This is a genomic window from Streptomyces sp. NRRL WC-3618 (genome assembly GCF_001280005.1).
Lineage (GTDB): Bacteria > Actinomycetota > Actinomycetes > Streptomycetales > Streptomycetaceae > Streptomyces.
On sequence record NZ_LGDW01000119.1, the window covers coordinates 1 to 57671 of the forward strand.

Here is a 57671-nt window from a genome sequence, read left to right on the forward strand (position 1 = left end):
GGCCTCTTCCATCCGGGCGATCAGCCGGGTCAGGCCGCCGGAGGTGAAGGAGAGGTCCTCCGCGAGGCGGGCGCTGGTGGTACGACGTTGCGGATGCCGTGCCAGACGCAGCAGCACTTCGAACTCGGAGCCGCCGAGCCCGGTGGCCTCGCGGATCGTGCGGTCGGCCCGTCCACCGAAGGCGTCGGTCAGCCGCAGGATGTCGCCGTACAGGACGACTGCCTCATCGGGTGACATCTGCTCGGCCCCCTCGGCCCACCTCGTCATGCGGCGCCCTGTCCCGGCAGACCCTGAGCGGTCGGCAACACGTGCTGAAAATAGCCTCTCCGGCGTTTGAGGAGCGGGGGTTCGGGGGCAGCGCCCCCGAGGACGGATGGGACGGGTAAGGGCGGCGGGGGCGAAAAAACCAAGCGCCCCGCACACCACCTCGGTATGCGGGGCACCCAGCGTTCAACGCAACCGGTCACACCGGGACGGAAGCCACCCCGGCCTCCAGGAACCGCTTCCCGTTCACCCGCTCGGAGACACCCTCACGGTCCAGGTAAGGCGTGATCCCACCCAGGTGGAAGGGCCACCCCGCACCGGTGATCAGACACAGGTCGATGTCCTGCGCCTCGGCCACCACACCCTCGTCGAGCATGAGCCCGATCTCCTGCGCGACAGCGTCGAGCACCCGCTCCCGCACCTGCTCCTCGCTCAGGACGACGTCCCCCTGCTGAAGCAGCGCGGCAACCTCGGGGTCCAACTCGGGCTTCCCGCTGTCGTACACGTAGAAGCCGCGCTTGCCGGCCTTGACGACGGCGGCGAGGTTCGGGGACACCGTGAAGCGGTCCGGGAACGCCCGGTTGAGGGTCTCCGAGACGTGCAGACCGATCGCCGGACCGACCAGCTCCAGGAGTACCAACGGCGACATCGGCAGCCCCAGCGGCTCCACCGCCTTCTCCGCGACCTCGACCGGCGTACCCTCGTCGATCACGTTCTGGATCTCGCCCATGAAGCGGGTAAGGATACGGTTCACGACGAACGCCGGGGCGTCCTTCACGAGCACCGCGGTCTTCTTCAGCTTCTTGGCGACGCCGAACGCCGTGGCGAGCGAAGCGTCGTCCGTCTGCTCGCCGCGCACGATCTCCAGGAGCGGCAGGATCGCGACCGGGTTGAAGAAGTGGAAGCCCACGACCCGCTCGGGGTTCTTCAGCTTCGACGCCATCTCGGTGACGGACAGCGAGGAGGTGTTGGTCGCCAGGATCGCGTGCGCCGGGGCGACCGCCTCGACCTCCGCGAACACCTGCTGCTTGACGCCGATCTCCTCGAAGACGGCCTCGATGATGAAGTCGGCGTCGGCGAAGCCCTCCGCCTTGTCCAGGACACCGGTGACCAGCGCCTTGAGGCGGTTGGCCTTGTCCTGGTTGATACGGCCCTTGCCGAGCAGCTTGTCGATCTCGGCGTGGACGTAGCCCACACCCTTGTCGACGCGCTCCTGGTCGATGTCGGTCAGCACGACCGGCACCTCGAGGCGGCGCAGGAAGAGCAGCGCGAGCTGCGAGGCCATCAGACCGGCACCGACCACGCCCACCTTGGTCACCGGACGGGCCAGCGACTTGTCCGGCGCGCCGGCCGGACGCTTGCCCCGCTTCTGGACGAGGTTGAACGCGTAGATGCCGGAGCGGAGTTCGCCGCCCATGATCAGGTCGGCGAGGGCCACGTCCTCGGCGTCGTACCCCTGCTGGAGGTCGCCGTTCTTGGCCGCGGCGATGATGTCGAGGGCGCGGTAGGCGGCCGGAGCCGCACCGTGCACCTTGCTGTCCGCGATGAAGCGGCCCTTGGCGACCGCCTGGTCCCAGGCCTCGCCGCGGTCGATGGCCGGGCGCTCGACCTTGATGTCGCCCTTGACGACGGAAGCCGTCCAGATCAGCGACTGCTCCAGGAAGTCCGCGCCCTCGAACAGCGCGTCGGCGATCCCCAGGTCGAGGACCTGCTGCCCCTTGAGCTGCTTGTTCTGGTTGAGCGAGTTCTCGATGATCACGCTCACCGCGCGGTCCGCGCCGATGAGGTTGGGCAGGATCGTGCAGCCGCCCCAGCCGGGGACCAGGCCGAGGAAGACCTCGGGGAGGGAGAAGGCCGCGATGGACTTCGACACGGTCCGGTACGAGCAGTGCAGACCGACCTCGACGCCGCCGCCCATGGCGGCACCGTTGTAGTAGCCGAAGGTCGGGACCGCGAGCCCGGCGAGGCGCTTGAAGACCTCGTGGCCGCCCTTGCCGATGGCGAGCGCGTCGGAGTGGTTCTTCAGGAGCTCTACGCCCTTGAGGTCCGCGCCGACGGCGAAGATGAACGGCTTGCCGGTGATGCCGACACCGACGATCTCGCCGGCCGTAGCCTCCTTCTCGACCTGGTCGATGGCGATGCTCAGGTTCGCCAGCGAGGCCGGGCCGAAGGTGGTCGGCTTGGTGTGGTCGAAGCCGTTGTCGAGGGTGATCAGCGCGAAACGGCCGGCGCCGAACGGCAGGTCGAGGTGGCGTACGTGCGCGGACGTCACGACCTCGTCGGGGAACAGCTCGGCCGCGCCCTTGAGGAGTTCGGTGGTGCTCACTTGTCGCCTCCGGCGTCCTTGTGGTGCGGGTTCTCCCAGATGACCGTGGCGCCCATGCCGAAGCCGACGCACATGGTGGTGAGGCCGTAGCGGACCTCCGGCTGCTCCTCGAACTGGCGAGCGAGCTGCGTCATCAGACGCACACCTGACGAGGCCAGTGGGTGACCGAAGGCGATGGCACCGCCGTACTGGTTCACGCGCGCGTCGTCGTCGGCGATGCCGTAGTGGTCGAGGAAGGCCAGGACCTGGACGGCGAAGGCCTCGTTGACCTCGAACAGACCGATGTCACCGATGCCGAGGCCCGCCTTGGCGAGTGCCTTCTCGGTCGCCGGGATCGGCCCGTAGCCCATGACCTCGGGCTCGACGCCGACGAAGGCGTACGAGACGAGGCGCATCTTGACGGGCAGGTTGTTCTCGCGCGCGAAGTCCTCGGACGCGATGATCGACGCCGTGGCGCCGTCGTTCAGACCGGCCGCGTTACCGGCGGTGACCCGCCCGTGCACCCGGAACGGCGTCTTGAGGCCGGCCAGGTTCTCCAGGGTGGTCCCCGGTCGCATCGGCTCGTCGGCGGTCACCAGACCCCAGCCGGTCTCGCCGGCCTCGGCATTGGTGTTCCGTACGGAGATCGGTACCAGGTCCTGCTGGATCTTGCCGTTGGCGTACGCCTTGGCGGCCTTCTCCTGCGAGCGCACCGCGTACTCGTCGGCGCGCTGCTTGGTGATGTGCGGGTAGCGGTCGTGCAGGTTCTCGGCGGTCATGCCCATGAACAGGGCCGACTCGTCGACGAGCTTCTCGCTCACGAACCGCGGGTTCGGGTCCACCCCCTCGCCCATGGGGTGACGGCCCATGTGCTCGACGCCGCCGGCGATGACGGCGTCGTAGGCGCCGAAGGCGATCGAACCGGCGGTGGCGGTGACTGCGGTCAGCGCGCCGGCGCACATGCGGTCGATGGAGTAGCCCGGCACGGACTGGGGCAGCCCGGCGAGGATGCCCGCCGTGCGGCCCAGGGTCAGTCCCTGGTCACCGATCTGCGTGGTCGCGGCGATGGCGACCTCGTCGATCTTCTTCGGGTCGAGACCCGGGTTGCGGCGCAGCAGTTCCCGGATCGCCTTAACGACGAGGTCGTCGGCGCGGGTCTCGTGGTAGATGCCCTTCGGGCCCGCCTTGCCGAACGGGGTGCGGACGCCGTCGACGAAGACGACATCCCTGACGGTACGAGGCACGATGGCTTTCCTCCAGAGGTGCGGGACGGCACTGCTGTATACGCAACCGCTGAGCGGGCGCTCAGGTTCCATGCTACTTGCGAGTAACCGTGCTGCACACCCCTGGACGGGGGAGCGGTGAACGTCACACGGGATTCACATGTTACCGCCGGTTACACATGCTGGCCTCACGTCCTCGGCGGAGCGGTGGACCCCCGAGGAGTCAGTACGGGCGTGGCCACCGGATGCGACCCGCCCCCGCCCCCGGCGATCACCTCGAACAAGGTCCGGGCGACGTCCGCGCCGAACCCGTGCACGTCGTGACTCATCGCCGACAGCGTGGGCCGTGTGAGCCGGCACAGCTGTGAGTCGTCCCAGGCCAGCAACGACACGTCACCCGGCACGGTGAGCCCCATCTCCGCGGCGACGGACAGGCTCGCCACAGCCATGATGTCGTTGTCGTACAGGATCGCCGTGGGCCGGTCAGTCGGCGAGGCGGACAGCAGCGAACGGGTGGCCCGCGCCCCCGCGTCACCGGAGTAGTCGGTCGCCACCTGCCACGCCCCGGCCAGCCCGAGCCCCCGCGCGGCCTCGTCGAAGGCCGCCGTACGGATGGTCGTGTGGCCGAGCGCCGCCACGCCCCCCACCCGGGCGATCCGCCGGTGCCCGAGCGCCGCGAGATACCGCACCGCCTCCGTCACGGCCGTGGCGTCGTCGGTCCACACGGCGGTGAGCCCGCCGGTGAGCGACGGATGCCCGACCGCGATGGCGGGCATCCCGAGCCGCTCGACGGCCGGGACCCGGGGATCGTCGGCCCGGAGGTCCACCAGGATCGTCCCGCCGATGAGCCGCCCCCTCCACCAGGACTCCTGAAGCCCGACCTCCTCCTCCAGGGTCCGTACGAGCCTGAGCAGCAGCGAGCACGCGTGCTCGGTCAGGACGCTCTCCACGCCCGAGATGAAGTCCATGTAGAACGGTTCGAGCCCGAGCAGCCGGGCCGGCCGGCAGATCGCCAGCCCCACCACGTCCACCCGGGACCCGGCCAGCGACCGCGCGGTGAGGTTCGGCTCCCAGCCCAGCTCCCGTGCGGCGGTGAAGATCCGGTCCCGGGTCGCCTCGGCGAGCCCCGGCTTGTGGTTGAAGGCGAGGGACACGGCCCCCTTGGACACGCCGGCGCGCGCGGCGACGTCCTTGATGGTGACGCGGGGGGTCGGTGATGCCGTCATCCGGCGGGCTCCACGCAGTACAGGGCCGACCGGGCGGTCTCGGCGTCCGGAGTCCGCCAGCCGCGCACCCCGATCGTCACCCGCTCCCCGGGCAACAGGGTCACCAGCCCGCGATCGGCCCGCGCTCCCGGGTCCAGCCGGTCCGCCTGCAACAGCAGATCCCGTACGAGGGTACGAGCCGTGACGGTGACCGCCCCCGGCGCCACACTCACGTCGAACTCGGGCCGGGGATAAGGGATTTCACGGTCCGGCACGGGAAAGTACAGCGCCCGCAGCCCCTCCTGGTCCGGCCCCTCCCCGTACGCCCCCTCGGCGTCCGCCACCAGGAACTCCTTGGCCCCCGTCGGCACGAGTTCCCCCGGCACCCGCACCTCGGCGACCGCCCGCCGCTCCGCCGCGAACGGGACCCGCACCGACTCACCGACAGCGCCCCCGTCCACGGACAGCCGCCGCAGCTCCACCGTCCCCGACCACCGCTCCGCCGCCTGGTTGACGACGGCCAACACGACCTCCTCACCCCGCACTTGAAGGGTGAGCAGCCGGTCCGCGTACAGCCGCCGCAGCTCGTGGTAGAGCGGCTTCTCCCGTCCGTCCCCGTCGACCGCCGCCCACGACGTCACCGGCCAGCAGTCGTTGAGCTGCCACACGATCGTCCCCGCGCACACCGGCCAGTGCGCACGCCAGTGCTCGATCCCGGCGGCGACGGCACGGGCCTGGTTGACCTGGGTGAGGTAGTGCCACCGGTCGAAGTCCCCCTCGTGGAGGGGGAAATGCCGGGCGAGCCCGCGCGCCAGCTTGCCGTTCCCGTCCTCCGCCTTCTGGTGGTGCAGCATGCCGGGGGAGTCGGAGGCGAGCCGCTCGCCCGGCAGCGCGCGCCGCAGCGTGGCGTACGCGGCCGGTGCCTGCCACCCGAACTCGGCCACGAAACGCGGGACTTCGAGCCGGTAGTCGGCATAGTCCTCGCGGTTCCACACCTCCCACGAGTGGTGCGTCCCGTGCGCCGGATCGTTCGGATGCCGATCCCAGGACCCGGACCAGGGACTGCCCGCCGTATAGGGCCGCGTGGGGTCCAACTCGGCCACCACACGCGGCAGTACGCCCAGGTAGTACCCCTCGCCCCACGACTCCCCGGCGAGCGTTCGCTCCCATCCCCAGTCCCGGAAGCCCCACAGGTTCTCGTTGTTGCCGTTCCACAGCACGAGCGAGGGATGCGGCATCAGCCGTACGACGTTCTCCCGGGCCTCCGCCTCGACCTCACCCCGCAGTGGCTGCTCCTCCGGATATGCGGCGCACGCGAACGGGAAGTCCTGCCAGACCAGCAGCCCCAACTCGTCGCAGACGTCGTAGAAATCCTCGCTCTCGTAGATCCCGCCGCCCCACACGCGGACGAGGTCCACCCCGGCGCCCGCCGCCTGCGTCAGCCGCGTGCGGTACCGCTCCGGCGTGATCCGGGACGGGAACACGTCGTCCGGGATCCAGTTGACGCCCCGCGCGAACAGCCGCTCCCCGTTGACGACCAGGGTGAACCCGGTCCCGTGGGCATCGGCGGAGGTGTCGAGCCCGACGGTCCGGAACCCGACCCGCCGCCGCCAGCCGTCCAGGGCCAGTTCGCCCTGCCTGAGCGTCAACTCGACGTCGTACAGCGGCTGTTGACCGTACCCGCGCGGCCACCACAGTTCCACGTCGGGCACTTCGAGCCGCACGACACCGCTGCTCCCGTCGACCGTGCCCCGCGCCAGCACCTCACCGCCACCCAAGAGGCCGCGGCCACTCACCCGCGCCTCCAGGGTGAGCCCGGCCTCGACTCTGGTGCGCTCCACGTCGACCGCCAACTCGACATGTCCCAGCCCGTGTTCGTCGACCGTCACCTCGGGGCGCACCCGGGCGATCCGGGCCGTCGACCAGTGCTCCAGACGCGCCGGCCGCCAGATCCCGGCGGTGACGAGGGTCGGACCCCAGTCCCAGCCGAAGGAGCAGGCCATCTTCCGGATGTACTGATAGGGCTCGGCATAGGCGCCGGGCCGCTCGCCCAGCCGCTCCCGCACGGCCTCGGCCTCGGCGTACGCGGAGGCGAACCGCACGGACAGCAGCCCGGTCAGACCGGTCACGTCGAAGCGGTACGACCGGTGCATGTTCCGTACCCGGCCAAGGAGTTGACCGTCGAGCCGGATCTCGGCGGCGGTGTCGAGCCCGTCGAATACGAGGTCGGTCTGCTCATGTGCCGAGGAAGTCCCGAGCTGTCTCTCGTACGTCCAGTCCCGGCGCCCCACCCACGCGACCTCGGTCTCGTTCCGGCCGGTGAAGGGGTCCGGGATCACTCCGGCCGCCAGCAGGTCGGTGTGGACGCAGCCGGGGACGCTGGCGGGCAGTTCGCCCCCCTCGTACCGCACGGTCCAGCCCTCGGTGAGTGGTGTGGCCTCCAGCATGCGCACTCCTAAACCGTTTCATTCTCGCGTGAGTCAAGCGCGGAAAACGTGGTGGCACCCTTGGCGAAATAGGGACTGTACCGGTTCAGTAAGTGGTGTCAGAGTGCCGAATCAGCCATCCCAGTAGTGCTCGTCCGTCCCGAACGGAGCTGATGCACATGAACCGCCGCACGATTCCCGCACTCCTCACCGCCGGCCTGCTGCTCTCCGCGTGCACGGGAACCGCAGGAACATCAAAGGGCGCTGACGCCAAGCCAGTTGACGATCCGTCAAAGGTGACCGGCACCATCAAGGTCCTGACCCAGCGGACCGATCTCGTGCAGGACGGCACGATGAAGAAGTACGCCGACGACTTCCGGAAGACGTATCCGAAGGTGAAGGTCGAGTTCGAGGGCCTCACCAATTACGAGGCCGACGTCAAGATCCGGATGAACACCGAGAACTACGGCGATGTCCTGCTGATCCCCGGGGTGATCAAGAAGAGCGACTACCCGAAGTTCTTCGCCTCGCTGGGTACCCAGGCGGAGCGCGCGAAGAAGTACCGCTTCACCGGCTTCACCACGGTCGGCGGCAAGGTCTACGGCCAGAGCCCGATCGGGGTGACCCCCGGGTTCGTCTACAACAAGAGGGTCTGGCGGGAGGCCGGGATCACCGACTGGCCCACCACACCAGGAGAGTTCATCACCGCCCTGAAGGCGATCAAGGAGAAGACGGACGCGGACCCGTACTACACCAACTTCGCCGCCCAGTGGCCGCTGACGTCATGGACGTACCTCAACGGCTCGGTCGGCTGCGACACCGGCGCGACCACGAAGCTGGTCGAGGGCGACCCCTGGGCCAAGGGCGCGGACCTGCGCGTCGGCGACACCCTGCTGTACGACATCGTGCACGACGGGCTCGCCGAGAAGGACCCGACGACCACCAACTGGGAGGCGTCCAAGCCCCGGTTGGCGAAGGGGCAGATCGCCACGCAGTGGCTCGGCACCTGGGCGGTCATCCAGTTCCGGGACGCGGCCAAGAAAGCCGGTGTCGACCCCGCCGACATCGGGTTCATGCCCTTCCCGGCCCAAGTGGGCGGAAAGTTCTGCGCGGTGGTGGGGCCCGACTACAACCAGGCCGTCAACGTCCACAGCGAGCACAAGGCGGCGGCCCGCGCCTGGATCGACTGGTTCACCGACAAGTCCGGCTACGGCGAGGACAACCTGGCCATCTCCCCGCTCAAGGACGCTCCGCTGCCCGACGTGCTCCAGCCGTACACGGACGCCGGAGTGAAGTTCATCGAGGTCGACGACACCGCCGGCGCACAACTCAAGCTCATCGACGCCGAGTCGGAGGTCGGTCTCTACGGCCCCGACTACCGTCAGGATCTCGTCGACCTGGCCCGTGGCGCCCGCAAGGGGAGCCTCGACGGCTTCCTCGGGGACCTCGGCAAGCGCTGGACCGACGCCCAGCGGTCCGTGGGGACGCGGTGACGGACACCACCGAGGCCGGTCTGACCGGTCGCAGCGCGGCGCGCCGGAAGGAACCGCCGCCCGCGCCCGCCACCAACAGCCCCGTACCGCCGCCGGCCCCGCGCGGCACCCGCCTGTGGCGGGGCGTGACCCCCTGGCTGTTCCTGCTCGCCCCGCTCGCGCTGCTCCTCACCTTCACCTACGCGCCGATCGTCAACATGGTCGCGTACAGCTTCACCGACTGGGACGGCGTCAGCCCCGAACTCCACTACACGGGCGCCGGGAACTACACCGAACTCCTCACGCGCCCCGAGCTGTTCGAGGTGTTCTTCGTCAGCGGCTACTACCTGGCCGCCTCCGCCCTGCAGATCGTCGCCGCGCTCTACTTCGCGACGATCCTCAGCTTCAACGTCCGGTTCCGGAACTTCTTCAAGGGCGTGCTGTTCTTCCCGTACCTGATCAACGGGGTCGCGATCGGCTTCGTCTTCCTCTACTTCTTCCAGGACGGCGGCACCCTCGACTCGGTGCTGAGCCTGTTCGGCGTGCACACGGACCACGCCTGGCTGGGCACCCCGACGTCGGCGAACATCTCGCTCGCCGGCGTCTCGGTCTGGCGCTACATGGGCCTGAACTTCGTGCTGTTCCTGGGCGCGATCCAGTCCATCCCGGGGGAGTTGTACGAGGCCGCGGAACTCGACGGGGCGAACCGCTGGCACCAGTTCCGGTACATCATCGCGCCGGGCATCAGACCGGTGCTGAGTCTGTCGGTGATCCTGTCGATCTCGGGTTCGCTGTCGGTCTTCGAGATCCCGTACATCATGACCGGCGGGGCGACCGGCACCGAGACGTTCGTGATCCAGACGGTGAAGCTGGCCTTCCAGTTCAACAAGACGGGGCTCGCCTCGGCAGCGGCCGTCGTACTGCTGCTGATCGTGCTCGCCGCGACTTGGGTGCAGCGGCGGCTCGTCCCGGACGACAGGGTGGATCTCGTATGACGCGCCGAGCGGTTGCCCGTACGTTCGTGTACCTGTCCCTGGTCCTCGCGACGGTGGTCGTCCTGCTGCCGCTGGGCGTGATCGTGCTGACCTCGTTCAAGTCCGAGCGGGAGATGGCGGACGACAGCGGGGCGCTCTCGCTGCCGGGCGACCTGCTGAACCTCCACAACTACGTGACGGCGTTCCAGGACGGCGAGATGCTGTCCGCGTTCGCCAACACGGCCTTCATCCTGCTGTTCGCCGTCTCGGGAACCGTCCTCATCGGCTCGATGACGGCGTACGCGATCGACCGCTTCACCTTCCGCTTCCGGAAGCTGGTGATCGCCCTGTTCCTGGTGGCGACCCTGGTCCCCGGCGTCACGACACAGGTGGCGACGTTCCGACTCGTCAACAGCTTCGGCATGTTCGACACCCTCTGGGCGCCGATCGCGCTCTACATGGGCACCGACATCGTGTCGATCTACATCTTCCTGCAGTTCGTCCGCTCGATCCCGGTCTCCCTGGACGAGTCGGCACGCCTCGACGGAGCCAACGCCTTCACGATCTACCGGAAGATCATTTTCCCGCTGCTCAGGCCGGCGATCGCCACGGTCGTGATCGTGAAGGGGATCACCGTCTACAACGACTTCTACATCCCCTTCCTCTACATGCCGTCCGAAGATCTTGGCGTGATTTCGACGTCCCTTTTCCGCTTCAAAGGCCCCTTCGCCGCCCACTGGGAGACGATCTCGGCGGGTGCGGTGCTGGTGATCCTGCCGACGCTGGTCGCTTTCCTGTCGCTGCAGAGGTTCATCTACAACGGCTTCACGAAGGGGGCGACGCGGTGAGTACGGCGGGCTCGCACCCGCCGTACCACAGGGTTCCTACGGCGTCTTGGCGGACAGCGCCTCGACCAGAACAGGCGTCACCTGCTCCACCTGCCAGGCCCGGGCCCCGTACCCCTCAAGAGCCGCCGCGACGGACTCGGCGTCAGGAGCGGCGGGCGGCTCCCAGCAGACCCTTCTCACCGTGTCCGGGGTGATCAGGTTCTCCTGAGGCATGTTCAGCCGCTCGGCCAGCGCGGACACCCCGGCCCGCGCGGCGGACAGCCGCGCCGCGGCCACCGGGTCCTTGTCGGCCCACGCCCGTGGCGGCGGCGGCCCGACCACAGGCTGCCCCGGCTGGGGCAGCTGTGCGTCGGTGAGCGCCTTCACGCTGTCCACGGCTTCCTGCCACTGCTCCAACTGCCGTCGTCCCATCCGGTGCCCGAACCCGGTCAGCGCGGCCAGCGCGTGGACGTTGGCCGGCACGGCGAGCGCGGCCTCGACGATGGCCGCGTCCGACAGCACCTTGCCCGGCGACACGTCCCGACGCTGCGCGATCCGGTCCCGGGTCTCCCACAGCTCCCGTACGACGGCCAGTTGCCGACGCCGACGCACCTTGTGCATGCCGGACGTACGGCGCCAGGGGTCCTTGCGGGGCTCCGGCGGCGGCGCCGACGCGATCGCGTCGAACTCCTCGCGGGCCCACTCCAGCTTGCCCTGCCGGTCCAGCTCCTTCTCCAGCGCGTCCCGCAGGTCGACCAGGAGTTCGACGTCAAGTGCCGCGTACCGCAGCCAGGGCTCGGGCAGGGGCCGGGTCGACCAGTCGACCGCGGAGTGGCCCTTCTCGAGTACGAAGCCGAGGACGCCCTCGACCATCGCGCCCAGGCCGACCCTGGGGAACCCGGCCAGCCGTCCGGCCAGTTCGGTGTCGAACAGGTGAGTGGGGATCATGCCTATCTCGCGGAGACAGGGCAGGTCCTGGGTGGCGGCGTGCAGTACCCATTCCACACCGTCGAGCGCCTCGCCCAGGCCCGACAGGTCGGGGCAGGCGACGGGGTCGATGAGCGCGGTACCGGCGCCCTCGCGGCGCAGCTGCACCAGATAGGCACGCTGGCCGTAGCGGTAACCGGACGCGCGTTCGGCGTCTACGGCGACCGGGCCGGTGCCGGCGGCGAACGCGGCGATCACTTCGGCGAGCGTGTTCTCGTCGGTGACGACCGGTGGAATTCCGTCACGGGGTTCGAGGAGGGGGATCGGCGCCGGAGCCTCAGAAGATCCGTTGTCGTCCGGAGGGGCGCCTCCGGTGGTTCGCAGTGAGCTGTCTGCTGCGGTCTCTTGGGCTTCGGTCACCTGTCAAGGGTATCTGTGTATGGACGGCGCCCGCCGACGGAACGTTCCGTCGCCGGGCGCCTTGGGGTCGTAAACCGGTCACGTGTCACACGTGTCAGTGAATTCTGTCGGTCATCTCGGTCAGGAGTGGTGGCGGAGCGGTCGTCAGCGGCCGGTCGCCGATGGTCGTCGGCGGGAGTCGTTCGATGGTGGTCGTCGGCTGGGGGAGGGTGTCGGCGGCGATCAGGATCGGTGATCAGGAGTCGGTGATCAGGGATCAGGATCGGGGTGAGGTCGGGTGAGGTCAGGTCAGGATCAGTGTCAGTGGATGATTCCGGTCCGCAGGGCCACCGCCACCATCCCGGCGCGGTCGCCCGTGCCGAGCTTGCGGGCGATACGGGCGAGGTGGCTCTTGACGGTCAGTGCGGACAGGCCCATCGAGACGCCGATCGCCTTGTTCGACTGGCCCTCGGCGACCAGTCGCAGGACCTCGACCTCGCGGCCGGACAGTTCGCGGTAGCCGCCCGGGTGGCTCGGGGCACCCGGGGGGCGGCGGTGCATACGGGCACCGGCACCGATGGGGGCGGCGCCGGGCCGGCCGGGGAGGCCGACATTGTTGCGGGTGCCGGTGACGACGTAACCCTTCACACCGCCCGCGAGGGCGTTGCGTACGGCTCCGATGTCGTCGGCGGCGGACAGGGCCAGGCCGTTGGGCCAGCCTGCGGCACGGGTCTCGGACAGCAGGGTGAGCCCGCTGCCGTCGGGCAGGTGGACGTCGGCGACGCAGATGTCGCGGGGGTTGCCGATGCGGGGACGAGCCTCCGCGATGGACGAGGCCTCGATCACATCGCGCACACCGAGCGCCCACAGATGGCGGGTGACGGTGGAGCGGACGCGGGGGTCGGCCACGACCACCATGGCGGTCGGCTTGTTCGGGCGGTAGGCGACCAGGCTTGCGGGCTGCTCAAGAAGAACGGACACCAGGCCTCCTGGAGTGCGGTGCTTTCAAGGTCACAGAGGTCTTCGGCATCAAACCTGTGCTCCTTTAGAGAAAGATCACGATCTGGTGAGTAACAATCCGTGCAATTCGGACACGCGATCGATCATCCGAAGATCGAACGGTTTCGCTCTACGTCGATACGCGGCCGAAAGTGGCCGTATCGACAAAGAGCTACTAAAAGAAGGCGTGGCGACGCATGAAAACGGCGAACGGCCTTGCGGACCCCTTCCGGGGTCCGCAAGGCCGTTCGCCGTTCAGTGGAGCCAGGGCTGTCCTAGCGGGACTGGGGCCCCCGCCGCTGCGGGAGTGTCACCACCGACGCGTCTCCGGGGGCGGCCGGTGGCAGGCCCGCGATCTGGGCGAGGAGGTCGCACCAGGACGCGAGGTGGGACGCGGTGTCCGGGACTCCGCCGAGACCCTCACGGGGCGTCCAGGAGGCGCGGATCTCGATCTGGGAGGCGGCCGGCCGCTCCGACATCCCGCCGAAGTAGTGCGAACTCGCGCGCGTGACCGTGCCGCTGGCCTCCACGTACGACAGCCCGCGCGCCTGGAGCGCCCCGGTCAGCCAGGACCAGCACACGTCCGGCAGCAGCGGGTCGGCGGCCATCTCCGGCTCCAGCTCGGCGCGCACCAGCGTCACCAGCCGGAAGGTTCCCTCCCAGGCGTCGTGCCCGGCCGGGTCGTGCAGCAGGACGAGCCGGCCGTCGGCCAGATCCTCCTCGCCGTCGACGACCGCCGCCTCGAGGGCGTACGCGAACGGCGCCAGTCGCTGGGGCGCCCGCGTCGGTTCGATCTCGATCTGCGGCCTCAGCCGCGCGGACCGCAACGCGTCGACGGCAGTCCGGAAGGGCAACGGAGCCGTGTCCGCATCCCGGTCTCCCCCCTTCGCGTCGTCCATTCCGCCAGCGCCGTCCGACAGTCGTCCCTGTGCCGCAGCCATGCCGGGAAGATTAAGGGGCACGGAGCCTTCGCGCGGGGAGGGACACCCGTGGGACGGACCACAGTCGCACAAGGGCCGTCGGCAGGGCTGTTCGCGGGAGTGTCGGTGGGGCGTGCGAGACTTCTTGTCGTGAGCGCCAACCAGAGCCCTGCGGGCCAGCAGCCGACAGAGACGTCCGCCGCCGTGAAGAACGACGCAGTGCGGGATTCCGCCTTCCTGAAGGCATGCCGCCGCGAGCCGGTGCCGCACACGCCCGTGTGGTTCATGCGCCAGGCGGGGCGCTCCCTGCCCGAGTACCGCAAGGTCCGCGAGGGCATCCCGATGCTGGAGTCCTGCGCCCGGCCCGAGCTGGTCACCGAGATCACCCTCCAGCCGGTGCGTCGGCACAACGTGGATGCGGCGATCTACTTCAGCGACATCGTCGTCCCGCTCAAGGCCATCGGCGTCGACCTCGACATCAAGCCCGGCGTCGGCCCGGTCGTCGAGAAGCCGATCCGCACCCGCGCGGACCTCGCCCAGCTCCGCGACCTCACCCCCGAGGACGTCCCGTACGTCACCGAGGCCATCGGTCTGCTCACCCGCGAGCTCGGCGCCACCCCGCTCATCGGCTTCGCCGGCGCGCCCTTCACCCTCGCGAGCTACCTCGTCGAGGGCGGCCCGTCCCGGACGTACGAGAACGCCAAGGCGATGATGTACGGCGACCCGCAGCTCTGGGCCGACCTCCTCGACCGCCTCGCCGACATCACGGCGGCCTTCCTCAAGGTCCAGATCGAGGCGGGCGCCTCCGCTGTCCAGCTGTTCGACTCCTGGGCCGGCGCCCTCGCCCCCGTCGACTACCGCCGCTCGGTGCTCCCCGCCTCCCAGAAGGTCTTCACGGCGGTCGAGGGGTACGGCGTGCCGCGTATCCACTTCGGTGTCGGCACCGGCGAGCTGCTGACCCCCATGAGTGAGGCCGGCGTGGACGTCATGGGCGTCGACTGGCGCGTCCCGCTCGACGAGGCCGCCCGCCGCGTCGGCCCCGGCAAGGCGCTCCAGGGCAACCTCGACCCGACGGTCCTGTTCGCCTCCACGGAGGCCGTCGAGGCGAAGACCCGCGAGGTCCTCGACTCCGCGAAGGGCCTCGAGGGCCACATCTTCAACCTCGGGCACGGCGTCATGCCGAACACGCCCCCGGACGCCCTGACGCGCCTCGTGGACTACGTCCACACGCACACCGCCCGCTGAGCCGCGGGCCCGGGCCCGCTCACATCGACGGTCTCCAGCCGGAACGGCGGCCGACCGGCCGGCCGCTGCCGCACCACCCCGTCCGCCTCCGCGAAGCACATGCCGAGCGCCTCGGTCTCCGCCACCATCCGGCGCAGCGCCTCCTGGAAGAGTCCCGGGTCCACGGCTCCGTGGATCTCCAGGTACTCGCCGACGGCATAGTCACGGCGCAGGGGGTCCAGTCGCTGCGCGAACCAGACACCGGCGTGCGCTGAGGTCAGGGGCAGCGCCCCGCGGTCATCTGTGGGCATGGGGTGGGTCTCCTCGGGTTCGTTCGACGACGACGTGAGGCTCACCTTCCGTGATGTCCAACAGCCCTGACAGTCCCCAGGATTCGCCTCTGACGGCGCTCGGGGCGGTCCGGAGCGTTCCCGGTCACGGGAATCCGTGACAACGCGTAGCCCCGGCCGGCCCTACTGACCCGGCCGCGCCCGCCTTCCCCACAGCGGGCCATGTGGTTCCGGTGGTGCCCGGGGTGCCGCCCAGTTCATCGACAGGTCGCCTTCGCGGTGTCCGTGGCCTACGCCAGTGACGGGAGGACTGCCGCCGGGGACGGCCGAGCAGTGTGGCGCATGTGAACGAGTTAGGGTGCCAACTCCCTGGTGGAGAAGCAGAGTCAGGAGTCGGGTCGGCGAGGGGGCCGGGGCTCGTACTGCCCTGTCACCACCGCGGTGGCCAGTTCCACGCGGGAGCGTACGCCGAGGTGGCGATAGAGCCGGTTCAGCCGGGTCGACACACTCGTCTCGCTCACCCTGAGCACCTCGGCGAGCCGGCGGTTCGACAGGCCCTCGGACACCAGCCGGGCCAGCAGCACCTCGGTCTCCTCGGCGGCGACCGGATCTCGCGGCGCCCCCGGTCCGGCGTCCGCGTCCCGCAGGGCCGCTCTGGTCCGGTGCCGCCACAGCGGCGCGTCCAGCTCTCCGAACAGGTCGTAGGCCTCCGCCAGGAGTCGTTCGGCAGGTGCTTCGCCGTACGTGTGCCCGCTGTCCGCCGCCTGCCCGGCGCGGGCGACCGCCAGCAACGTACGGGCCAGTTCGAACGGTTGCCCGAGCGAGCGGGCGACGGCAAGCGCCTCGCGCGCCTCCCGGACCCCGTCGGCGCGGTCCGGGTCGGCCGTGCGCGCTTCGACGCGGGTGCGCAGATATGTCAGGCGGTCGCTGTCCCGGCCGGTGAGGGCGATGCGGCGCAGCTCGCACAGACCGGAGGCGACGAGATCGGAGCGTCCCCGCTCGGCCTCGATGAGCGTCAGTTCCGACCACAGGGCCGCGGTACCCAGCGCGCACCCACCGTCGGCCGCCGTGGCGAGCCCCTGGCAGAGGATCTCGCGGGCCGCGTCGGTCCGGCCGAAGAATCGGTGCACCGCGGCCTGTTCGGCGGCCAACATGTACACCATCGGCGACCCGGCGGTGTTCGCGATGTCCAGCACGGTCCCGGCGCGCGAGGGCCAGCCCCGGGCGAGCAGCGCGGTGGATGCCTTGGCGTAGATCAGCATTCCCACCGGCCCCAGCGCCGTCGGCCGTGTGTTGGCCATGAGGGAGCCGGCCGTGGCCAGCGCCTCGGTCCAGGCGCCGGTGAGGAACCGGTGGAGGACGGCGGTCTGCTGCGGCAGGCGGTCCACTGTGGCCTCGCACTCGGTGAGCAGGGCCGTGACCGCCTGGGTGTCCTCCGCAAGCAGCAGAGCGTCGAACATGGCTGCCGTGGACGCGAAGTCTTCGGCACAGAACGGGAATTCGGCCGGCAAGGTGCGTGCGAGCTGCTGGAGGCCGGTCGGGTCGCCCGCAATGAGCTGGACCGCCGCGCGAGCCAGTCGGCCGACGAATCGTTCGAGTGGCACCGGGTGGCGTCCCGCCTCCGAGACGTCGATCAGGCGCGGGATGTCGGACCACAGGCCCAGCAGGGAAGCGGCCCGCACGGCGGGGATGAACGGACGCGCGCCCGGGTCCGTGGCCGACACCCGGTAACGGGCGGCCAGTTCGGCCATGTCGCCGCACTCGGCCAGCTGGGCCATCTCCGTGGACAGCAACGACTGCCGGACAAAGGGGTCGAGCTGCCCGGAGAAGGTCCGCAGCATCGCCCACACGTTCTCGTCGAACGTCCGGACCTCGCGCTTGCGCCGCGCGTTCAGCACGTGGTCGAGCACGGCCGAGGCGCATCGCTGCTCGTCGTCGGACCACTCGACCGCGGTCGTCAGCCACCGGGCTGCCTGGCGCGGATGGGTGTCGCGCAGCCGCTCGACGACGCCGAACAGCTCGCGCGCGGCGCGCTGCCGGCTGACCTGGCCGCCGGCGTCGACCAGACGTTCCGCCAGCCAGATGTCGTGCGCCGATTGGCCGTACCTCGTCTCCCTGGTGGTCCGGTCGGCCGCCTCCCAGTGGGCCTGTACGGCGACAGCCGAGACCACCCGGCGTTCGTAGGGGCCGACCCGGGCCCGCACGGTAAGGGCGACCAGCGGTATCCGGAACCTCCAGCCGGCGCCCGCGTTCCGCTCGGGGCCGGTCACCAGCCCACACTGCACCAAGCGCTCCAGTGCCTCGTCCACCGTGGGGCGGGACAGGTCGGTGACCGTCGCGATGAGCTCCGCCGTCCGGTCGGCAAGGGGCTCCAGCAGGCTCAGCGCCCGGGCCGTCCGCCAGACCGGGTCGCCGAGTTCGCGCAGCGTCGCCGTGAAGCGGTCGTTGGCCGGCGGCAGCGGCGGCGGGGGCTCGCCCTCCACCAGATGGGCGCGACCGATCAGTACCCGGACCGTTCCCGGTCCTTCGGGGCCGACGGCTGCCACCGCCGCAGCCGGATTGCCCGCGCTGAGCCGGTGCACCTCGTCCACCAGCACATCGTCGGGGACGGCGCGCAGCCGGAGGGCGAGCAGCGGGATGAGGTCGTCGCGGGTGAGCGGCGGGAGGTCGACCGTACAGGCCGTGCCGTCCGGGCGGCCGATGCCGGCGACGCCCAGAACCAGCCGCACGGACGGCAGTTCGGACAGCAGGGAGTGCAGCGGCGTGACCGTCTCCGGGTCCGCGTGCTGGGCGTCGTCGACCAGCAGGACGGCGGGCCCGTGCGCGCGCAGCGCCTGCGCCAGACGGGCGGGGCAGCTCGTCGTGCCGGAGTCGGACGCTCCGGTGCACGGACGGGTGAGGGGACTCGCCCACTCTGCGGAGTGCCCGGCCGTCAGGGGCGCGGGCGGCGGCACGGCGAGGGCCAGGAGCAGCCGGTGCGCGAGCAGACCGGGCGTCAGTCGTTCACCGGGCAGGCATCTCACCTGGTAGGTGGGTGTCCGGGCGGCGCGCAGTCGGTGACCGAGAGCGTCAAGTACGGTGGTCCGCCCGGCCCCCACCTCGCCGCGCAGCAGCACGACGGGAGGGCCGGAAGGGGCGGTGACGGCCTCCAGCAGGCGGCGGATCTCCGCGTCCCGGCCGACCGGGTCGGAAGGCACGAGGGGGTACGGGGGAATTGCGCCCGGATCAGGACGAGCGGCGAAGCGCGTGGCCACGGCCACCCCCTGAAGGCGCTGGCGAGCCGCAGCCCCCCGCTGTCTGCGTGGTATGCCGGACAGCCAACGGTCTCCTTGACGTTTCAAACAATGATAGATCAACTTTGCGTGAGTCGGATAGCCGGTCCGGCGGCGATACCCCTGGCACGAGATCGTATTCCAGACCCGCTCGGACCCCACTCCCACCCGGAGGTGCTGACCGTTGTCACCGATGTCGAGCCGACGCGGCACCCTGTTGATCGGACGCGAGGAAGAGCTCGAACAACTCGGCGCGGCACTGCGTGCCGCCGGCCGTCAGGGGCAACTGCTGGTCGTGGACGGGTGTTTCGGGACGGGCAAGACCGCACTGGTCGAGACGGCGCTGCGCACGGCCTCGACCGACAACCAGCTCGTCATCCGGCTGTGGCCGGGAGCGCGGGGCTCTGCGGGGATCGACGTCCTGCTGGATCAGGTCTGCGACACTCTGATCAAGGAAACCGGCACGGGATCACGGGCACTGGTGATGGCGGTCCGGCGCAGACAGACCCAGGCGGCACGGGAAGGCCGGCAGAACCTCCCCCTGATGCTGGAGGCCCTGTCGGCCCTGGTGCAGGCCGCCGGGACCCGGCCGATGGCGGTGGTGCTCGACGACGCCCACCTCGTCAAGGACGAAGACCTGGGCGCGGTGAGCGGACTGCTGCAGGGCCTGCGCTCCGCCGGAGCATGCGTGGTGATCTGCGGGGCGATGGGGGCGGTGGGCCCGAGCGGGGCCACGGGGCTCGGTGTGACGGCCGACCGGGTGCTGCGCCTGCCGCCGCTCAGCCGGGAGCAGAGCGCCGCCCTGATCGCGCGCCGCCTCGGAATGCCGGCGGCCGACGACCTGGTGGCCGCGGTCCGCCGGGGCCTGGGCATGGTCGCGGGCTTCCCCGGGCCACTGCTCGACGCGATCGGCTCCTTACAGGACCACGACCGGCTGGTCGTCGTCGACGGGCGCGCCTATCTGGGCGATCCGGCCACTCCGATACCCATGCCCCGCTTCCGCACGGAACTGCTGAAGTGGCTGCCGGACGTCGACTCGCACGCGTCGGACCGCGACCTCTGGCCCGGTGCGGTGCTGGCCCTGCTCACCCGACTGACCGCGGCCGGGGAGACGACCGTGGACGACTTCCTGAACCTGGCACGCGAACTGGGCACCACCACAGACCGTTTGGGACGCGACCTCGACACCCTCGCCGGCCTCGGCCTCGTCGCCGTCGCCGACGGAGGGCGGCTGACCTGCGCCATCCCCGCGATCGCCGCCGAGCTCCCGGCCCATCACACGGACATCCGCCTCGCCCGGCTGCACGCCCGGCTGGTGCTCGACGCGACCCGGGGAGCATGGGAGGGCGTCCGACTTCCCGCCCCCCGCCTCATCGACCATGCCCTGGCCGCCGGGCCCGAACTGCCCGCCCCGCTGCGCACCGGACTGCTGCTGGCAGCCACCCGCGAGGGCGGCGGCCGGCAGCCGCACCGCGCCCTGCGCGCATGCCGCGTCCTGCTGCAGACGCTGCCTCCCGACGACACGCGGCTGCCGCAGCTCCTGGCGGCCGCCGTGCCCCTGATGCTCCGTCACGGCAGCCCCGCCGACCTGCTCGCCCTCGGCGACCGGTTGCTTCCCCACCTCGCCGAGAGCACCTCCGAACCCCACTCGGCCCGGGCGCTGCTCGCCTCGGCCCGGGCGCTGGCCGCCGCCCACGACCAGTGGCTGGGCACCCGCGCCGCGGCCGATCACGACTCCTGGGCCGGCCCTGTCCCGGTCGATGGGATCGGACTGTTGCGGCGTGCGCTGGGCCGTGCTCGCACCGAACATGGGGACGGCCCGCGGTCCGCTCTCCTCGAACGGCTGCGGGAGGCGCTGGCACTCGGTGACCTGGCGAGCGCGTGGGAGATGCTGCCGGAGGAGCATGGCACCGTGTTCCCGGAGAGTCCCGTGCACATCCACCAATCCCTTGTCCGCGAGTACCTCACCGGATCCTGGGCCACCGCACTCGCCTTGGCGGGCAGCCTGGAGGCGACCCCGGGCGCCACCGGGCACGGCCCGCTGTACGCGTACAGCCGCAGTCTCGCCGCAGAGATCTGCCGACGGCAGGGCGAGAACGCGCGGGCGCAGGCTTGGCTGGACCGGGTCACGGATGGCGCGGGCCGCCTGCCGCTGCTGAGCTGGGCCCGGATGGGACTGCTGTACAGCCGAGGTGACACGGCGGGCGCGTGGCGGCAGGGCCGAAGGGACTGCCAGGCGCTGTGGCGCGGTGGCCTTACCGCCGGATTGGAGAGACCCCTGCTGCGGCTGCTGTCCTATGCGGTGCGTGACACGGAGGGCGCTACCGCTGTCCGAGGCGCCCTGGAGCTGCTGGAGGAGCTCGACCGGGCCGCTCCCTCACGGCTGACCCGGGCCGGCACGCTGCTCGGGCGCGGTATCGCGGCGGACGACGTGGACAGCGCCATGGAGGGCTTCGGCGTGCTGGCCGACGACGGAGGGCGGCAACTGTCCTTCAGCACCGCGGTGTGGCTGCTGCGGCGGACCCGTGAGCAGAAGTGGCTCCAGGAGGCCTGGCGGCAGAGCGAGGGCATGTCCAGTCGACCGGCCCGGGAGGCTCTCGTCCGGCTCGCCGGCGACTTCGGTCTGACCGTGCCGCAGCCGAGAGACGAACGTCCCCTTCTGGGCCGGCTGGATCTGAGGATCATCGAGATGGTCGTCGCCGGGCAGACCAACCGGCAGATCGCGGCCACGCTCAGGCGCAGCGAGAAGAGCGTCGAGGCGTATCTCGCCAAGATCTTCAAGCTCACCGGCTGCCGCTCCCGCGTGGAACTGGCCACCGCGAGGCTCGGCGGCGGCCTTTCGCGGACCGCCGCTTCGCAATGGCACTCGGCGACCTGATGTGCGGCTGCCGCCCGTGGGCTGGCGAAAACGTGTGGCGCAAAGACAACTGATCACGTGTGTGACTTTTCCCTACAACCGGTCGGCCGGGCGCACGAAGAGTGCGACAGCCGTGATTCCTGTGCCACCATCGACTGCGTTCGGAGGGTTCTTGCTGTTGAACCGGGAGACCTTCATGCCTGCTCTGCGAGTGGCGGTCCACGCGGAGGACGCCTTCTCCTTCCTCGGGCTCGTCGGCTCGCTGGAGGACCCGCCCGGCACCGCGTTGGTCGGCCCTGCTTCGGGTGAGGAGACCGGCGTCCCCGTCGTGTCCCGGCTTTCGGGTTTCTCATCATCGTCGGCAGCGTACGGAAGGCCAACCACTGGGAGACCTTCGGATTCGGAGTTCGCGCGATAATGCGGCGCGCCGACTTCACCAGGGAAGGAAATTCTGGCGACCATCGACCTCGTGGCGGACGGTCAGACCGCACATTCTCGCCCCGCGCACTCTTGCCGCTTCGGGTCTTTCCCTGAGGATAATCGACGTTCCGTGGACGGCGGTCGACGGGTACGGCAACGTAGGTATATCCAAGGAATTGACCTATTCCGAACGCACCATCCAGAACGCGCCATCCGGACGTTTTCTACGGCCTGCTGAAACGCCTCCGGCGGTTCAGGAGCCGGTCAGCAGCGCGAAGTTGTCGATGCCGAGCCAGAGTGCCACAGTCAGCCCGGCGAAACTCAGAATTGCTGCGGCGAAGCGCTGCCACGATACTCCCGCGAACCGGCGGCTGACGCGGACGACCGACAGCGCGGCGGCGGCCTGGAGCGCCACGATGCCCAGCGTGCCCAGGCCCAGCATGGTGGTGGTCATCCCGGTGTACGGATCTCGGCCGGCCAGAGCGAACCCCGCGACCGCGGCGACGTTGAGCGCCGTCTGCACCAGTCCCGCCCGGTACGGCGAGGCGTGCCGAGGGTGCGACTCCGCGAGCGGAGCGGGCAGCAGACGGTCGCCGGCGAGGGTCTGGGCGTACCGGTTGGCGGCGCTGTGCAGCGCGAGGGTGGCGGCGAACAGGCTGGTGCAGAGCATGATCTGCATGCCCGTGGCGGCGGCCGAGCCCAGATAGGTGTCGGTGAGGGCGAAAAAGAGCCCGCCGAGCTGCCGGCCCGCCTCCTCGCGCACTTCGCCCACGCCCAGGGCGCCGACCGCGATCCAGCTGGTGAGCGCGTAGAACACGGTGATGAGGGCCACCGCGACATAGGTGGCGCGCACGACGCTGCGGCGCGGGTCCCTCGCCTCCTTGCCGTACAGCGCGGCGGACTCGAACCCGATGAACGAGATGGCGGCGAACATCACCGACACGCCGAAGCCGGGGCCGAACACCTCGTGCGGCGCGAACGACGCGGCAGGGAGAGCCGACGGGATTCCGTCACGGACGACGACGGCGACGTCCAGGGCGCACAGGATCGCCAGCTCGCCCACCATCATCACGGCCACGGTGCGCGCCCCGGACCCGATCTCGCGGTACCCGAGCCAGCCGACCGCGGCCGCACCGGCCAGCGCACAGACCCACCACGTCAGATGCGCGCCGTGGTCGGCCAGCGCCAGCGAGGTGAAGTAGCCGAAGGCCCCGAGCAGTCCGATCGTCGCGAGGTTGTAGGCGGCGACGGCGACATACCCGCTGACCACGCTCATCGGGCGGCCGAGCCCCTCCATGGCGGCGGAGTAGAAGCCGCCGTGACCGCCGGTCCGGCGGGCGATCACGGCGTAACCGGCGGAGAAGCACAGCAGGACGAGTCCCGTCAGCACGAATGCGGCCGGAACCCCGGCGCCGTTTCCGAACGCGAACGCCAGCGGAACGGTGCCGGCCATCGCTGACAGCGGAGCGGCCGCGGAGACGATGAGATAGACGATGTGCCGGGTGGTGAGTGTCGGCGATCGTGTGGTCACCGTATTCGACGGAGCATGGTCGAGCATTATTCTCCTCGGAGTGTCAAGGTAATGGAATGCATGACTGGAATCGGGTTTACGGGCCCGATTCTCGACTCTGTGCTTCAACGGTGGAATGCCAATTAACTCTCGGGCAATGGAGGTGGGCGACTGCCTGATGAAGCCGACGCAGCTGCCTGTATGGAGACGTGCTCCGAGTTGAATCGGCCAATAACGACTCCGACCCCCGTGGTCCTCTTGCCTTCGGCTTGGCGCGTTGCATTAATTGACCCGTACACGAAGACGCGCTGTGCGGGTGTGATCGGAGAAAAGCAGTGTTTCAGCAGGTTGCAGAGAATGTGAATCGTCCCAAGAGTGCGAGTATGTTGAGCTTCAGGCTTCTCGGGCCGTTGGAAATACGGGTCGGGGAGCGCGTGAGCAGGCTCGCCGGCGCAAGGCAGCGGACCCTGCTGGCCGTTCTGCTCGTCGACAGCGGACGGCTGCTCCCCGTCGAGCAGCTTTACGACGAACTGTGGGGCGAGACACCGCCGCCGACGGTGGGTAACTCCTTACAGGCGCACGTCTATCGGCTGAGGCGTACGCTCAATGAGCTGTCGGACAGTCCGGCGACCCGCCCCCGGCTGATCACCCGCCCCTCGGGCTACGTTCTGGAACTCAACGGGGCCACCGTCGACACGGATGCCTTCCAACGGTCGATCTCCCTGGCCCGCTCCCTCATGCACACCGATCCGGCCGCCGCCCACGCCCTGTTCGAGGAGGCGCTGGAGCTCTGGCAGGGCGACCCGCTGCAGGACGTGGTCCAGGGACCGATGTGCCGCAGCGTCGCCCTCCAGTTGAAGGAGGAGTACCTCACCGCGGTCGAGGACAAGCTGTCGCTCGGCATCGACATCGCCGACCCGGTCCGCACCATCGGCGAGCTCAAGCGCATGAGCGTCGCCCACCCCTGGCGCGAACGGATCACCGAACTCCTCATGCTCGCCCTCTACCGGGCGGGCCGTCAGGCGGAGGCGCTCGAGACCTACAACTGCGCCCGTCGTAGGCTCGTCGAGGAGCTGGGCATCGAACCCTCCATCCAACTGCGGCAGCGGCTGCGGGAGATCCTCAACCAGGTGCCCGGCGTGAGCGGTCATCTGAACGCGCACAGGTCCAGAATCCCGGGGGCCGGCCACGATCAGTCGCTCGTGGTGCCGTCCGGCAGGATGCGGCCGAAGCCCGCGTAGGGCACGAGAGCCTTGGGCAGCGCCACCGAACCGTCCGGCCGTACCCCCTGTTCGAGAAGCGCTGCCATCGTGCGTCCGATCGGCAGTGCGGAGCCGTTGAGTGTCACGACGGGTGATTTCCGGGAGCCCGGGCCGCGCAGGCGGATGCCGGCCCGCCTCGCCTGGAAGGTGCCGCAGTCGGACACCGAGGAGATCTCCCGGAAGGCGCCGCCGCCCGGCATCCACACCTCGAGGTCGTATGTCATCCGGGCCGAGAAGCCGAGATCCCCGGCCGGCAGCAGCACCACCCTGTACGTCAGCTCCAACGCCCGTAGGCATTCCTCGACATGGCTGACCATCAGCTCCAGTTCCCGCCGCGCGTCGTCCGGCGCGCACAGCCGGACCAGTTCCACCTTCTCGAACTGGTGCAGCCGCAGGATGCCCCGGCTGTCTCGGCCGTAGGAACCCGCCTCGGCCCGGAAGCAGGGGGAGCGGGCGGTGACGGCGAGCGGCAGCTGCGCCGGGTCGAGCACCTCACCGGCGAACAGGTTCGTCAGCGGCACCTCGGCGGTGGGGATCAGCATGAGTTCCCGGTCGCCCACGCGCGTCGAGAACAGGTCCTCCTCGAACTTGGGTAGCTGCCCCGTGCCGGTCATCGTCTCCCGGGTCACCAGATACGGCACCGAGTACTCGGTGTAGTCGTGGGCGCCGGTGTGCAGGTCCAGGAAGAAGGCGGCCAGCGCCCGCTCCAGCCGGGCCCCGGCGCCGCGGGCCACCGAGAATCTGGCCCCGGACAGCCGGGCCGCGCGGTCGCCGTCCAGGATGCCCAGTGAGGCGCCGACCGCCGCGTGATGACGGGCCTCGTCCGCCGCGGCCGGCGGCGGGCCGCACCGGCGCACCTCCACCGCCTCGGCCTCGGTGCGCCCGTCGGGGACTTCGTCCAGCGGGATGTTCGGAATCGTCAGCAGCAGGTCGGAGAGGCGTTCTCGGGCGTCCCTGGAACGCGCCTCGGCCCTCTGTACCCGTTCCCGCAACACCCGGGCCGCCGCCCGCCGTTCCTCCGGGACGACGTCCCGGCCGCCGCCCTTGGACGAGCGGTTGAGCTCCGCCCGCGCTCCGTCCATCTCCTCCGCCGCCGCGGTCCGCTCCCGGTACAGCGCCTCCAGCTCCTTCAGCCGCAGCGCGTAACCGCGCCGGGCGAGCCGGGCCACCGCATCCTCGCCCAGCGCCAGCAGCTCACGTGCATCGTGCATCGCTTGTCCCTTCCTCTGCCGATATGCCAGGCCGGGCGCGTTCAGGCCGCCGCGATGGCGAGTACGGCGTTCTGCCCGCCGAAGCCGAAGGAGTTGCACAGTGCCAGCTCGGCCCTCGTCGCGGTGGCGGTGGTCGCGACCTCGATGTCGAGCCGTGGATCGAGGCAGGACAGACCCGCCGTCGGGGGCACCACTCCCTGTTCCAGGCTCAGCACCGTCAGCGCGGCCTCCACCGCCCCGGCCGCACCCAGCAGATGCCCGGTCACCCCCTTGGTGGAGGTGACCAGCGGGCTCCCGGTCAGCACCCGGCTCAGCATCTGTCCCTCGGCCAGGTCGTTGAGCGGGGTCGACGTGCCGTGGGCGTTGACATGGCCGACCTCCGACGCGGCGGCGCCGGCGTCCGCCAGGGCCGCCCGCACCGCCGACTCGGCGCCCACACCCTGGGGATGCGGGCTCGTCACGTGGTGGGCGTCGGCGCTCGCCCCGTACCCCACCACCCGGCCCCTGACCCGGGCCGAGCGGGCGCGTGCGTCGGCGGCCCGCTCCAGCACCAGCACCCCGGCGCCCTCCGCGGCGACGAACCCGTCCCGCTCGACGTCGAAGGGCCGGGACGCGCTGTCCGGGTCGTGTTCCCGCGCGGACAGCGCGCCCATCTGCGCGAACCCGGCCATCACCAGCGGCGTGATCATCGCCTCGCTGCCGCCGGCCAGCACGATGTCACAGCGGTCCAGCGTCAGCAGGTCCCGGGCGGTACCCACGGCAGTCGCGCCGGACGCGCAGGCGGTCGCCACCACCAGATTGGGTCCCCTGGCCCCCAGCGCGATGGCGAGCTGCCCGGCCAGCATGTTCGGCAGTTGCATGGGGAGCAGCAGCGGCGAGACCCGGCGCGCCTCCTCGGTGATCAGCACCAGGTGCTGTTCCTCCACGGTGCCCGGCCCGCCGTCGGCCGACCCCATGACCACACCGACCCGGGCGCCGTCCCAGGTCGCCGGGTCCAACCCGGCGTCCGCCACCGCCTCCTGGGCCGCCACCAGAGCGAACTGCACGAACCGGTCCAGCCGCAGCGCCCGCCGGGCGCCGAGCAGGGCGTCGGCGTCGAACCCCGGCACCCGGCAGGACAGCCGTACGGAATTGCCTTCCAGCGTCGGGTCCAGGGCCGCCGTCGGCCGCCCCGCGAGCACCGCCGCCCAGGTGGCGGCGGTGCTCGTACCGGCCGGTGTCACCAGTCCCACACCGGTGACCGCGATGTCGGCACCGACGGTCATGCCGCGGCACTCCGCTCCTCCATCAGCCGGACCATGTCGCCGACGGTGGCCGCCTCCAGCAGCTCGTCGTCGCTGATGGTCAGCCCCAGCTCCTTCTCCAGCACGAGCGAGAGCTCCACCACAGCCAGCGAGTCCAGCTCGATGTCCTCCCGTGTGGCGTCGGGGGTGACGGTCTCCGGCGTCACCTTGAGCTTGCTGACGAGCATTTCCTTGAGGGTGTCGAACATGATCTCTCCCTTTGTCTGGTAAGTCGGTTGTCTGGTAAGTCGGTCATAGGGCCTTCACGTCGGGCCAGACCAGCGCGGTCGCCCCCCACGTGAGGCCGCCGCCGAACGCGGTCAGCAGCAGCCGGTGGCCGGCCGTCAGGGTGCCCTCGGCGGCGGCCTGCGCGAGCAGCACCGCGAGTGACGCCGCCCCGGTGTTGCCCACCCGCTCGATGTTGGACAGCCGTCGCTCGTGCGCGATGCCCAGGTCGTCGGCGACGGTGGCCAGGATGCGGGCGTTCGCCTGATGCGCGGCGAACCGGTCGGCCGCCGCCGGAGTGTCCCAGCCCGCCGCCTCGGCGGCCTGCCGGGACGAGGTGGTCATCCGTTCCACCGCGTGCCGGTACACCTCGCGTCCGGCCATCCGGAAGAACTCCTCGCCGGGCTCCGGCGCGACCCCCGAGGAGCGCTGCCGTGAGCCGCCCGCCGGTACCTGGATCAGTCGGTTCAGCCCGCCGTCGCTGCCCAGCACCACCCGGCCGACGGCGCCGGGCTCGCTCGCGTCCCCGGCCCGCAGGACGACGGCTCCGGCGCCGTCGGCGAAGATCACCGCGGTGCCGCGGTCCTGCGGATCGATGATCGTGGTGAACGCGTCGGCGGCGATCAGCAGCACCCGCTCGGCCGTGCCGGAGGCGATGAACCCGGCGGCCGCGGCGAGGCCGTACAGGAAGCCGCTGCACACCGCCGACACGTCGAACGCCGCGACACCGCCCAGCCCGAGCCGGTGGGCCACGTCCGGGGCGGTGGCCGGGCATGGCCGGTCGGGCGTGGTGGTGGCCAGCACGACGGCGTCCGCGCCGCCGCCGGCCGACTCCAGTGCGCGCCGGCCCGCCTCGACCGCCAGGTCGGAGGTGGCGACCCCGGGCGCGACCATGTGCCGGGTCGCGATCCCGGTCCGGGAGCGGATCCACTCGTCGGACGTCTCGAGGCGGCGGGTCAGTTCCTCGTTGGTCACCACGTCCGGCGGCAGGTGACACCCGATCCCGGCGATGACCGCCGCCCGCCCGCCGGACGCACCGCTCATACGGAGCCCCCGGTGCCGCCCAGCAGCTCCGGCGGCAGCCCCATGTACGCCATGCGGACCTCGGCCATCTGCTCGGTCCACCGCTCGGCCATGTCGTACCGCTGTTCGGGAGTGGTGTCGAGCATCCGTACGCCCGGCCAGATCTCGTAGTCGCCGATCCTGTCCGCGTGGGCGGCCATGCCCTCCTGGAAGAGCTTCTCGCGGTGGATCACGAACTCCCGGTCGGGGACCTCGTCCCACATCTTGACCCCGGCCTGGATGATCTCCACGATCCGGTCCCGGGACTCGGGGTGCGCGGCCAGATGGTCCTTCAGGATCGTGCTCGCCACCGTCAGATGCCGGATCTCGTCGATCGCGGTGCCCCGGGAGATCTCGCCGGTCGCTGGGGAGAGCGGGGTCCACTTGCGCTCGCTCAGCTCGGCGGCGGGCGCCAGGACGCCCTCGATGACGATGGCGAAGACGGCCACCCCGCCGGCGAAGTCCTGCTGCTCCCGCACGATCTCCAGGGTGAAGTCCACCACCGGCTGGAGCACCCGGGCGCGGTAGTCGGCGGAGAGTTCCGTCACGTCCCGCAGCAGGGTGTCGGCCGGCATGCCCAGCTCCACCAGGTGGTTGCGGAACACCCGGGCGTGCCGGGCCTCGTCGAGCAGTTGGGTCGCGTAGAACTCCATCTCCGGAATGCTCGGGGCGAGTTCGACGTACGGGGCGAGCAGCCGGGTGGCTATCTCCTCGGACACGCCGCGGAAACCGAACTCCAGGATCAGCGCATCTCGCAGCGGACCGGGCTCCTTGAGGAAGTCCGGTACCCGCGCGTCCGCATGATGGCCTGTCACCCCTCGGTCACGCAGGGTGCCCTGGGCGACCGAGGTGATCCAGTACGGGAGGTCGCAGTCGGTCGGCCCGAGGGTCAGCTGCATGGCGCCGTCCAGGAGCCCGGGAGCGGCGTCCCAGTCGGCCTCCGGAGCGACGGCTGCCTCGGTCCGGGCCGTGTTGTCGATGCTCACAGTGCTGCTTTCTCCTTCTCCTTCGGATGGATCACGGAAGAGTCCGGCACCCACGGCGCATGCGCCACGTCCCTCCGGGGCGCGCCGGCCACCAGCTCACCGGCGTAGCTGAGCAGCGGCGCCCCGGACGGGCCCACGTCCGCCCGGACCACGAGCCCCAGCAGGACCTCGTGGTCGCCGACCAGGAGGCTGCCGCGCACCCGACAGGCGTAGTGCGCCAACGCCCCTTCCAGCAGGGGTGCGCCCGAGTACCGGTCGCGCCGCCAGGCGAGACCGTCGAACTGCGCGGCGCCCGCCGGGCGGTCGCGATCGGCGAACCGCCTGGCCACCGAGTCCTGACCGCCGCTGAGTACGTTGACCGCGAACCGCCCCTCGACGAGCGCGAGGTGGACGAAGGACGAGCCCTCCTCAAGGCTCGCGGCGAGCAGTGGCGGCGCGTGCGACACCGTCGTCAGCGAGGACACCGTCGTCCCGTGCGTCCGCCCGTCATGACACACCGTCAGCACGGCGACCGGCGCCGCGAGCCGGTCCACCACGGTGGCGAAGCCGGCGTTCATCGCACGACCCGTTGCGGCTCCCGGCGAGACGCCGGCAGGTGCCCCACGGGAACAGGGTCGCCTCCGTGGCCGACCGGTTTCGGGTGGGCGAGACCCAGGTCGTCCAGCAGCCGCAGATAGCCGTCCTGCCGCACCGGCTCGAAGGGCAGGGCGAACGACTTCATGAAGTTGCCGAACAGGCCCCGGTCGCCGAACAGATGGAACGGGATGGCCAACAGCGCCCACTCCGGCCCGGCCAGCCAGCACCACAGGCCGATCACGATGCCCTGGGTGATCAGGCTGTGCATCACGTTGTAGAGGACGTAGTACGCCTTGTGGATGGGGCGGCCCTGGGCCCGCTTGAACGCGACGGCGCCCGGGATGTAGCCGATGAGGTCGATGTAGAGGAACAGCCCGACGAAGGGCAGCCATCGGATGTCTCCGAGGTGAGCGATGATCAGGCCCGTGGACACCGCGAAGCCGGCCAGGTATTCGGCGCGGTGCAGGGAGTAGGTCCGGGGGGTCTCGAACGGATTTGCCTGGTCCATGACGTTTTGCCTCCTGTCATGCGGTGGCGGGCACGCCGGGCTGCTCGCCGACGACCTCGCTGTCGGGGAACATCCCGGTGACGGCCCAGGCGACGGTCTCCCTGATGACCCGCTCGGCGATCGGGTCGAGGATGCCTTCGAGGCTCGGGATGCCGAAGTCGAACTCGGCGACGAAGCGCACGGTCACGTCAGCGCCGTCCTGCGCGATCCGCCAGGCGCCCTGGAAGGAGTCGAAGTCGCCGTCCATCTGCTCGAAGCGGATCTCCAGGGTCTCGGTGCAGAAGACGTCCCGCTCCGTCCAGCGCAACAGGCCGCTGCGGAAGTGCAGTTCCCAGCTGGAGGAGCAGTCGGGGTCGGGGTGGGTGGCGTGCACGGTGGTGGCCTCCACGTGCGGGGCCAGTTCGGGGAAGCGCTCCCAGCGCCGTACGGCGTGGAAGACGCTCTCGGCGCTCTCCGCGCGCACCAGCGCCTCAAGGGTTACCTCTCGCACGGTCCCTACCGCCTTTCGGGCATCGTGGCGGAGCCGCTGACCAGGTCGCGGGTCGCCTTGTCGAAGGAGTCGAGCAGATGGTTCACGTCGGTGTCGGTCAGGATCGCGGGCGGGGTGAAGCGGACCACCGCGCTGCCGTTCATCGAGTGGTTGGCCACCACCCCGTGGTTGAACAGCTCGATCAGCAGCTCGCCGGCCAGCCCCGCCTCGACCAGCTCCACTCCGATCAGCAGCCCGCGCCCCCGCACCTCCACCAGCAGTCCGGGCAGGTTGCGGTGGGCGATCTCGGTGATCCGGGGCAGCAGCCGGGCGCCCAGTTCCATCGACCGGGTGACCAGACGTTCCTCCTGCACCGCGCGGATCGCCCCTTGGACGGCGGCCATCAGCAGCGGCTGCCCGGAGAAGGTGCCGGTGTGAATGTAGGGGTCCTTGTCGAACGGGCGGAACGCCTTGCGGGTGGCGACCACCGCGGACACCGGAGCAACTCCGCCGCCGAGTGCCTTCCCGGCCAGCAGCACGTCCGGGACGATGCCGTCGATGTCGGCGCCCCACCACTCGCCGAGCCGCCCGAACCCGGTCTGCACCTCGTCCAGGATCAGGAAGCCGTCGTACTCCCGGACGAGCGCCTCCACTTCCTTCAGGAAGCCCTTCGGCGGGATGATCACGCCGCCCTCGCCCTGCACCGGCTCCAGGATCACGCAGACCTCGCCCGGATGCGCGGCCAACTGCTCGCGCAGGGCGTCCGCATCGCCGTACGGGATGTGCGTGAAGTCGGGCAGGAGCGGTCGGAAGGGGTCCTGGTAGACCTTCTTGGCGGTGGCCGAGAGGGCGCCCATGGTCTTGCCGTGGTAGCCGCCGAACATCGAGACCGTGCGCCGTCGGCCACTCGCCCGGGCCAGCTTGAGCCCGGCCTCGACCGCCTCGGTGCCGGACAGCGCGAAGTGGACGCGGTCCAGGCCCGCGGGCATCACCGAGACCAGGGCCTCGGCCGCCTGCGCCACCGTGGGTTCCAGCAGGATGCGGGTGGCCACCGGGTGCCGGTGCAGCTGGCGCTCGACCGCCTCCACGACGAGCGGATGCCGGGCGCCCATGATGAAGACGCCGTAGCCGCCCGCGTTGAGGAAGCGCTCGCCGTCGCTGGTGGTGAGCCAGGCGCCGGACGACTCGACCTCCATATGACTGCCGAAGAGTTCGGCGACGGTGGCCCGCCCCTTGCTCAGATGCGCCCGGTACAGGCCGAGGACCTTCTCCTCGGAGATCTCGGAGATCTCGGAGATCTCGGAGACCTCGGCGGCGGAGGGCTGTGCGGTGGTGGTCATGAGGTCACTCCTGTGGCTTTTGTGACGCCGGGCCGGGGGACGTGTTCGGTCATGACAGCTCCAGGGACCCGCCTGTGAACCACTTCAGCAGCGGCTCGGCGGCCGAAGCCCGGCCCGGGGGATGGAAGGCGAGGGGCCGTACGGAGTCGGCGAGCCGGGTGTGCTCGCCGCCCCGGATGAAGTCGATGCCGCCCAGCAGCTCCAGTGCCTGGTCGGCGGCCCGGACGAGGGCCTCCTGGGCGGCGTACCTGGCGACCAGCACCGCCGCCACCGCCGGCTCACCGGCCAGCCCGTCCTGTACGGCCCGCGCGGCGCCCTCCAGCAGGGCGAACGCCGACTCCACGCCGACCGCGAGCGCGGCACGCTCACCGGCGCTGCCGCGCTCCCGCTCCAGCACGGTGGCGACGAGGGCCGTCGCGGCGCCCGCGTAACCCGCGGAGATCAGCAGCTCGAACCAGATGAACCCGGTCGTCTGCAGGTCGTCCAGCAGATGCGGAGCCTCCGGCACGGTGCGTACCACCAGCTCCTCCGGGACGAACACATCGGTCAGCCGGACCTCGTCGCTCTCCGCTCCCGCGAGCACCTCGTTGCCCCAGAACGGGTGCACCGAGATGCCGGGGGAGTCGGCCGGCAGCAGGGCCAGCGCGAGCTCCGGGGCGCCGTCGGCGCCGGGGACCGCGATGCTCGCGGTGAGCAGGTCCATGGAACGCGCCAGGCTGCACGGCTTCTTGACGCCGTTCAGCACAAAGCCGCCCTCGGCCGCGGTGGCCGTCACGGACGGGATCAGGATGTTCTGCTGGGTACGGCCTTCCGCCCAGCCGGAGGCGAGCAGCAGCCGCTCCGGGGCTATGCCGTGCAACACCTTCGCCTGAGCGGGCGTCAGTCGCCCGGAGCCGGCGGCCATTTCGAACAGCATGGCGACGGTGAAGTGGTGCATCGCGGCCGCCGCGGCGAGCGAGGGCGACACCGAGCCCACCGCACGCTGCACCCGGATCGCGTCCAAGGCGCCGGCGCCCCGCCCGCCGTGGTTCTCGGGGACCAGCAGACCCGCGCCGCCGTGCTCGCGCAGCAGCGCGGTCACGGGGGAGCCGGGTGCCTCGCGCTCGGCGAAGGGGAGGGCCTCCAGTGCCGTGAGGAGGCCGGGATGGTGGCGTTCGCACACCTCTCGGGCGTGACTGAGGGATCGCATGGGGGGATCTCCCTACGGGGTCGGGTGGCGTCGGGCGGGTCAGGAACCGAAGACCGCCTCGTGCGGGCTGACGTCCCGCGCGATGCTCACGCCCTGGAGATGCGAGGTCTTGAGCATCGGGTAGTTGGCCTCGCCGAACGCGCCGCCGGTGAGCCCGGTTCCGCCGTGGCTGGGCAGGTACGGCAGGAAGCCGATGTGCGAGTCGTTGATCTTCAGCAGGCCGCCGTTGCCGATCCGGCGCACCACTGTGTCGATGACCTCGGGCGAGTCCGCCCACAGTGAGTTGCGCAGGCCGTACTCGTTGGAGTTGACGAAGTCGATCATCCGTTCCAGGAGCTCGTCGTCGGTGCCCGCCTCGGGCACGACCACGGGCAGCAGCGGGAAGAACGTCTCGTCGCGGACGACGTCGTACTTTCGGGCCTCGGTCAGCCCCTCCACCCGCAGCACCGTCGGCTGGAGGAAGACGCCCGTGTCGGAGGGGGTGCCGTCCACCTCGGCCCGGCTGCCGCCGGTGACCAGCTCGGCGCCCCGGTCCAGGGCCTGCTGGAGCAGCGTGAAGAACCGCTCGCTGCGCCGCACCGGCGACAGCAGCACCTCCGGGTCCTCCGGATAGCCGGGCCGGATCGCCGCCGCTCGCTTGCTGACCTCCTCGATCAGCCGGTCGGCGATCGCCGGGTGCGCGAGTACGTAGTTGGGCACCATGCATATCTGCCCGGAGCCGTAGAACGCCTCCGCGATCGCCTCACCGGCCCGGACCGGGTCGGCGTCCCGCCACACCACGATGCCGTCGTTGCCCGCCAGTTCCAGGATCGGCTTCTTGCCGCGCGCCACGCACTGTTCCTGGAAACGCAGGCCCTCCTGGCTGCCGCCGATGTAGAAGATGTCGTCGATCAGCGGATCCTCCAGCCAGCGGTCCAGCGTCTGCCGGGGATTCGCGCAGATCGCGTTGAGCACCCCGGGCGGCGCGCCCACCTTCTCCAGCAGTGGCGCCACCACGTCTCGGATGAGCCACATCGTGCTGAGAGCGATACTGCGCGGCGCCCGCACCACCACGGCGTTGCCCGCCATCACCGCCAGCACCGCCAGGGCGGCGCTGGGGGCGGGTGCGTTCTGCGGCGGGTTGAAGGCGACCACGCCGTCCGGCTGCCGCCGCACGATGAGCCGCCGCGGACCGTGCTGGAACTCCGTGTGCATCTGCTGCCGGTACCAGCCGAGGCTCTCCTCGCTGTACACCTGGAGCAGACAGCTCAGCTCCCACCGGGCGAGCTTGACCGGGTGGCCCTCCACCATCAGCATCTCGGTGAACTCGTCCTGCCGGCGCAGGAGTTCCTCCCGGAACAGGGTGCCCAGCCGCATCCGCTCGTCCAGCGGCACAGCCGCCCACGCGGGAGCCGCGGCCGCCGCGGCGGTGGTCGCCCGGTCGATGTCCGAGTCGCTCGCGACAGCGCACCGGCCCGCCACATACGGATGACCCGCGGCCTCGGACTCCGGATGCCGCTCCAGCTCACGCTTCAGGCTGACGCTCGTGAAAACGTCCTCCAAAAGAGAACGTGAGCTGACCGTGTACACCCACTGATCGCTCTCGACATCCTCGCCGCCAATGTAGAGCTGGTAGCTGCGGATTTCTGATGTATGCATCGACCGCCCCATAGATTGCGTCTCCATATGGCCATTCGATTCCTTGTGCAGCCTGTTCGGAAAACAGTCTTACAGTGTTCTCTGATACGGAACTGACGTGGGGCTGACCCTGTTCTGACATGTGCCTACTGCCCGACCCGGTCCCCTTTCGGCGGCGAATTGGTCTCTGCTCTACTTCACTCATGACCGAGACACTTCTGCACGCCATAAGGAACTGGACCGAGGCAGAAAACCCCAGTGCTTTTCTCGCGATGAACGACGACAAGGAGGTCTTCACCCTGCCCGGCGCAGAAGGAGTCGTGCTGCACCGGCAGGCCGGCCGGTATCTGGTGCAGTTCGGGGGCCCGTTCGCGCCGCCCGACTCCTACGACTCGCTGCTGGACGCCTTCCTCGCCCACGCCCGCCGACAGGGGCTTCGTGTGGTGGGTGTGCAGTTGCAGCGCTCCGACGCCGAGGCCTATGTCCGGCACGGCTTCACCGTCAACCAGATCGGCGCTTCCTGGGCCGTGCGGCTGCCTGAATTCAGCCTGCGCGGTACGAAGTTCATGCAGCTGCGAAACAAGATCTCCCGGGCCCTGCGCAACGGGCTGAAGGTCCAGGAGGTCGAGGCCGGGCGCTGGCAGCACGCCATCGAGCACATCGACTCGGCCTGGCTGAAATCGAAGGGAGAGAGCGCCCGTCCGCTGGAGTTCCTCGTCGGCCAGATCGGCGGCCCCGCGCAGGAACACCGCCGTCTCTTCCTCGGCACGATCGACGACGAACCGGTCGCCTACATCTCCTACTGCCCGGTCTACGGCAGCCGCGCGGGCTGGATGCACGACCTCAGCCGCCGGCTGCCGGGCGGCTCTCCCGGCCTGATGGAAGCCGTCAACGCGGCGGCGATCGAGATCTTCCGGGGTGAGGGAACGCCGTGGCTGCACTTCGGCTTCACTCCCTTCACCGGGCTCGACCCCGCCAGCGAGCTCCCGGGCCACAGCCCGGCCTTCAGCTGGCTGATGCAGTTCCTGTGGGCCGAGGGCGGCGCGTTGTACCCGGCGCAGACCCAGCTCGCCTACAAGGAGAAATGGGGGCCCGAGCTGGTGATCCCCGAGTACGTGGCCTTCGAGGGGCAGGCCTCGCTGCCGTCCTTCGCGCACATCTTCCGCGCCTGCAACTCCTTCTGAACCGCGCCGCCCAGCCCGACCGTCCGAACCGCCTGATCCCAGGGAGATGCCATGTCCATCGAGACGACGACCACGGAGACGACGACCACGGAGACGACGACCACCGCGGCGACGAAGAGGAGTACCGACGAACTGCGCCACTCCGTGGTGGAGTTCCTGATGGCCGTCATCGGCGCCCCGGACGACGAGGAGATCGCCCGCACCGCGGACGACGCGGTCCGCGTGCTGGACGCCCGGCTCAGCGAAGAGCGGCAGGGCTGACCGGCGGCCCGGCCGGCTGACCGGCCGACGCGCACAGCCGTGGTGGCGGGACCCGGATCGACCGGGTCCCGCCACCACGGCTTTCGACATGCGCAGGGGCGTCAGCGGACCGGGATCCGGTCCACCGGGCGGCCTGTCGTACGGTCGCCGAGGACGGCGACGTCGAGCGACAGCAGCACCATCGCGCCCGCGATCACCGTGAACAGCAGCCCCGCCCCGCCCGAGTCCAGCAGCGGCAGCAGCAGGAACGGCAGTGCCGCCGCGGTCAGTTTGGACAGGGAGTAGGCGAGGCCGGAGGCGCCGGCCCGGATCGCCGTGGGGTACTGCTCGGACAGCAGGACGTGCGAGGCGGCAGAGAACACGTTGCTGACCAGCGTGTAGCCGAATCCGAAGGTCACGACCCAGCCGGGCGAGGCGGCGAACGCGAAGCCCAGGCCCGTCGCCGCCATCGTGCACGCGGAGGCCGAGACCAGCGTCTTCCGCTCGATCCGGTCCAACAAAGGCGCCGCGAGCAGGGAGCCCACCGGGTAGCCGAAGAACGCCACGGCGGTGTAGCCGAGCCCCTGGACCACGTCGAACCCCTTCGCGGCCAGCACCTGCGGGGCCAGTGTGCCGAACCCGTAGTACCCGACCGTGGACAGCAGGCAGAAGATCCACGTCATCACCGTCCGGCGGCGGTACGACGCCGAGAACACCGCCCGCAGCATGCCGCCCTCGGGTGACCGAGTCTCCGGGCCGACGACGGCCGGCGCCGGATCCGTCGTGACGTACGACGGCCCGGCCGACGCTTCCAGCCGCGCGGTGATCACCTCAGCCTCCTCGGCCCGGCCGACCGCGGCGAGCCAGCGCGGCGACTCGAACAGGCCCCGGCGCAAGCCCCACACCACCGCCGAGCCCAGTGCGCCGAGCAAGAACAGCCAGCGCCAGCCCGCCACGCCGAACGGGCTGAGAGGCACCAGCCACACGGCGAGCAGACCGACGGCCGGCACCCCGCAGAAGCCGATGGTGTACGTCAATGCGATGAGGCGCCCGCGATGCCGGGAGGGCAGCACGTCGGCGAGGTAGCTGTCGGTCAGCGACTGCTCCGCGCCGATGCCGATCCCCGCCACGAAGCGAGTCGCCACCAGCCAGCCGACTGACGGGGAGAACGCGCCGGCCAGCGAAGCCCCCGAGTACAGCGCCAGGTTGAGCAGGAAGGCCCGCCGTCGGCCGAACCGGTCGGCGAACCGGCCCAGCACCACCGCCCCCAGGAACTGGCCGAGGAATGCGGACGCGAGGACCAGTTTCAGGGTGGTGCCGTTGAGGGCGAAGTCCGCCTGGAGCACCTTGGACAGGACGCCGGACAGGTTGTTCTCGTACATGTCGAACATCAGGCCGACGCCGATGACGCCGGTGAGTCGGTGGTGCACCGGGGTGACCGGCAGCCGGTCCAGCCGGTCGCCGATGGACATGCGACGGCCCGCGGGCACGGGGGCCTGGACCGCCTTGGTTGTTTCTTCGGACATGGCGGAGGGGGACTCCTCTCTGGGATTGAGGGCCTTCAGGTGTCTTGGGGTGGTGCCGGACGCGCCGCGGCCCGGCTCCGGCGGGAGGTGCCGGGGCCGGGCCGAGGGGTCGAGTCAGGCCGCCTGGCTCGTGGCGCCTGCCCGGCCGTCGCGTACCGGTGCGCTGACCTCGTGCAGGAACGTCGCGACCTCCTTGTACGAGGCCCAGAAGCCGACCTCGTGGTACGGCATCCCGCGCTCGGCGCAGTAGGCCATGGTCAGCTCGCGGGCCCGCGCCAGGTTCTTCTGCGGCATCGCCGGGTACAGGTGGTGCTCGACCTGGTAGTTGAGGCCGCCGTACAGGAAGTCGATCACTAGGGACGGCCGGATGTTGCGGGAGGTCAGCACCTGGCGGGCGAGCCAGTCCAGGGACTCCTCCTCGCCGTCGCGCAGTTCCATGCCCTTGTGGTTGGGCGCGAACATCATCCCGAAGTACACGCCGAGCGTGGCGTTCTGCACGAGGAAGAAGGCCACGGCGAGCAGCGGCGACAGCACCGTGAACAGGAGCGTCAGGAAGATCGCCATACGCACGACCAGGAGGGTGGCCTCCAGCGTGGGGCGGCGCACCTCACGGCGCGCGATCATCTGCACGGCCGTTTTCCCCATCTTGTACGACTCCAGCACGAGCAGTACGAAGAACAGCACGCTCTGGTAGCGGACGATCAGCCGCTGCCGGCCCTTGCGACCCGGGTACTGCTTCATGTCGAAGATGACGGTGCGCCGGCCGATGTCCGGGTCCATGTCCAGGTGGTTGGGGTGGGAGTGATGCCGGTTGTGGTGGTTGACCCACCAGCCGTAGCTGACCCCGTTGACGAGGTTCGCGTGGATGTAGCCGACCAGGGAGGCGGCACGACGGTTTCGGAACATCGACTTGTGGCCCGCGTCGTGCCACATGAACGCGCTCTGGCCGCCGCTGAAGCCCATCCAGACGGCGACGAGGAGCTGGAGCCAGGAGTCGCCGAGTGCGAAGAAGGCGGCGATGCCGACGGCGAAGATGGCGGCGTTCAGCGTCAGCCGGCCGAAGTAGTAGCGGGGGGCCAGGTCCAGGAGGCCTTCCGCTTTGACGCGCTGGAGCAGTTCGGCGAACGTGGCCGACGCTCCCCCAGCCCGCTCACCTTTGCCCTCGCCGGCCCGGACCGGTGCAGTCGGCCGGCTCTGATGCCCCAGTAAGGCATCGCCATAGGGATTGTTCATGCCTGGGTCCCCTCGCACGAGATGATCCGTCGTATGAGACGGGCGGAATTCCAGCATCGAGTAGCGCCCTGATATCCAACTGACTGTGCCCTGACGGAGATATTCCGAAAGATCGTCAGAGAGATATCAGCAGCGTGTCAGAGGACTGCTGCAGAGTTGTACTCGAGAACGGCGCCGGAGAGTGCGAACTCACCGGAACCGGAATCGCTGGAGAGGTGCCCGGAGTGGTTATCGGGGATCGGGATTCGTCTCGGTCGGGTGGTTTTGCCCGCCTGCGCAGGTTCGAATCCTGCCCTCTCCGCTTGGAGAGGTGCCCGGAGTGGTTATCGGGGGCCGGGATTCGTCTCGGTCGGGTGGTTTTGCCCGCCTGCGCAGGTTCGAATCCTGCCCTCTCCGCTCGTCTACCGCAGTGCTGTCCGTTCCATCGGCATCCCCATCGACTTCCGGAGAGTTTCCATGACCGAGGAGTCCCAGGCGCTCGTTCGGAGCGTGCTCGTCGTCGCCAACCCCGCTGCCGGAACCACGAGCGATCGGCTCACGGCAGACGTCCTCGCCGAGTGCGCGAACCGCGCGGCCGACGTGCGCCTGTACCGCACCACCGGTCGAGGCGACGCCACCGCGGCGGTGAGCGCGGCCCGTTCGGAAACCGTCGGGCACCGCGTGCCCGACCTGGTGGTGGCGGTCGGCGGCGACGGCACGGTGCACGAGGTGGTCGCCGGTCTCGTCGCCCAGGGTCCCGCGGCCCGCCCCGCACTGGCCATCGTGCCGGCGGGCACCGGCAACTCCGGCTACAAGATGCTCTGGTCGGACCGCCCCTGGCGGACGGCGCTCACCGCTGTCCTCGACGGCCCCCGCCACGGCGCCCGACTGCGCCGCATCGACCTCGCCCACCTCACGGAGACCGGCGCGAAGGTGTTCCTCGGCGCCTGTTCCGGCGTCATCGCCGACGCCCTGAGGGTGGCGCGGTCGGTGCCGCAGAGTGGCCGCGACCGCTACACCACGGCCTTCGCCGATGCTGCCGCCGCCTTCACGCCGTATCCCGGCCGGGTCACCGTCGACGGCACGCCTCTGTACGAGGGGCCCACCGTGCTCGCCAACGTCGGCGGCGGGCGCTTCCGCGGCGGGCGCTACCAGGTGCTGCCGCACTCGGAACTGGACGACGGCCTGCTCGACGTCTGCGTCATCGGCTCGCCCATATCCCCCGCCGAGGTCCCTGAACTCACCCGACGCGCCGCCCACCTCGGTCTGCCCGGCGTCCACTACGGCCGCGGCCGGCGCATCGTCGTGGAGCGCCTCGACGGCGTACCCCTGTGCTTCGAGCACGACGGCAACCTCCAGCCTCCCGACCTGGCCCGGCTCACCTTCGAGGTGTTGCCCGGCGCCCTCCCGGTATGGGGCGCCGACACCGCCGTACTCGCCGCCCCGGCGGCCGAGGCGCGGGCGTGACGCTCCTGGAGGAACTGTGCGCGTGGGCGGCCCGGTTGACGTACGACGACATCCCGGACCGGGTCCGTGCGCTGGCCGCCAGCCAGGTCCTGTCCCAGGTCGCGTCCATCAGAGCCGGAGCCGTCCACCCGCTGGGCGGCCGCATGATCGCCGCGTTCGGTGAGCCGTTCCAGCCCGACGCCCGGCAGGCCGCCTGTGTGCTGGCCGGACTCGGCTCGTGGCTCAACCTCGACGACACCGCGTACGCCGGACACCTCTCCAACTCGACGGTTGCCGTCCCCCTCGCGTTCGCCCACGCCCGCCGGCTGACCGGCGCCGCGCTGCTCACGGCGGTGGTCGCCGCCAACGAGTGCGCGGCCCGCGTCACCGCCGCCGCGACCCTCGGACCGCTGCGCGGACAGAGCGCGGTCCACACCCATCTGGTGGGCGCCGTCTGCGGACGGCTGCACTGCGAGGGCGTCAAGGATCCCAGGCGGTGGGCGGACGCCCTGGGCCTGGCCCTCGCCATGCCGCACCGGCCGCTGATGCGGGCGTTCCTGGCCAGCGACGCCCGGCTCCTGAACGCCTTCGCCCCGGTGCGGGCCGGCATGGACGCCTGCGACGCCGCCACCGCCGGACTGCGCGGCGCACCGGATCTCCTGGAACACCCCGACGGCTTTCTCGCCGCGCTGGCCACGGTGCCGCTGCCCGACGAGGTCACCGACGGCCTCGGCCGGCGCTGGCACACCGACACGCTGTCCTTCAAGATGCGCCCCGGCGGCCCCGGCATCGACGCGGCCGTGGACTGCGCCATCGACCTCCACCGCGAACTGCGGTCGGACGTCGGCCGGTCGGCCCCGCCCGTCGACCCGGCTTCGGTGGCGGAGGTACTGGTGGAGACATCCCTGTACACCCTGTACGCGGGCCGCCGTGCCGACCGCTACGTCACCGGCCCCGACGCACCCCTGGGCGCACTGGTGCTGCACACGCCCTACCCGGTCGCCACGGCGCTGCTCACCGGTGGCCTGACGGTCGCCGACTTCGAGCGGCCCGCCCTGGCGGACCCGGCCCGCTGGCAGCTGGCGCAGCGGGTCCGGCTCGCTCACGACCCCGCCCTCACCCGGGAACTGTTCGCGTCCGCCGCGCCTTTCGGCGCCGCGGTCCGCCGGGCGGGAGCCGCCGCAGAGCCCTGGCTGTTCGACTTCGGCGGCTCCGAGACCGCCCGCATGGCACTCGACGCGGCCGAGCCGCCCGAGCCCGACTTCACGGCCGCCACCAAGGCGACCGGCGCCCGCGTCACCGTACGCCTGCGTGACGGCCGCGCGTTCACCCGTGAACGGCTCGTCCCCCTGGGCGCCGCCGGCCCGCACACCCGGGCCTGTCACGACGAGCTGGTCCGGGAGAAGTTCGTGTCCCTCGGTGGTGACGTGGACACCGCGAAGGCCGCTGTCGAGCTCGGCGCGATGGGCGCTGTCCGACTGCGCGACTGGCTGCACGCGGCACTCGCCGTCCAGCGGCCCGCGCCGAGGTAACACGCGGAGCGCGCGGTCGGGCCCGCGCCCACGAGGGACGTGTGTGGGGCCCCTCCGCGACTGCTTCGGGGCCCCACGCTCAACGGAGTTTCCCGGGTGGCGTCACCCGGCCCGCATCTCCTGCGCCATGCGGAGCACCTCGTCGCCCTCAGGCGCGTCGATCTCCACGTCGAGCACCGTGCACACCCGGGCCACGAGGAAGTAGAAGCCCGCCAGAATCAGCGTCTCCACGACCTGCTCCTCGTCGTAGTGCTCCCTGAGTCGCGCGTAGCGGATGTCGTCGACGAGCGGGCCGTCGGCCACGGCCGAGGCGAACGCCACGAGCGCTCGCTGCGCCGGGGTGAAGACGGCCGAGTCGTGGTCCGCGCGGCGCAAAGCCGCCCGCTGCTCGTCGGTGACGCCGACGGCCCGCGAGATGGGGACGTGCTGGGCCCATTCGTACTCGGACCGGAAGCCGGTGGCGTAGGTCAGTATGAGCAGTTCGCGTTCCACCGCGCTGAGGCCGCCCTCCGTGAAGAGCGCGGCGCCGAGCCGGGCGATCTGCTCGACCGACTGCGGTGCGTGGCCGAGGACCCGGTAGAGATTGATGACGCGTCCCTGGGCGAGGGAACGCAAGGATTCGGGGAGCGCCTCGGTGTCGAGGCAAGGGATGCGGGACATGACGAGTTCTCTCCTCGTGCGATGCGGGTGGTGTGGGGCGGCGGGGATCAGACGGTCACCGTCTCGAGCCAGCGGGGCTGCGAGGAGCCGCGGGGCACGAGAAGGGGGCCGCGCCAGGACGGAGGCGTCTCGCTCAGCCGCACGGGAGGTGCGACCAGGCCGAACTCGCCGAGCGGAGTGGAGCGGGTGATCCGCTCGGCCGGGGGCAGCAGGTCGGTCGGCACGGACCGGGCCGTCTCCTGGCCGAACGTGCCCAGGCCGTAGGTCCAGTTGGACACGCCGGCGAGGGACACGCGCACCTCGTAGCTGCCGCCTTCCCGGGCCCGGCGCAGGACCGCGCTCATGACGCCCGCGGCCGCGAGGGAGGCGGCCAGGTAGTCGTTGACCATCCGCCCGTACGGGAGCCTGGGCTCGTCGCCCTGCCGTTCGCTCCAGTTGATGCCGGTCAGTGCCTGGGCGTGCTGGTCGAAGCCGCCGCGATCCTGCCACGGCCCGCTGTGGCCGTAACAGCGCACCGACACGTTGATGATCCCGGGCGAGATCTCCGCGCACTCCTGTGGGCCGAGGCCGAGACGGTCCATCTTCGACGCCCGGTGGTTGTGGACGAAGACGTCGGTCGTGCGCAGCAGTTGGTCGAAGGTCCGGCGCCCGTCGCTGTCGCGCCGCACGTCGAGCCGGGCGGAGCGCATGCCGACCCCGCACTCGTTCCAGCACAGGTCGTGGTCGAAGGCGTTCGGCTCGCACACGTGCAGGACGTCCGCACCCTGCTCCGCGAGGACCCGGCCGGCCGCCGTGCCCGCGAAGACATGGGTGAACTGGAGGCTGCGCAGGCCCGACAGTGGCTGTGCGCCCACCGGCAGGGGGCGCGGCGGGGCGTCGCCGATGCGCTCGACCGAGACGAGTGGCTCGGCCAGCACGGCCTGCCCCTGAGGGTGGTCGAGGAACTCCTGCCTGCTGCGGACGACGGCCAGCGGCACTCCGCGCGCCGCCGCCGCCTCCTCCAACTCCCACGCGTTCCACCGGGCGATGGCAGCGGCGAAGTGCTCACGGGTGTGCGCGGTGTTCAGCAGGGCGGTGAACTCGTCACGGGAGCGCGCGTAGCAGGCGATGGGGATGACCCACCGGTCGTCCGCCGTGCGGTACAGGTCCCACAGGGCGGGCATGGGGGTGCCGTCCCGGCCGAGCACGCTGCCCATGTTGGAGCCGTATCCGTTCAGCGTGTTGCCACCGCCGAGGTACGGCGTGATCTGGTGCATCGCCTGCCCCAGATCCAGCGCCAGCCGCTGCGGACGCCCCGTGCCGGCCTGCCAGATCTGTGCGGCGCCGACGGCTGCGGACAGCAGGGCGATGCCCATCGCCGAACCCAGTCTGATGGTGGACGGCACGAGGGGATCGCTTCCGCTGACGGCGATCTCGCTGACCGCCGGGTCCCGGGAGAGCCCCAATACCTTCAGAGTCCTGTCTAATTCACCCAGGAGGTCGAATTCGTTTTCATCCATGCCGGGCATCGTAGCCTTAATTCGGCGGCGATAAACCGGTCGGAGGTAACTCCAGGGCCTCGGACAACTGTCGTCAGTCGCCTGTCAGTTGGTTATCAGTAACGGCTGTTTCGATGGGGGAGTCGCAGTCGATTCGGAGAGGTGGTGGCCGGAGTGCCGCACGATTTCCCCACCATGGAGAAGCTGACGCTCATGCCCAGGCACGAGCGTCGGGACGTCATCGAGAGCCTGGTGGTCGAGGAGTTCAAAGCAGCACTTTTCATGACGGACGATGATGAATTCGCGCTCGATGTCGGCTTCTTCGATCTCGGTCTCACCTCGTTGCGTCTCAGCGAGCTGAAACTCGCTTTGGAACAGAAGCTGGAATGTGAAATTTCGACGGCCGACCTTTTCGGGCATCCGACTGCGGGCCATCTGATCGACCACCTTTCCGAATGACGTCCCGGCTGGAGACCATCAATGTCCAGAGAGTCTGAGCCGAGGCAGGACGAGCTGGCCGCCGCACTGGCCGAGTTGCGGTGCGCGAAGGAAGAGCTCGCCGAGCTGACGCGTGAGAAGTACGAGCCCATCGCCATCGTGGGAATGGGGCTGCGCTACCCGGGTGGGAACAGCAGCGCCGACGAATTCGCCGACTTCCTCCGGGAGGGGCGCTCGGGCATCCGCGCCCTGCCGGCCGACGAGCGTCGGCAACTGGCGCCCGACCCCGAATCCGACAAGGGACCCACCGGGGAGCGGCCCAGCGGTGGCTTCCTGAACGACGTCGACCGGTTCGACGCCGCCTTCTTCTCGGTGTCACCCAAGGAAGCCCCGTACATCGACCCCCAGCAGCGCCTCGCCCTGGAGACGGCCTGGGCGGCGCTGGAGCACGCGGGCATCGACCCCACCTCCCTGCGGCACGGCGACACCGGCGTGTTCATGGGCGTCACCACCCTCGACTACATCTTCGAATCCACCGACCTCGAGTCCGCCGATGTGGACGCCTACCTCGCACCGGGGCTGACCCACAGCGCCGTGTCGGGCCGGCTGTCGTACTTCCTGGGCCTGCGCGGGCCGTGCATGACCGTCGACACCACCTGCTCCTCGTCCCTCACCGCGACCCACCTCGCCGTGCAGGCCCTGCGCGGCGGGGAGTGCGGCGTCGCGCTGAGCGGCGGGGTCAACGTGATCCACAACGCGCACAACCACAACATCCTGGCCCTCGGCGGGGTCCTGGCCGCCGACGGCCAGTGCAAAACCTTCGACGAACGAGCCGACGGATACGCCCGCGCCGAGGGTTGCGGTGTGCTGGTCCTCAAGAGGCTCTCCGACGCACACCGCGACGGCGACACCGTGCACGCCGTGATCCGCGGCTCCGCGGTCGGTCAGGACGGCGAGAGCGCGGGCCTGGTGGCCCCCAACGGCGCGGCTCAGGAACAGGTCATGCACTCGGCCCTGGCCCGGTGCCGCATGACACCCGCGGACATCCAGTACGTCGAGGCGCATGGCACCGGCACCGCGCTCGGCGACCCCACGGAGATGGACGCGATCATCGACGTCTTCAGCCGGTCGCACACCACGGACCGGCCTGTCGTCGTCGCCTCGCTGAAGACGAACTTCGGCCACATGGAGGGCGCGGCCGGGGTGGGCGGGATCATCAAGACGGCCCTCCAGCTGCGGGAGAAGGTGATTTTCCCGCACCTGAACCTCGTCACCCCCTCCCGCCGCATCGCCTGGGCCGACGCCCCCGTCACCGTCCCCACCGAGATCCGCCCGTGGCCCGCCGCCGACACCAGGCGCGCCCTGGTGAACGGCTTCGGTGTGACGGGCACCATCGCGTCGATCGTCCTGGAGGAGGCGCCGCCCTCCCCGGCCGCGCCCGAGCAACCCGAGCCGGCCGTCGACGAGCGTCCCGGCGAGCTGCTCACCCTCTCCGCCAAGAGCCGCAAGTCCCTGCGCGGGCTCGCCGAACGCCATCTCGACCATCTCGCGCGCAACCGGGACCTGGCGGTCGCCGACCTGTGCCGGACCTCGAACATCGGCCGGGCACATTTCCGGCACCGGATCGCCGAGGTGGTGCGTGACCAGGAGGGCGCCGTCCGGCTGCTACGCAAGCGGCTCGCGGCGCTCGAACAGGGGGATACCCGGGGAGGCGGATCCGGCGCCCCGAAGGTGGCGTTCCTCTTCCCCGGCGCTGGGGCGCAGTACCCCGGGATGGGCGCCGTGCTCTACCGGCAGTACCCCGCCTTCCGTACCGCTCTCGACGCGGCCGACCGCATCCTCACACCGCTGACCGGAGTCCCGATCGGTGAGCTGGTGCGCGGCGAGTGCACCGCGCCCGAGCGCATCCACGAGGCCCGCTACCAGCAGCCCGCCCTGTTCAGCCTCGAATACGCCATGGGGCAGCTCTGGCTGTCCTGGGGCGTCCGCCCCTCCGTGCTGATCGGTCACAGCCTGGGCGAGTTCGCCGCCGCGGTGACCGCCGGCCTGTTCTCGCTCGAGGACGCCGCTCGTGTGGTGGCCGCCCGCGGACGGCTCAGCGACCGGGTGCAGGGCAAGGGAGGCATGGCGGCGGTAGGCGCGGCGGCCGCCGAGATCGCCCCGCTCGTCGAGGGGTACCCGGACCTGGTGATCGGCGCCGTCAACGGGCCCGGCCAGTGCCTGCTGACCGGGGGGAGCGACTCCCTGGCCGACGCACAAGGGCGCCTGACGGAGCGGGGCGTCAAGGTCACCCTGCTGCGGGGGGCGGCGCCCTACCACTCCCCGCTCATGGCGGAGATCGCCGACGAGTACCGCGAGGTGCTCGCCTCCGTGGAGTTCCACCCGCCGACCATGACCCTCGTTTCCAACGTCACCGGCCGCGTGGCCAGGGGCGGTGAGATGGGAAACCCCGAGTACTGGGTACGCCATCTGCTCGAACCGGTGCAGTTCGAGTCCGGTGTTCAGGCGGTGGCCAAGCGCGGACGGCACGTCTTCGTCGAGGTGGGCCCCTCGACCGCGCTCACCGCGCTCGCCAGGACCTCGGCGAGCGACCCGGACCACGTCTGGCTGAGCAGCACCTTCCGCGACGACCACGACGGCGACATGATCCGCCGCTCGCTGGCCAAGGCGTACGAGGCCGGTGTTCCCGTCTCCTGGGCGGGATACCACCTGGGCGCGCCGCAGGGCAGGGTGACGATCCCCTCGTATCCGTTCGACGGGAAGCGGTACTGGCTGCCCACCCCGCAGCGCCGGGCGGCCGAGGCGGCCCGGCTGGCCGGAGGGCGGCCCGAGGAGGAGCGGGACGCGAACGGCCGTCTGTTCTACGAGCAGCACTGGGTGACCCGGCCGCTGCCCGACAGCCGGCACGACAAGCGCCGCGTGCTGCTCCTCGGAGACCCGGCGAACCGGCCCGCCGCGTTGGAGAACGCCGCCGCCAGGGCCGGCGTCGACCTCGTCCTCGCGGCCGACGCACAGGCCCTGGGTGCCGCGCTGGACGAGGCGCCGCCCACCGACCTGTGCTGGTTCTGGCGCGCCGACCCGGACGACGGTATCGGTGCCGAGGGGCTGCGCGCCGCGTGCGAACGCAACTACCGCGATCTGCTCGCGGTCCTCGACACCCTGGCGCGCAAGGGCTTCGGCCGGGGCCAGCGCCTGTGGCTGGTCACCGAGGGCGCACAGCGGCTGCCCGGCGACAAAACCCCGCAGCCGCTGACCGCCGCGGCCACCCTGTGGGGCTTCGGCCGGGCCCTGGGCGTCGAATGCCCCGGATACCAGGTGACGCTGGTGGACCTGCAACCCGGCGAGAACAGTGCCGCGGGGCTGGTGGACGAGTGGATGGCGGCTGAGGAGACGGAGTTCGAGGTCGTCCACCGTGCCAAAGAGCGTTGGGTACGCCGGCTGCGTTCCGCCGAACCGGTGCCCGAGCCGTCCCTGCCGATCGCGGTCCGCCCCGACCGCACCTACGTGGTGGCCGGCGGACTCGGCATGGTCGGGCTGGCCGTCGTGCGGCAGTTGGCCGCCCTGGGAGCCCGCCGCCTCGCACTGCTGAGCCGCACCGGCGGTACTGCCCCCGCCCTCGGCGACGGCGTCACGGTCACGGTCCACCGGTGCGACATCGGCTCCGCCCAGGACATCGACCGCGTCTGGGCCGAACTCGCGGACGCCGGGCAGCCGGTGGGCGGCCTGGTGCACGCGGCCGGCGAGGCGGAGGACCTCCCGGTGGCCCAGCAGAGCTGGGAGAGCCTCGACACCGTGTTCCGGGCGAAGGTCTACGGCGCCTGGCTGCTGCACGAGGCGGCGGCCCGCCTGCCCGAGCTGGACTTCTTCCTCGGCTGCTCCACGGCCGGCGCGCTGCTCGGCGCCACGACCCAGACCAACTCCGGCGCGGGCAACGCCTTCCTCGACCAGCTGATGTCCTGGCGGGCCGGCGCCGGTCTGCCCGCCACCGCGGTCAACTGGGGCCCGTGGGCGCCGCAGGGCCCCTCCCGGCAGCTCAGCTCCTCCCTCGTCAGGAGCTGGCAGGGCCAGGGCATCACGCTCCTCGACCGGTCGGAGGCCATGGACGCGCTCCCGGCGCTGCTCGACCGCGGCCGGGCCCAGGTCCTCATGGGCCTGTGCGACTGGAACCGTTTCGTGTCCCGGCGGACGCAGAGCGCGCTCTTCGACGAGCTGGTGACGGATCGCGGACGGGCCGCGGGCGGGCCGGTGACCGACATCGGTGACCTGCCCGCGGAAGCGGGGCCGGCCCGGTCGGCGGGGATCAACACGATCGTCCGAGCCCGGCTCGCCGACGTCCTCCGCTTCGAGGGCCCCGACGACCTGGAGCCCGACGCGGAACTGGCGGCGTTGGGAATGGACTCGCTCAACTCGGTCGAGATCCGCAACTCCCTGGAAGCGGCCTTCCGGGTCACGCTCCCGGTCTCGGTCGCCTTCGACCGGCCCAGCGTCGACCTGCTCAGCGAATACATCGAAGAGCTGCTGCCCACGGCAGCGGCACCGGCACATCAGCCGGAGACGGGAGCACAGCGATGACCACGTCAACGCGACCGCGGACGTTGCAGGGCGTGATCGCCCACCAGGCGCGGCTGCGGCCGGACCACCAGGCCGTCGTCTGCGCCGGCCAGGCCGTCACCTACGCGGAACTGCACCGGGACAGCGACCGTACGGCGCAGGTCCTGCGTGCGACCGGCGTCGGAAGCGGCTCCCGGGTCGGGTATCTCGGCAAGGAGTCGGTGCAGTACTGGGAACTGGCCTTCGCCTGCGCCAAGACCGGCGCGGTGCTCGTACCCGTCAACTGGCGGCTGACCGCGCAGGAAGTGGACCACATCCTGCGCGACTCGGACACCGAGGCGCTCCTGGTGGACGAGGAACACCTGCCGGTCGTCGCCGAGGTGCGGGCCGGCCTGCCCACCCTGCACACGGTCCTGCGCGTGGACGCCCCCGCCGACGACCCCGACGGGCTGATGGCACGCAAGGCGGCCGTCGGCGACGACACCATCGACGCGGCGGGGGACGACGACGAGAGCCCGGTCGTGCAGATCTACACCAGCGGCACCAGCGGCCTGCCCAAGGGTGTCGTCCTGCCGCACCGCAGCTTCTTCAACGTCGCGGAGGCGATGGACGCCCACGGACTGGACTGGTTCGACTGGAAGCCCGGCGACCGAAGCCTGTGCGGACTGCCGGGCTTCCACATCGGCGGGCTGTCGTACGGGATGCAGGCGTTCAACGCGGGCGTCACCGTGGTGTCCCTGCCCGCCTTCATCAGCTCCGACGCGGTGCGGGTGATCGAGGAGGAGCGGGTCACCACCGCCATCGTGGCCCCGGCGATGCTGGAACTGATGCTCGCCGAGCCCGCCGTCGGCCGGGGTGCTCTCAGCACTCTGCGCAAGGTGGTCTACGGCGGCTCCCCGATCGGCGAGGACCTGCTGCGCCGGGCGCTGGACGTCCTGGACTGTGATTTCCTGCAGATCTACGGCAGCAGCGAGACCGGCAACTTCGCGGTCTGTCTGCCCCCGGCCGACCACGTCGTCGGCAGCCCCCTGCTGCGGGCGGCGGGCCGGCCCTACCCGGGCATCGAGGTGCGGATCGAGGACCAGGACGGCAAGCCGTTGCCGGTCGGCGAGGTCGGGGAGATCTGTGTGCGCACCCCTGCCAGGATGCTCGGCTACTGGCGGCTGCCCGAGGCCACGGCACAAACCGTGGTCGACGGCTGGGTCCGGATGGGGGACGCCGGCTGTCTGGACGAGGATGGGTACGTCCACGTCCGCGACCGGGTCAACGACATGATCATCGTGGCCGGGGAGAACGTCTACCCGGCCGAGATCGAGGATGCCCTGGCCCGGCATCCGGCCGTGGCCGGGGCGGCCGTGGTGGGCCTTCCGCACGAACGGTGGGGCGAGTCCGTGCACGCCCGGGTGGTCCTGGAGCCCGGACAGCGGGCCGGGGCCCGGGACCTGCTGCTGTTCCTGCGCGGCCGACTGGCCGACTTCAAGATCCCCACCTCGTACGACTTCGCCGAGGCGCTGCCGCGCAACCCCAGCGGCAAGATCCTGCGCCGGGCGATCCGGGCGGAACTGAGCGCCCCCGCGACCACGACCGGCTGACCGGCCCGGCGCCGACCCGCACACGCGAAGCGGTGGCCGCCCCGGGCAGGGGCGGCCACCGCCGCGTTGTCGCCGGTCCGTGCGCTCACTCCTGGACGTAGTCCTGCGGTGTGAAGACCGCCGTGCGCTCCCGGTACGTCCTGAGGTCGGACGGCCAGTTGTTGACCACCCTGCCGTCCGCCGTCTTGTACCAGCTCGCGCAGCCGGCGCTGAAAGCGGTCTTCGCCAGCTCTCGCTGGAGTTCCTCGTTGTAGCGCCGCTGCACCTCGGGGTCCACGTCCAGGCGCCGGGCCGGTTCGGCGTCGAGTGCCCGCAGCGCCTGCAGCACGTACGCGATCTGGTTCTCCACCATGAAGAGGATCGAGTGATGGCCCACGTTGGTGTTCGGGCCGTAGAGCATGAACATGTTGGGAAAGCCGCTGACCGCCATACCGAGATACGCCTGGGGACCTTCCTTCCACACCTCGCGCAGCGACCGCAGATCCTTCCCGACGATCTCCACTCCACCGGTCCGGTCGAGCGGCTGGAAGCCTGTGGCGTGCACGATGACATCGACGTCGTGCCGACGACCGTCCGCGGTCCGAATGCCCTCAGGCTCGATGCGGGTGATGCGCTCGGTGACGAGCTCGACGTTGTCACGGCCGAGCGCCGGGTAGTAGTCGTCGCTGATGAGCACCCGCTTGCAGCCGAACGCGTAGTCAGGGGTGAGCAGTTCCCGCAGCGGCCCGTCCGGTACCTGGGTCTCGAGCAGTTCCCCGGCCGCCTGCACGAACTGCGCACGGACAGGGTTGGCGTCGTCGCGCAGGCCGACGGCCCACCCGTCGCGCTCGTCGTGGAGAGCGTCGCGCATGGCCTGGTAACGGTCCGGCTCGGCGAGGAGGGCCGCGCGCTCCTCGTCGGAGAGCGCGCGGTCCTGACGGGCGAGCAGATAGTTCGCGGACCGCTGGAACACCGTCAGTCGCTCGGTCGCCGGGGCGATCGTGGGCACCAGCTGGACGGCGCTGGCCGCGGTGCCGATGCAGGCCACCCGCTTGCCGGTGAGATCGAGGTCGTCGGGCCAGCGCGCGGTGTGCGCCTGCACCCCCGTGAAGCTGTCCGCCCCTTCGATCCGCGCCAGAGCCGGCCTGCTGAGCTGCCCCCACGCCGTGATCAGGACCCGGGCACGCAGCCGCTCGCCGCGCGCGGTGAGCACGGTCCAGCCGCCCTCCCGCGGTGACCACGACGCCTGCGTGACCTCCGTGCCGAAGCGGATGTGTCCGCCGAGGTCATGGGTCTCGGCGAAGCGTTCGAGGTTGCGCAGGATCTCTGGCTGTCCGGCGTAGACGTGGCTCCAGTCGGGCTGCTCACCGAAGGAGTACCAGTACAGGTGGGACTGCACGTCGCAGGCAGCGCCGGGATAGGTGTTGTCACGCCAGGTGCCCCCGACCGACGAGGCCTTCTCCAGCACCCTGAACGAGTGCCGTCCCGCCTCCTTCAGCCGGGCGGCCATGCCGAGGCCCGACATGCCGGCGCCGATGATGACCACTTCATAGTCTTCGTCCACGGCTTTCCCTTCGTCGATCTTCATCCGTCGCCCACTCTGATCACCGGTGCTGACCGGAGACTGAGCGGCGACTGACGCTCGGCCGACTCAGTCCGCGGAGGCCGTCCGCCGGGCGCGGTCGCCGCCGAGAACGGCCTGCGACTGAATGGTGAGACCGACGCTCCGGCCCTCGTCGTCGCTCAACTCCGTCTGGACGACGACGAACGACGACCCCACGTGCAGCGGACGGGCCACCGCGTTGAGCGTCCCGGACCGTACGCCGCGGAAGAAGTTGGTCTTGGACTCGACCGTCGAGGTGGCGGCGCCCGGCGGCAGATTCAGAAAGGCGCACACCGCTCCCACGGTGTCCGCCAGGGACATCACAGCACCTCCGTGCAGCAGTCCCCCCGCCGTGCACAGCTCCGCCGCCCACGGCAGACTGCCGCGCACCAGACCGGGCCCGGCCTCCTCCAGCCTGATTCCGGTTGCCTGTGCGTACGGCATCAGGGCGAGCATCTCTTCCAGACCGACGGCGGACTGCGTCAAGGTGGCCTCCAGCGCGATGGGGGGATGGACGGGGGATACAGACTGCACGATTTTTCAGTGAGCGATCAGGCACGTATCAGACACGGTTGATTGGATGTCGGCGACCGCTTCCCACGACCCGAGAGAGGTGCGCGATGGGCGTCTCCCGTCAGCCGCTCCGCCGCCGGTGGTTCACGACGTCCGGCGCTGACCCCAACGCCCCTTACCAGGTGTTCCTGTTCCCGCATGCCGGCGGCACCGCCTCCATGTACCAGGCGTGGGCCGCCACCCTGCCGTCCAGCATGGACGTACGCACCCTGCAACTGCCAGGGCGTCAGGAGAGGCTGGACGAGGAGCCGTTCTGTGATGTGACACCGCTGCTGGAGGCGCTTCAGGAGGCGTTCGAGGCCGAACTCGACGGTAGGCCTTACCTGTTGTTCGGGCACAGCTTCGGCGGGCTCCTCGCCTACCGGCTGTCCGTGGCCGCCGAGGACGCCGGCATCCCGCTTCCCACGCTCCTCGCGGTCTCCGGCTGGGCCCCTGGACTGAGATCGTCCGAAGAGCTGGAGGCCGTCGCCGGGATGTCCGACGACGCGCTGCTGGCCCGGGTGGCGGAGCTGGGCCTGATGCCGGAGGGCACGACGCTCGACCCGGCCACACTGTCCACGATCATGCCCGCCATGCGCGGTGACTTCCTGGCGGCCGGCAGCGTCAAGAACGACGGAGCCATGGTGCCCTGTCCCGTTGCCGCCTACTGCGGCACCACTGATCCGATCCTCCGACCCCAGGACATGGCCGGCTGGGCGGAACTCTCCACTGACTTCCTCGGCGTCACGGAGTTCCCCGGCGGCCACTTCTACCACTTCGACCACGCAGCCGCAGTCCACCACGGCCTGGACCGCCAGCTGCGCCGACTGGCCACGCAGGTGTAAGGACACCGAGGGTACCCGGGCCGGGACCGACCGAATGCGGAGTGTTGGTACTCGCACGCTGGAGCTAATGTTCTTCAATGATCACCCAGTTACTGCGGTCGCCTGGTACCCCCGACGTCGGAGTGCTGTTGCGCAGATGGCGTGACCGACGCGGGGTCAGCCAGCTCGAACTAGCATCTCGAGCCGACAGCTCTGCCCGGCATATCAGCTTCATCGAGACCGGCCGGGCCAAACCCAGCCACACCCTGCTGATGCGGTTCGCCGAGCAGTTGGACGTGCCCGTACGCGAACGCAACGCCCTTCTGATCGCCGCCGGGTTCGCCCCGGTCTTCTCCGAGACCCCGCTGAACGACCCGGCGATGGAGACGTTCAGCGGCGAACTCGACCGCCTGCTCGCCGTTCACGAACCGAATCCGGCTCTCGTCCACGACGGCCTCTACAACGTTGTGGGCGCCAACCGCACGCTGCTCGCGCTGATCTCGGGCATAGCCGACCATCTGCTGAAGCCGCCCATCAACACGATGCGCCTGACGCTTCACCCGGAGGGCCTGGCTCCCCGGATTCTCAACTTCGCCCAGTGGCGCGCCCATCTGCTGGGGCAGATGGAACGGCAGATCTCGGTGACCGGCTCGGCAGCCCTGGCCGACCTCTATCAGGAGGTGGCCGCCCATCCCGTCCCCGATGGAGAGCCCGTGCTGCCGGCCGCCTACGCGCTGCCGCTGTACATCGAGTGGGAGGGGCGGCAGCTGTCGTTCATCTCTATGCTGACGACCTTCAACACCCCGCTGGACGTGACCGTTTCCGAGCTGGCGATCGAGACTTTCCTGCCCTCGGACCCGGAGACGGCCGCCGCCCTGCGCGATATGTCGGGTGAGGTCAGGCCCCCGGAACCCGGTCCAGGAAGCCGCTGACGGTGATGATGCGGCCGTCGTCGGCCAGCGTGATGACGTCGGAACCGCCGGCCGGGGAGGAGCCGTCGGCCTTCGACACAAGGTCCCACGAGAAGCGGGCGATGTTGTGGTTGCCGTCCACCGACCCCTTCATCCGGAACTCGAAGCCCGGGAACTGGGCCTGGGCGCCGGCGATCGCGGCGGCGAGGCCCTCGTGGCCCGCCACGTCGGCCAGCGGGTCGGTGTAGGTGGCGTCCTCCGTGAAGGCGTCGGACACGGCCTTGGCGATCGCCTCGTCCCCCTCGGCGTTCCAGGCCGCGAAGTAGCGCTCGGCCGCGGTTGCATACGTCGACATGGAGTTTCTCCTCAGTTGTGGTTCGTAGCCGCGGTGTCGGCGCGGCCGCGTGATCACTGTGCAGGGCACGGGGGGTGCCAGTCGATTACCCGTCAGGTAATCGTCGACCGAGTGAACGGCCCGAGAGCCGACGGCGCCGGCTCTCGGACCGCTCACTCATGCTGTTTCGCGAGGCCCGGGCGGCGGGGCCCGACCGCAGGGCGGACGCCGCCCACGGCGTACGTCGGCCAGGCCCCGTGGCGTGACGGTACGGCCGCGCCGGAGCCGCCGCGCTTCCCGCGCGACGGTGACCGCCGGTGCCCAGCCCCCGGCCGTACGCGTCACGCCATCACGTTCGCCAGCCAGTGCTCCAGCAGCCGCGCATCGCCCGTGATGTCCACCGCGGCCTGCTTCATCGGAACGCGTCGCTTGAGCAGCATCAGCAGATCGCCGGCCCGGCCGCTCACGGTCGTCCCGGCCCGCCTGTCGTCGTCCTCGGCCGCCAGGGCCGGCCCCTCGGGCGTACGCAGCAGCAGCCACTCGGCCTCTGCCACGTCTGCCACGTCCGTCGCCCGGAAGCGCAGCGACTCGCCCTCGCCGGCCATCGCGGCGAGCCGCGGCCCGAAGAACGCCTCGGCGCCGGGCGCGGTGATCATTCGCAGCCAGAGCTGCACGCTTTCCACCGAGAGATCCGAGCGCAGGCGTAAGGCGTCGGGGGCCCGACCGAGCAGCAACTCCGTGTCCGCCCGGTGCACCATGGTCTCCAGGGCACCCCAGCTCGCCCAGAACCGGGTGCCGTCGGCCCCGACGGAGTTCCAGACGTCGCCATCCGGTCCGGCGTCGCGCAGGGCGACGACCAGGCTGTCTGCCGCCGCCAGCACCCATCGCGCGCGTGCCTCGCCACCGTCGAACTCGGCGACCTCGTCGAACGACACCTTGATCAGGTCGTTGACATATTCCGGCCAGGTCCCGCCGTGCGTCGCCCACCGCTCCTCGTCGCCCCCCGCCACGAACAGGTGCGGCGGCAGGAACTCCTTCGCCCGGGTCTCCACCATGCCGGCCGCCCAGGTGAACGCCTGGAACAGGTGGGCCATCAGATGGCTCGTGGTCCACCCCGGACAGGTGCCGACCGGCTCCTCGGGACCCACGTCCCGCAGAATTCCCGCGAGCAGCCGGGCCTCGCTCTCGATGCCGGCACAGAGCTGCTCGTAGCTGATCTCGTCACGGATCTTGTTCAAGGATCTTCTCCTTCGCGATCGACGTTCACCTGGTCTCCAGGGCGGGTGGTACGGCGATCCGTGGCCCCGGGCGACGGAAGTCGCCGTCCTGGAAGAGCAGCGGCTCACCGGAGGTGTGAGCGAAGTCCTGCACCTCGCCCAGGAAGAGGACGTGGTCGCCTCCGTCGTACGTGCGCCACGGCCGGCACAGCAGCCAGGCCACAGTGCTGTCGAGCCGAGGCACACCGTCCTGGTCCAGCCAGGGAACGGCGAGCGCGGACTGCGGCCGGCCGGCGAAATGCAGGGCCAGCGGCGCCTGGTCGGCGGCCAGGACGTTGACCACGAACGGTGCGCCGCGCAGCCCCGCGCAGGACCGCGACCGGCGGCTGACGCTGACCAGCACGAGTGAGGGGTCGAGGGAGACGGAGGTGAACGAGCTGATGGTGACGCCCCGGAAACCGTTGCTTCCGGCATAGGTCACCGTGCTCACGCCCGTGCCGAACCTGCCCAGGCAGTCGCGCAGTTGCCGCGGGTCCGGTCCGGGCTGCCGGGGAGGCGGTCCGGTCAGTGCTGGCTGCATGAACCCTCCAGTGGAAGTGGCGGATGCGGGCGGTGGCGCTTTCCGATCCGGAACGCGAACACGCGCCGACGTCAGGTCGGTCGGCAGGACGGGGCGCCCCGCTGCCCCTCGGCGCTCAGGCCGTGAGGGTCCGCACGGTCGGCAGCATCGCCTCGGCGATCTTCTTCAACTGCGGCTCAGGACGCAGCGACCCGATCCGGACCACGATGTGCCGGGCCCCCGCCCGAACATAATCGGCCAGCCACTCGGCGCAGTGCTCGGCGGTACCCCAGGCGTACGCCTGGATCGCCGACATCTGCTCCAGCGTGCGGCCGTAGTAGTGCTCGATGTAGTGCTCCAGTTCCGCCTTCGCGCGGCCCTCGTCCGGGCCGACCGTGATCGTGGCGTAGAACCCGGGCGTCACCGCGCCCTCGGGGCGCCCGGCCTCGGCCCGCAACGACTCCAGCCGCCGCCAGGCCGCCCCGTACGCCTCGGCTGACGGCAGGAACGGCAGCCACCCGTCGTACAGCCGGGCCACCCGGTCCAGCACCCGGGGTGTGTCACTGCCCGCCAGCCATAGGGGGGGACCGC

The 57671-nt window shown here is 70.6% G+C and carries 46 protein-coding genes, 2 tRNA genes and 1 pseudogene (1 of these 49 running past the window's edge); 17 read left to right on the forward strand and 32 right to left on the reverse strand.

Going from position 1 to position 57671, the window contains the following annotated elements:
• From ADL01_RS14695 to ADL01_RS14715, 5 genes and pseudogenes are all read right to left on the reverse strand, one after another.
• Nucleotides 1–237, reverse strand: a pseudogene (locus tag ADL01_RS14695) (MarR family transcriptional regulator); the annotation flags it as partial.
• A 226-nt stretch (nt 238–463) separates the two neighbouring features.
• The gene (locus tag ADL01_RS14700; RefSeq protein ID WP_053742438.1) at nt 464–2590 is read right to left on the reverse strand and encodes a 3-hydroxyacyl-CoA dehydrogenase NAD-binding domain-containing protein; all 2127 of its coding nucleotides are present in this window, start codon (nt 2588–2590) and stop codon (nt 464–466) included.
• Nucleotides 2587–3813, reverse strand: coding sequence for a thiolase family protein (locus ADL01_RS14705; RefSeq protein WP_053742439.1), 1227 nt, complete (start codon nt 3811–3813; stop codon nt 2587–2589). Before ADL01_RS14705 ends, ADL01_RS14700 begins: the two co-directional genes overlap by 4 nt.
• A gap of 167 nt (nt 3814–3980) precedes the next feature.
• The gene (locus ADL01_RS14710; RefSeq protein WP_053742440.1) at nt 3981–5018 is read right to left on the reverse strand and encodes a LacI family DNA-binding transcriptional regulator; all 1038 of its coding nucleotides are present in this window, start codon (nt 5016–5018) and stop codon (nt 3981–3983) included.
• Complete coding sequence (locus ADL01_RS14715; RefSeq protein ID WP_053742441.1) at nt 5015–7444, reverse strand: glycoside hydrolase family 2 protein; 2430 nt, start codon at nt 7442–7444, stop codon at nt 5015–5017. Before ADL01_RS14715 ends, ADL01_RS14710 begins: the two co-directional genes overlap by 4 nt.
• Nucleotides 7445–7602: 158 nt before the next feature.
• Here ADL01_RS14715 and ADL01_RS14720 point away from each other — a divergent pair, with 158 nt between their 5' ends.
• From ADL01_RS14720 to ADL01_RS14730, 3 genes are read left to right on the forward strand one after another with little or no spacing between them, the layout of a single operon-like run.
• Nucleotides 7603–8916, forward strand: coding sequence for an ABC transporter substrate-binding protein (locus ADL01_RS14720; RefSeq protein WP_053742442.1), 1314 nt, complete (start codon nt 7603–7605; stop codon nt 8914–8916).
• A complete protein-coding gene (locus tag ADL01_RS14725; protein WP_107090895.1) occupies nt 8913–9890 on the forward strand; it encodes a carbohydrate ABC transporter permease in 978 nt (325 codons plus the stop codon). Before ADL01_RS14720 ends, ADL01_RS14725 begins: the two co-directional genes overlap by 4 nt.
• The gene (locus ADL01_RS14730) at nt 9887–10717 is read left to right on the forward strand and encodes a carbohydrate ABC transporter permease (RefSeq protein ID WP_053742443.1); all 831 of its coding nucleotides are present in this window, start codon (nt 9887–9889) and stop codon (nt 10715–10717) included. The genes ADL01_RS14725 and ADL01_RS14730 overlap by 4 nt, the downstream gene beginning before the upstream one ends.
• A gap of 36 nt (nt 10718–10753) precedes the next feature.
• Here ADL01_RS14730 and ADL01_RS14735 read toward each other — a convergent pair whose 3' ends face one another.
• The 3 genes from ADL01_RS14735 to ADL01_RS14745 form a co-directional block, all read right to left on the reverse strand.
• Entirely contained in the window at nt 10754–12043 is a 1290-nt protein-coding gene (locus ADL01_RS14735; RefSeq protein WP_053742444.1) for an HRDC domain-containing protein, read from the reverse strand.
• A 300-nt stretch (nt 12044–12343) separates the two neighbouring features.
• Nucleotides 12344–13003, reverse strand: coding sequence for a helix-turn-helix transcriptional regulator (locus tag ADL01_RS14740; RefSeq protein WP_053742445.1), 660 nt, complete (start codon nt 13001–13003; stop codon nt 12344–12346).
• Nucleotides 13004–13296: 293 nt separating this feature from the next.
• Entirely contained in the window at nt 13297–13962 is a 666-nt protein-coding gene (locus ADL01_RS14745; RefSeq protein ID WP_078960514.1) for a DUF3000 domain-containing protein, read from the reverse strand.
• A 129-nt stretch (nt 13963–14091) separates the two neighbouring features.
• Between ADL01_RS14745 and hemE the strand changes: the two genes are divergently transcribed.
• Nucleotides 14092–15186 carry a uroporphyrinogen decarboxylase gene (gene hemE / locus ADL01_RS14750; protein WP_078960515.1) on the forward strand — a complete coding sequence of 365 codons (1095 nt, stop codon included), beginning with the start codon at nt 14092–14094 and terminating at the stop codon, nt 15184–15186.
• On the opposite strand, the gene ADL01_RS14755 is transcribed toward hemE, so the two are convergent.
• The gene (locus tag ADL01_RS14755) at nt 15159–15476 is read right to left on the reverse strand and encodes a condensation domain-containing protein (protein WP_107090899.1); all 318 of its coding nucleotides are present in this window, start codon (nt 15474–15476) and stop codon (nt 15159–15161) included. The two genes, hemE and ADL01_RS14755, sit on opposite strands and share 28 nt — an antisense overlap.
• Before the next feature lie 365 nt (nt 15477–15841).
• Complete coding sequence (locus ADL01_RS14760; protein ID WP_053742448.1) at nt 15842–18652, reverse strand: LuxR family transcriptional regulator; 2811 nt, start codon at nt 18650–18652, stop codon at nt 15842–15844.
• Nucleotides 18653–18920: 268 nt separating this feature from the next.
• Between ADL01_RS14760 and ADL01_RS43705 the strand changes: the two genes are divergently transcribed.
• Entirely contained in the window at nt 18921–21605 is a 2685-nt protein-coding gene (locus ADL01_RS43705) for a helix-turn-helix transcriptional regulator (protein ID WP_053742449.1), read from the forward strand.
• Nucleotides 21606–22257: 652 nt separating this feature from the next.
• Here the strand turns inward: ADL01_RS43705 and ADL01_RS14770 are convergent.
• The gene (locus ADL01_RS14770) at nt 22258–23535 is read right to left on the reverse strand and encodes an APC family permease (RefSeq protein WP_234354630.1); all 1278 of its coding nucleotides are present in this window, start codon (nt 23533–23535) and stop codon (nt 22258–22260) included.
• A gap of 413 nt (nt 23536–23948) precedes the next feature.
• On the opposite strand from ADL01_RS14770, the gene ADL01_RS14775 reads away from it, so the two are divergent.
• The gene (locus tag ADL01_RS14775) at nt 23949–24755 is read left to right on the forward strand and encodes an AfsR/SARP family transcriptional regulator (RefSeq protein ID WP_063783518.1); all 807 of its coding nucleotides are present in this window, start codon (nt 23949–23951) and stop codon (nt 24753–24755) included.
• Here the strand turns inward: ADL01_RS14775 and serS are convergent.
• The 11 genes from serS to ADL01_RS14830 all read right to left on the reverse strand — a co-directional run bounded on the left by serS (nt 24707) and on the right by ADL01_RS14830 (nt 35263).
• Nucleotides 24707–25987, reverse strand: a complete 1281-nt coding sequence (gene serS, locus ADL01_RS14780) for a serine--tRNA ligase (RefSeq protein WP_053742451.1) — start codon at nt 25985–25987, stop codon at nt 24707–24709. The two genes, ADL01_RS14775 and serS, sit on opposite strands and share 49 nt — an antisense overlap.
• Nucleotides 25988–26028: 41 nt before the next feature.
• The gene (locus ADL01_RS14785; protein WP_053742452.1) at nt 26029–27252 is read right to left on the reverse strand and encodes a beta-ketoacyl-[acyl-carrier-protein] synthase family protein; all 1224 of its coding nucleotides are present in this window, start codon (nt 27250–27252) and stop codon (nt 26029–26031) included.
• On the reverse strand, nt 27249–27479 hold the full coding sequence (locus tag ADL01_RS14790; RefSeq protein ID WP_053742453.1) for an acyl carrier protein: 231 nt from the start codon (nt 27477–27479) through the stop codon (nt 27249–27251). The genes ADL01_RS14785 and ADL01_RS14790 overlap by 4 nt, the downstream gene beginning before the upstream one ends.
• A gap of 43 nt (nt 27480–27522) precedes the next feature.
• Nucleotides 27523–28539 (reverse strand): beta-ketoacyl-ACP synthase III, encoded by a 1017-nt coding sequence (locus ADL01_RS14795; RefSeq protein ID WP_053742454.1) that lies wholly within the window; start codon nt 28537–28539, stop codon nt 27523–27525.
• Entirely contained in the window at nt 28536–29456 is a 921-nt protein-coding gene (locus ADL01_RS14800; protein ID WP_234354635.1) for a VlmB-like protein, read from the reverse strand. The genes ADL01_RS14795 and ADL01_RS14800 overlap by 4 nt, the downstream gene beginning before the upstream one ends.
• Before the next feature lie 83 nt (nt 29457–29539).
• Nucleotides 29540–30100: a flavin reductase family protein gene (locus ADL01_RS14805; RefSeq protein ID WP_053742455.1), complete on the reverse strand. Its 561-nt coding sequence runs from the start codon at nt 30098–30100 to the stop codon at nt 29540–29542.
• Entirely contained in the window at nt 30097–30627 is a 531-nt protein-coding gene (locus tag ADL01_RS14810; RefSeq protein ID WP_053742456.1) for a hypothetical protein, read from the reverse strand. Before ADL01_RS14810 ends, ADL01_RS14805 begins: the two co-directional genes overlap by 4 nt.
• A gap of 16 nt (nt 30628–30643) precedes the next feature.
• Nucleotides 30644–31117, reverse strand: coding sequence for a type II toxin-antitoxin system RatA family toxin (locus tag ADL01_RS14815; RefSeq protein ID WP_053742457.1), 474 nt, complete (start codon nt 31115–31117; stop codon nt 30644–30646).
• A 5-nt stretch (nt 31118–31122) separates the two neighbouring features.
• The gene (locus ADL01_RS14820) at nt 31123–32436 is read right to left on the reverse strand and encodes an aspartate aminotransferase family protein (RefSeq protein ID WP_053742458.1); all 1314 of its coding nucleotides are present in this window, start codon (nt 32434–32436) and stop codon (nt 31123–31125) included.
• Between the two features lie 49 nt (nt 32437–32485).
• Entirely contained in the window at nt 32486–33625 is a 1140-nt protein-coding gene (locus tag ADL01_RS14825) for an acyl-CoA dehydrogenase family protein (RefSeq protein ID WP_053742459.1), read from the reverse strand.
• 39 nt (nt 33626–33664) lie between these two features.
• The gene (locus tag ADL01_RS14830; protein WP_078960525.1) at nt 33665–35263 is read right to left on the reverse strand and encodes an aldehyde dehydrogenase family protein; all 1599 of its coding nucleotides are present in this window, start codon (nt 35261–35263) and stop codon (nt 33665–33667) included.
• 182 nt (nt 35264–35445) lie between these two features.
• Here ADL01_RS14830 and ADL01_RS14835 point away from each other — a divergent pair, with 182 nt between their 5' ends.
• A complete protein-coding gene (locus tag ADL01_RS14835) occupies nt 35446–36426 on the forward strand; it encodes a bifunctional lysylphosphatidylglycerol flippase/synthetase MprF (RefSeq protein WP_053742461.1) in 981 nt (326 codons plus the stop codon).
• Nucleotides 36427–36477: 51 nt separating this feature from the next.
• Nucleotides 36478–36687 carry a hypothetical protein gene (locus tag ADL01_RS14840; protein ID WP_053742462.1) on the forward strand — a complete coding sequence of 70 codons (210 nt, stop codon included), beginning with the start codon at nt 36478–36480 and terminating at the stop codon, nt 36685–36687.
• A 101-nt stretch (nt 36688–36788) separates the two neighbouring features.
• On the opposite strand, the gene ADL01_RS14845 is transcribed toward ADL01_RS14840, so the two are convergent.
• Nucleotides 36789–38192: an MFS transporter gene (locus ADL01_RS14845; protein ID WP_053742463.1), complete on the reverse strand. Its 1404-nt coding sequence runs from the start codon at nt 38190–38192 to the stop codon at nt 36789–36791.
• 114 nt (nt 38193–38306) lie between these two features.
• Nucleotides 38307–39425, reverse strand: coding sequence for a fatty acid desaturase family protein (locus tag ADL01_RS14850; RefSeq protein ID WP_063783519.1), 1119 nt, complete (start codon nt 39423–39425; stop codon nt 38307–38309).
• Nucleotides 39426–39634: 209 nt separating this feature from the next.
• Here ADL01_RS14850 and ADL01_RS44680 point away from each other — a divergent pair.
• The 4 genes from ADL01_RS44680 (at nt 39635) to ADL01_RS14860 (ending at nt 42382) form a co-directional block, all read left to right on the forward strand.
• Nucleotides 39635–39726, forward strand: a tRNA-OTHER gene (locus ADL01_RS44680).
• 3 nt (nt 39727–39729) lie between these two features.
• A tRNA-OTHER gene (locus ADL01_RS44685) sits at nt 39730–39821 on the forward strand.
• Nucleotides 39822–39881: 60 nt separating this feature from the next.
• Nucleotides 39882–40871, forward strand: a complete 990-nt coding sequence (locus ADL01_RS14855; RefSeq protein WP_053742464.1) for a diacylglycerol/lipid kinase family protein — start codon at nt 39882–39884, stop codon at nt 40869–40871.
• Nucleotides 40868–42382: an MmgE/PrpD family protein gene (locus ADL01_RS14860; RefSeq protein WP_053742495.1), complete on the forward strand. Its 1515-nt coding sequence runs from the start codon at nt 40868–40870 to the stop codon at nt 42380–42382. Before ADL01_RS14855 ends, ADL01_RS14860 begins: the two co-directional genes overlap by 4 nt.
• A 102-nt stretch (nt 42383–42484) precedes the next feature.
• Here ADL01_RS14860 and ADL01_RS14865 read toward each other — a convergent pair whose 3' ends face one another.
• Nucleotides 42485–43042: a carboxymuconolactone decarboxylase family protein gene (locus ADL01_RS14865; RefSeq protein ID WP_053742465.1), complete on the reverse strand. Its 558-nt coding sequence runs from the start codon at nt 43040–43042 to the stop codon at nt 42485–42487.
• 47 nt (nt 43043–43089) lie between these two features.
• A complete protein-coding gene (locus tag ADL01_RS14870) occupies nt 43090–44541 on the reverse strand; it encodes a CoA transferase (protein ID WP_159049523.1) in 1452 nt (483 codons plus the stop codon).
• Nucleotides 44542–44715: 174 nt separating this feature from the next.
• Between ADL01_RS14870 and ADL01_RS14875 the strand changes: the two genes are divergently transcribed.
• The 3 genes from ADL01_RS14875 to ADL01_RS14885 are packed head-to-tail and all read left to right on the forward strand — an operon-like array spanning nt 44716 to nt 51101.
• Nucleotides 44716–44979 carry an acyl carrier protein gene (locus ADL01_RS14875; RefSeq protein WP_053742496.1) on the forward strand — a complete coding sequence of 88 codons (264 nt, stop codon included), beginning with the start codon at nt 44716–44718 and terminating at the stop codon, nt 44977–44979.
• Nucleotides 44980–45000: 21 nt separating this feature from the next.
• Nucleotides 45001–49530: a type I polyketide synthase gene (locus tag ADL01_RS14880; RefSeq protein ID WP_053742467.1), complete on the forward strand. Its 4530-nt coding sequence runs from the start codon at nt 45001–45003 to the stop codon at nt 49528–49530.
• Nucleotides 49527–51101, forward strand: coding sequence for a long-chain-fatty-acid--CoA ligase (locus ADL01_RS14885; protein WP_053742468.1), 1575 nt, complete (start codon nt 49527–49529; stop codon nt 51099–51101). The genes ADL01_RS14880 and ADL01_RS14885 overlap by 4 nt, the downstream gene beginning before the upstream one ends.
• 85 nt (nt 51102–51186) lie before the next feature.
• On the opposite strand, the gene ADL01_RS14890 is transcribed toward ADL01_RS14885, so the two are convergent.
• Both ADL01_RS14890 and ADL01_RS14895 read right to left on the reverse strand, forming a co-directional pair.
• Nucleotides 51187–52644, reverse strand: a complete 1458-nt coding sequence (locus ADL01_RS14890; RefSeq protein ID WP_199834827.1) for a flavin-containing monooxygenase — start codon at nt 52642–52644, stop codon at nt 51187–51189.
• Nucleotides 52645–52731: 87 nt separating this feature from the next.
• Nucleotides 52732–53139: a PaaI family thioesterase gene (locus ADL01_RS14895; RefSeq protein WP_053742497.1), complete on the reverse strand. Its 408-nt coding sequence runs from the start codon at nt 53137–53139 to the stop codon at nt 52732–52734.
• Nucleotides 53140–53303: 164 nt separating this feature from the next.
• Between ADL01_RS14895 and ADL01_RS14900 the strand changes: the two genes are divergently transcribed.
• Together ADL01_RS14900 and ADL01_RS14905 are read left to right on the forward strand one after the other, a co-directional pair.
• A complete protein-coding gene (locus ADL01_RS14900; RefSeq protein WP_053742470.1) occupies nt 53304–54080 on the forward strand; it encodes a thioesterase II family protein in 777 nt (258 codons plus the stop codon).
• A 77-nt stretch (nt 54081–54157) separates the two neighbouring features.
• Complete coding sequence (locus tag ADL01_RS14905) at nt 54158–54991, forward strand: helix-turn-helix domain-containing protein (protein ID WP_053742471.1); 834 nt, start codon at nt 54158–54160, stop codon at nt 54989–54991.
• Here ADL01_RS14905 and ADL01_RS14910 read toward each other — a convergent pair.
• The 4 genes from ADL01_RS14910 to ADL01_RS14925 all read right to left on the reverse strand — a co-directional run.
• Entirely contained in the window at nt 54957–55325 is a 369-nt protein-coding gene (locus ADL01_RS14910) for a nuclear transport factor 2 family protein (RefSeq protein WP_053742472.1), read from the reverse strand. The two genes, ADL01_RS14905 and ADL01_RS14910, sit on opposite strands and share 35 nt — an antisense overlap.
• Before the next feature lie 320 nt (nt 55326–55645).
• Nucleotides 55646–56542 carry a maleylpyruvate isomerase N-terminal domain-containing protein gene (locus tag ADL01_RS14915; protein WP_053742473.1) on the reverse strand — a complete coding sequence of 299 codons (897 nt, stop codon included), beginning with the start codon at nt 56540–56542 and terminating at the stop codon, nt 55646–55648.
• A 25-nt stretch (nt 56543–56567) separates the two neighbouring features.
• Nucleotides 56568–57101 (reverse strand): flavin reductase family protein, encoded by a 534-nt coding sequence (locus ADL01_RS14920; protein WP_053742474.1) that lies wholly within the window; start codon nt 57099–57101, stop codon nt 56568–56570.
• Between the two features lie 115 nt (nt 57102–57216).
• Nucleotides 57217–57671: the 3' end of an LLM class flavin-dependent oxidoreductase gene (locus tag ADL01_RS14925; protein WP_053742475.1), read on the reverse strand. 523 nt of this gene lie beyond the right edge of the window; only the last 455 of its 978 coding nucleotides appear in the window; its start codon lies off the right edge, out of view — the gene reads right to left on this strand; it ends in the stop codon at nt 57217–57219.

Coding starts and splice junctions, on each gene's coding strand:
- ADL01_RS14785 (WP_053742452.1), bottom strand. CDS start 27,252: ATGACCGTCGGTGCCGACATCGCGGTCACCGGTGTGGGACTGGTGACA.
- ADL01_RS14855 (WP_053742464.1), top strand. CDS start 39,882: ATGACCGAGGAGTCCCAGGCGCTCGTTCGGAGCGTGCTCGTCGTCGCC.
- ADL01_RS14710 (WP_053742440.1), bottom strand. CDS start 5,018: ATGACGGCATCACCGACCCCCCGCGTCACCATCAAGGACGTCGCCGCG.
- ADL01_RS14830 (WP_078960525.1), bottom strand. CDS start 35,263: ATGCATACATCAGAAATCCGCAGCTACCAGCTCTACATTGGCGGCGAG.
- ADL01_RS14730 (WP_053742443.1), top strand. CDS start 9,887: ATGACGCGCCGAGCGGTTGCCCGTACGTTCGTGTACCTGTCCCTGGTC.
- ADL01_RS14865 (WP_053742465.1), bottom strand. CDS start 43,042: ATGTCCCGCATCCCTTGCCTCGACACCGAGGCGCTCCCCGAATCCTTG.
- ADL01_RS14820 (WP_053742458.1), bottom strand. CDS start 32,436: ATGACCACCACCGCACAGCCCTCCGCCGCCGAGGTCTCCGAGATCTCC.
- ADL01_RS14900 (WP_053742470.1), top strand. CDS start 53,304: ATGGGCGTCTCCCGTCAGCCGCTCCGCCGCCGGTGGTTCACGACGTCC.
- ADL01_RS14745 (WP_078960514.1), bottom strand. CDS start 13,962: ATGGCTGCGGCACAGGGACGACTGTCGGACGGCGCTGGCGGAATGGAC.
- ADL01_RS14790 (WP_053742453.1), bottom strand. CDS start 27,479: ATGTTCGACACCCTCAAGGAAATGCTCGTCAGCAAGCTCAAGGTGACG.
- ADL01_RS14805 (WP_053742455.1), bottom strand. CDS start 30,100: ATGAACGCCGGCTTCGCCACCGTGGTGGACCGGCTCGCGGCGCCGGTC.
- ADL01_RS43705 (WP_053742449.1), top strand. CDS start 18,921: ATGTCGAGCCGACGCGGCACCCTGTTGATCGGACGCGAGGAAGAGCTC.
- ADL01_RS14885 (WP_053742468.1), top strand. CDS start 49,527: ATGACCACGTCAACGCGACCGCGGACGTTGCAGGGCGTGATCGCCCAC.
- ADL01_RS14810 (WP_053742456.1), bottom strand. CDS start 30,627: ATGGACCAGGCAAATCCGTTCGAGACCCCCCGGACCTACTCCCTGCAC.
- ADL01_RS14910 (WP_053742472.1), bottom strand. CDS start 55,325: ATGTCGACGTATGCAACCGCGGCCGAGCGCTACTTCGCGGCCTGGAAC.
- ADL01_RS14920 (WP_053742474.1), bottom strand. CDS start 57,101: ATGCAGCCAGCACTGACCGGACCGCCTCCCCGGCAGCCCGGACCGGAC.
- ADL01_RS14880 (WP_053742467.1), top strand. CDS start 45,001: ATGTCCAGAGAGTCTGAGCCGAGGCAGGACGAGCTGGCCGCCGCACTG.
- ADL01_RS14795 (WP_053742454.1), bottom strand. CDS start 28,539: ATGAGCGGTGCGTCCGGCGGGCGGGCGGCGGTCATCGCCGGGATCGGG.
- ADL01_RS14800 (WP_234354635.1), bottom strand. CDS start 29,456: ATGCAGCTGACCCTCGGGCCGACCGACTGCGACCTCCCGTACTGGATC.
- ADL01_RS14840 (WP_053742462.1), top strand. CDS start 36,478: ATGTCCATCGAGACGACGACCACGGAGACGACGACCACGGAGACGACG.
- ADL01_RS14875 (WP_053742496.1), top strand. CDS start 44,716: ATGGAGAAGCTGACGCTCATGCCCAGGCACGAGCGTCGGGACGTCATC.
- ADL01_RS14845 (WP_053742463.1), bottom strand. CDS start 38,192: ATGTCCGAAGAAACAACCAAGGCGGTCCAGGCCCCCGTGCCCGCGGGC.
- ADL01_RS14825 (WP_053742459.1), bottom strand. CDS start 33,625: ATGCGATCCCTCAGTCACGCCCGAGAGGTGTGCGAACGCCACCATCCC.
- ADL01_RS14895 (WP_053742497.1), bottom strand. CDS start 53,139: ATGCTCGCCCTGATGCCGTACGCACAGGCAACCGGAATCAGGCTGGAG.
- ADL01_RS14720 (WP_053742442.1), top strand. CDS start 7,603: ATGAACCGCCGCACGATTCCCGCACTCCTCACCGCCGGCCTGCTGCTC.
- ADL01_RS14870 (WP_159049523.1), bottom strand. CDS start 44,541: ATGGATGAAAACGAATTCGACCTCCTGGGTGAATTAGACAGGACTCTG.
- serS (WP_053742451.1), bottom strand. CDS start 25,987: ATGCACGATGCACGTGAGCTGCTGGCGCTGGGCGAGGATGCGGTGGCC.
- ADL01_RS14905 (WP_053742471.1), top strand. CDS start 54,158: ATGATCACCCAGTTACTGCGGTCGCCTGGTACCCCCGACGTCGGAGTG.
- ADL01_RS14850 (WP_063783519.1), bottom strand. CDS start 39,425: ATGAACAATCCCTATGGCGATGCCTTACTGGGGCATCAGAGCCGGCCG.
- ADL01_RS14715 (WP_053742441.1), bottom strand. CDS start 7,444: ATGCTGGAGGCCACACCACTCACCGAGGGCTGGACCGTGCGGTACGAG.
- ADL01_RS14755 (WP_107090899.1), bottom strand. CDS start 15,476: ATGCCCACAGATGACCGCGGGGCGCTGCCCCTGACCTCAGCGCACGCC.
- ADL01_RS14835 (WP_053742461.1), top strand. CDS start 35,446: ATGACCGAGACACTTCTGCACGCCATAAGGAACTGGACCGAGGCAGAA.